This window comes from Curtobacterium pusillum (assembly GCF_007680845.1).
GTDB lineage: Bacteria > Actinomycetota > Actinomycetes > Actinomycetales > Microbacteriaceae > Curtobacterium > Curtobacterium pusillum_B.
In genome coordinates this window covers 258,821-302,117 of sequence record NZ_VEIY01000002.1, presented here as the reverse complement: position 1 = coordinate 302,117, position 43,297 = coordinate 258,821, and the positions used below count along the sequence as shown (strand labels likewise).

Sequence of the window (43,297 nt, the reverse complement as noted above, 5' to 3'; positions counted from 1 at the left end):
GGCCTGTGCGGCGTCGTTGACGACGGGCGTCTGGGAGGCGTCGATGTGGGGTCGTTCGCCGCCGGCGTGGGAGGTGGGCGTGGCCTGTGCGGCGTCGTTGACGACGGGCGTCTGGGAGGCGTCGATGTGGGGTCGTTCGCCGCCGGCGTGGGAGGTGGGAGCGGCCTGTGCGGCGTCGTTGACGACGGGCGTCTGGGAGGCGTCGATGTGGGGTCGTTCGCCGCTCGCGTGGGAGGTGGGCGTGGCCCGTGCGGCGTCGTTGACGACCGGCGTCTGCACGTCCGCGTGTCCTGCCGTCGAAGTCGAAGTCGAAGTCGAAGTCGAAGTCGAAGTCGAAGCCGGTGCACCGGTCTGCTCCGACGTCGGCGCGTGCGCCGTCGTGTCTGGGCCGCCGGCCGAGAGCGTATCCGCTCCGCGACCGCCGCCGTCCGGAAGCGCGACGGGGGAGTTCGTCGAGAGCGAACTGGAGGCGCCGTCGCCGCCCGCCCCCGGTACGTGTGTCCGGCCGGACCCGGTCATCGCGTTCCACCCGGTCGACAGCGCGTGGCCCCCGGCGCCGATGACCCCGCCACCCGCCGTGCCGAACACCGACCCGTTGGCGAGCGACTGGAGGACGTTGAAGTGATGGTGTTCGGGATCGAGCGCCGCGGCGGTGCCGTCCGTCGTGACGTTGCCCGCAGCGCCGCCGACCGCTCCGCTCGCCGCGCCCTTGGCACCCTCGACTGCGGTCGCGCGCCAGAACGAGGGGGCGACGCTGCCCGCGGCGTCCGCGACTGCTCCGCGTCCGAGACGGCTCATCGCGGCGCCGCTGCCGAAGCCGAACGCACCACCGACGACAGACCCGGCTGCGTTCGAGATGATGTCGTTCATCGACGTGCCCTTGCCGTGGACGGCGTTCACGATGATCGGCGCGGCCGTGCCGGTGATGGTGCCCTTCACCGTCTCGTAGGTGAACCGCGTCACGAAGGAGCCGTGCTCGAGCTTGCGGAGCAGGTTCGCGGCCTTGAGGAACTGCTCCGCGTGGATCTTGTTGAGGAACGCCAGCTTCCGGATCACGCCCGCGATGCGAGCCGCCCAGGTCACGACGATTCGAGCGCCGTTCGCGGCGCCGGCCAGCGCACCGAGTCCGAAGGTCACGAAGGACAGCGCGATGCTGATCCCGACGTCGAGCGCGAGTTCGGCGAGGAGCTGCTCGATCATGCTGCGGATCTCCTCCGCAGCCTGGTCGTAGTTCGCCTTGATCTGCTTGAGCGAGCCCGCGGCCCCGGTCGCCGCGTCGGCGGCCGTCGAGATGTGGCCGGACATCGTGCTCTTCGCGGAGAGGATCGTCGCTTTCTGTGGGATGTCGGCCGCGTCGACCTGGGTCAGGCCCCCACTGAGCTTGCTCGATGCCGCGCGGAGCGAAGCCTCGTAGGCCTCCCACGAGGAGGCGGCGGACGACAGCTTGTCCGGGTCGCCTTGCGGGAGCTGGACGCCGATGGCCCGGAGCGCATCCTGCAAGACGTCCTCGACCTTGCCCCACCCGCCTGGCCAGCCCGCGCCGAGCGAGGACGGCAGGTCGGTCGCCACGGCGTGGTCGGAGGAGGGCACGGAGATGCCGGACCCGCCCTGCTGCCCGGCGCTCGCGAGCTCGGCCTCCTTGTAGGCCGAGCCGGTGCCGGCCAGGAGACTCTCGAACGCGGCGAGCATGCCGACGATGTTCTTGGCACTCGTCGCGGCGCTCTTGGCCTGGTCGTCGTAGACGCCCGCGAACTGCTCGGCACTCTCGTCATCCCCCGCCATGCCGGCGGTACCGTGCAACGCTCCGTGCAGGGTCGACCAGGCGGTCGTGATGTCGTGGGCGACACTCGCGACGTCATCGCCGTCGGTCGCGATGCCGAACGCGTTGAGCCGGACCATGGTCATCCGCTGATCTCCCCCTGGAACTTCGACCACGACGTGTCGAGCGCGTCGATCGTGGCCTGGTAGGTCGCCTCGATCGCGGCCGCGCGCTCGTGCAGATCCCCAGCAGTCGTCGTCAGCGCACCGGCCCCGGCGTTCCACTGCTCGAACGCCGTGACGAACGCGGCCATCGCGGGACCCTGCCACTCGTTCGGCAGGATGTACGCGAAGGTCGTCGCCCCTTGCTGCAGCAGGGCGCAGTAGTCACGGAGCCGCTGCATGCTGTCCACCAGGTGGTGGAGGCTCTCCATGTCAGCCTGCTGGTCGCTCACGCGCTGTCCTCCTCGAGATCGGTCCAGACCTCGTCAGCGTGCTGCTCCGACGCGGTCTCCGGCCTCGAGAGACCCGGCCGATCGGTGGCGGCCGTCGAGCCGAGCTGACTCCGGGTGTCGGAGAAGGCTGCGCCGAGCGCGGTCTCGTTGCCGTGGTAGGCCGACTCGGCGGCCACGAGTCGGACGGCCAGGCTCTCCAGGACGCCGCGCAGCAAGACCGCGTCGGCCTGGAAGTCGGTCCAGGTGGTCTCGAAGGCGGTGGCGTCCTCGCCCTTCCACGCAGTGTCGACGACAGTGCGGACGGCAGCATCGGTCTCGGACAGGTGCCCGTCGAACGTCGTGATGACGGTCCGGAGCATCTGGGCGACCTCGCCCAGACTCTCCGGCCGGACCCGGTACTGCACCATGTCGTTCCCCCTGGTGGAGACGGTGGCGCTCCCGCGCGGGGAGCGCCACCGTCAGTGGTCGTCGGTCAGCGGAAGGTGCCGGAGATCGAGTTCTCGGACTCTTCGTAGGACAGGGCCGCGCGGGAGAGGAGCTGACTGATGCCGCCCAGTGACTCCTTCAGCTGGATGGCTGACTGGTCCCACTGCTGGTACAGGTCCTGGAACGACGAGGATGCCGCGCCGGACCAGTCTCCGCCGACGAGCCCGTCCACGAGCGACTTGAGGTTCTGCAGCTGCGACTCGATCGACTGCGAGCCGGACTGGAGCTGGTTCGAGACGCCGGAGAGCGACTCCGAAGTGACGCGGATGTCCGCCATGGTTCCTCCAAGAAACACACGTGTGTCCTGGGGCGATCGGTTGACCCACCCCCCGATTGGTCCCACCCCGTTCGTGGGGCAGTTGAACGCGGCCTGACCGATGCTGCGCTCGACAACAGATCGTACGCGCTCGGGCGGCGACCGGTCGAGTACCGATGCACGTGCATCGACCTCGCCGACCGTCAGGAGGTGAAGGGGTTCCCTGTCACGTCGACGGGCTTGGGCGGCACGACGCCGTCGACGGTCACGCCGCTGAGCATGCTCGCGTACTCCGCGAAATCGGACGCCCCGAGGGACTCCACAGCGTGAATGCCTCGTGCTTGCGCCTGGACCAGAACGGCCGCGGTGATCCGGTCCGTGTCCCCGGGCGACAACACGGTGTTGAGGTCGAGGACGTACTGCGCGAAGGCGGGTCCGTTCGCGTTCGTGAGCGTCTCGAAGCCCTTGACCCATCGCTGGTCGACGACACGGGCTCGCAAGGCGGGTGCGTCTTCGAGGAGGAACCACAGGTGCCGTGTGGCCTTGCCGTTCCCGGCGGCCCACTGCTCGGCCGCTCCGGCCATGTTCCGCTGTGCCCGACGTTGGGCCGCTCGGGAGGACTCGTCCACCGCGAACACCGCGCGTACGTCGGACCAGTCGATGAGCGGCACCAGAGGCGTGTGGAGTCCGAGGTTGGACACGCCGAGCAGCAGTCCGGGCTGCCCTCCAGCTGGGCGGAGCAGCGCGAGGCGTCGTCGGAGCAGCACGAGGGCCAGGAACCCGCCGACGACGAAGAGCAACGCCCCGAGGATGATCGGTCCGGTTCGGCCCCAGGCGATCACGGCCACGAGCACCGCGGTGACCCCGACGAGCAGCAGCAGGCCCTCGCGCAGGTTCTTGCTGGCGATGCGGCGGAACTGCCCCTCGTCGTAGTGCACGTCGTACCGCTGGTCCTGCGCGAAGAAGTTCTGCCAACTCGTTCGGGTGGCGTCGTCCACGTTCATCTCCTCACCAACCGGGGTGTCCGGCGCACGCGTTCGCGAGCACACTGAGTCCTGCTCGTGGATCCGCGAACGCCGTCCACACACGATCGCGGTCGCCGTTCTCGGCCCCCACGACGATCTCGCCGAGCACTGTCGGAGCGGTGGTGGCCCACCGGTCGAAGGCCGGGTCGCCGGTCGGACCGGATCGCTGGATGATCGTGTGGATCTCCCTCGCGCGTTCCGCCACCTCGACGAAGCGCACCGGGTTCACCTGACTGCCCATCACCGCCTGCATGAGTGCGACCACCGGCCCAGCGAGCACACCGCACCGCTCTCCCAGCGCATCGACCACGATCGTCCCCTCGTCTCAGTCGACGCCAACCCTACTTGTCGCCCGTCCTGCCGTCGAAGCCGGCGATCCCTGAGTTCGTCCGGAAGAACTCACCTTGGTCGAGCATGTTCGCAGACCGGGAACTCGGCAGACCCCGTCGCGTCGCCTGCGCGCGCAACGCTCGATCCAGCCGGGCGGCGTCCTCATCGGTGTAGTACACGTCGCCGATGACCTGGATCGCACCGAAGTCCGGGGCACCGCTGCGGGCCCAGAGCTTGACCCACCTCCGGAACTGCCTCGGCTGTGCTCGCCGCCGCATCGCAGGACCGTCTCGCAGAGCGACGGTGAGGTAGTGGTCGGCTGACCCGACCGCGTGCGTCCACCGCTCTGCGAAACCCCTGACCCCGGTGGACCGGGTGAACCGGTCGGCGCGGGCACCGTCGTACACCGTGAAGACCGCCACGATGTCCTCCCAGCGGATCAGCCCGAGCAACGGCACCTCCACACCGGCGGGGGACACCGTGATCCCGCGGGACGGGTCGCCGAGGGTCTGGGCCAGGCGGTCGCGCCGGAAACGCAGGACGGCGACGAAGTAGCAGGCGGCGACGATCGTGGTGCCGTGCGCGACGATGATCGCGCCCAGCGTGCCGAAGAGGTTCGCGACCGCCTCGATCGCGACGACCACGACGACGGTGCCGACCAGTGTGATGCGTTCGCGTCTGATGACGCGGGCCCACAGCACAGGGTCCGGCGTGATGGTGACGGGCACGAGGTCCGCGTCGGACACCACCGTCACCGGACCTGAGCCCCCACGGACCCGAACCACAGCTCGTCGCCCGGGACGAGCTCCACCGCCAGTCCCTCCGGGCACCGGTCCTCCCGGTCGCCCCGCCGCAGCACGGTGCCGTTGCCCGACCCCCGGTCGACGATCCGCAGTCCGTCGGGACCGAACCGCACCGCCGCGTGCACCCGTGACATCGACCGGTCCGGGTCGTCGACGGTGAACGCGCGGGCGTTCTCGTTCGCCGCGATCTCGTCCGGTCGGCGGCCGAGCAGCACGGTGCCGTCCTCGACGACGAGCGTCTGCCCGGTGGTGAAGACCAGCTGCGGGAGGGCGCCGGAGGCCACCGGCGGGGCGGGGGCGGGACGCGCCTCCAGGCCGACTGCCGGAACTGCAGCGGCTGCCGGAACCGGGCCCGGCGCTGGACGCGACGGGGGCGGCGGGACCGACGCAGAGGGCTGCGGCGGCACGTCCGCCGTGTCGCCGACGGCGACCGGCGTGGACCGTCGACCACCCGTGGCGAGCTGTCCGCAGGCCAGGCAGAACATGCTGTTCGGACGCAGCTCCGCCCCGCAGTACGAGCAGCGTGCAGCCATGCGGACCACCCTACGTGTCCCGGGAGGCGCGGATCACCGCGCTCGTGCGGCTCGCGCCCGTCACGCGGCCGGGTCCGGGACCTGCACCTGGGTCCACTCGCCGCGTCGGTGCAGCGCGCCGCCACCGGCGGGCTGGCGCCCGACCATCCACTTCGGCACCTTCTGCCCGAACAGCTGCGTCCCCATGAGGGCGCTGGTGGGGGAGAGGAGCATGCCCTCCTGGGTGCGGCGGACCTCGCCGTAGGGGCCGGAGAAGGTCTTCGCGGCGGCGTCGGGGTTGGTCGCGACGACGAACACGAACCGGGCCTTCTCGCCCATCAGGGAGTTCTCGAGCGGGGTGTTCGAGACGAGTTCGGCGTCGTCGATGAGCACCGTGACCGGGACGGTCTGGTCGTCGTACCGGCCGAGCGCCGGGGCGAGGTCCATGAACCCCATCGGGTCGGTCAGGAGCGGCACGCCGACCTCCTTCGCCCAGGTGGTGAACACGGAGTCCTTCGTGGCGACGGCGATGACCGGTGCCCCGGTCCAGACGAGCTGGTGCGCGATCGCGGTGAGGGCCGTGGAGCGTCCGGTGCCGCGTTCGCCGACGACCTGGAACCCGCCGGCGGACGGCCAGTCGAGGGTGATCCGGGCGAGCTCGTCGCCGCCGACGCCGATCGTGGGGCCGTCCGGGTTCGAGCGGACGGCGACGGGGAGGTCCTGCGCGGCGGCGAGCGAGATCCGGCCGGGCAGCGCGTCCACGTGGAAGGGTGCCGGACCGGTCGCGTCGGCCCAGCGTGCGCGGGCGGTCTCGACGGTGCCGCGGAGGGCTGCGGCCTGCGCCTCGGCGGAGGCGTCCTGGCCGAGGACGGCGAGCTGGGCCTCCCGGACGGTGGGTCCGAAGAGCACCCGGCCCGGCGGCACGGTCTCGGGGAGTTCCCGCACCATGACCCCGGCGCTGCGGTAGTCGTTCGTGTCGCGCATCGGCAGGACGTACTGCTCGCTGATGAACCCGGCGATCTTGTCGGACGCGACGGTGCGGTCCCCGGTGACGGCGACGCGGATGCCCGCGGCGGGACCCTCGCGGAGGATCCGGGTCATCTGGTCGCGGATCGGGAGGAGGTCCTCGGGCTGCATCGAGCTCGTGGCGCGGTCCCACCCGTCGACGGCGACGATGACGTACGGCAGCCGTTCGGCGTCCGAGGCGGCGGCGCGGCGCTGCTGGACGATGGTGCCGACGGCCGCCTGGGACAGCACGGCCTGGCGGCGGGCGAGCTCGCCGACGAGCCGGTCCATCAGCCGGGGGAGCCGCGCGGGCTCGAGGGGCGTGACGACCGCGCCTGTGTGCGGCGCCTGCGCGAGCGGGAGGAGCCCGCCGTTGCCGTGGTCGATGACGTAGAGGTGCAGGTCCGACGGGCTCATCCGCTCGACGGCCTGTGCGAGGACGGTCCGGAGCGCGGTCGTGCGGCCGGAGAGCGCCGCGCCGAGGAAGAGCACGTGCGTGCCGGCCTCGAGGTCCCAGACGAGCGGTCGCTGGGTCTGCTGCGCCGGCACGTCCTCGATGCCGAGCGTCAGCGTGGTCGGGGCTCCGGCACCGCCGGCGACCTGCGCGAGCGGCAGGAGTGCGGGCAACGGCATGAGCCACGGGGACGCGTTCTTCGGGATGCCCATCGACTCGGTCGCGCGGGTGACGACGTCGACGAGGGCGCGGAGGTCGGTGTCGTCGTGGTCGACCGGTGCGGCGGCGTGCCGCTTCACCGGGAAGCGCGGGGCGTAGGCGAGGCCTTCCCAGTCGACGGCGGCGACCTTCGGCAGCTGCTTCTGGACGCGCTGCACGCCCTGCCGGATGCCCGCGACACGTGCGGTCTGGAACCCGGACGGCACCGCGCCGAGCCCGGCACGGACGAACCCGCGACCGGGCGTGGACTGGCTGATGAGCGCGGCCTCGGGCGAACCGAGGACGTCGGTGGAGTCGGCCCGGTCAGTGACGCGGAGCGCGACGCGGAGGTTGATGTTCGACTGCATCTCCGGCGTGATGACACCGCTCGGGCGCTGCGTGGCGAGGACGAGGTGCACGCCGAGCGACCGGCCGACGCGGGCGATCCGGACGAGCCCGTCGATGAAGTCCGGGTGCTCGGTCTTCAGCTCGGCGAACTCGTCGATGACGATCATGAGGCGGGCGAGGCCGTTGCGGGCGGCGGCGTCGGGGTCCTTCGCCCACGCGGCGTCGACGTCCTTCACGTTGAGTTCCGGGATGCGCAGCGCGGTCTCGCGGCGCTTCAGCTCGGCGTCGAGGGAGGTCAGTGCGCGCTCGGTCTCGCGGGCGTCGAGGTTCGTGACCATGCCGACCGTGTGCGGCAGGCGCGAGCAGTCGGCGAAGGCCGAGGCGCCCTTGTAGTCGACGAGCACGAAGTTGAGCGCGTCCGGACGGTTCGCCATCGCGAGCGACACGACGAGCGCCTGCAGGAACTCGGACTTGCCGGACCCGGTGGTGCCGGCGACGAGCGCGTGCGGTCCCTCGGCGGCGATGTCGATCGCGAACTCGCCGTCGGCGCTCGCCCCCACGACCACGTGGGTCCGGCGCGGGGACCGCTGCCACCGGGCGACGATCGGTGCCGGGTCGTCGAGGTCGACGCCGAGCAGGTCGACGTAGCGGACGCTCGTCGGCAGCATGCCCTCGTCACCGACGCCGGAGACGTGGCGGATCGAGCACAGGCTGCGGGCGATGCGCTCGGCGGTGGGGAGGGAGAGCCCGTCGAGCAGCACCGAGGCGTGGTACTCGGCGTCGGACTCCAGGCGTGCAAGCGAGCGGTCGTCGGGGTCGACGGCGATCACGCTCCGCGCCTCTTCCGGGAGCCGGGCGCGGTCGGAGTCGATGGCGATGACGTGCACGCCGACGCGGGCGCCCTGCTCGAGCACCTGCACCATGCCGGGCAGCGTGCGGTACTCACGTGCGCCGTCCACCACGACGATGACGTCGGTGTCGAAGTCGGCGGCACGGATCGTGGAACCGGCCCGGCTCCGGGTCTGCACGAGCGCGGCCAGGTCGCGGAGCCGCTCGCGGCGGGCGTCGTCGGTGTTGCCGAGGAGCGCGAGGGCGCCGTCGTCGGCCTGCTGTGCGTGCGGCAGCCACTGCGTCCAAGCCCAGTCGAGGGCACCGTCGTCGCCGCACACCACGACGATCCGGGTGTCCCGCGGGGAGCGCAGGGTGGCGACGGCGGCGAGCATCGACCGGACGAGGGCGCGGGTGACGTCCCCCGGCCCGGCGACGCCGACGACCCCGGCGCCGAGGTCCACGTCGACCGGAGCCGGCGCGACGCCGACGTGGTGCGCGCCGACGTGCTTCGACGAGCCGCCCTGGAAGTTCGCGGCGAGCGGGACCTCGGCGACGCCGACCCGCACGTGCAGGGCGTCGGCGTCCCGCTTCCGCCGCTCCCACAGCCGGGCGAGCGGCCGCGTGGCGATGTCCCGCACGACCACGGGGTCGACGCTCCGGTACCAGGAGTCCAGCCGCTGTTCGCGCACGAGCCGGGCGATCCGCCCGCGGGTGTCGGCGATGTCCTGCCGCCACTCCTCGAACGTCTTCACGCCCTTCTTCTTCGCCCGGGACCGCTGCGTCAGGAAGGTCCCGACGACCATCACGGGCGAGGCAGCCGCCATCATGAGCATGATCGGGCGCGCGAACACGAACGCCATCGTCACGCCGAGCACCACCGGGATCACCGCGGACAGCCACGGCATCGGGGTCTTGTCGACGTCGTCCGGCTGGTCGCCGGGGAGCACGACGGTGGGCGGGGTCGCCGGGGGCATGATCCGGGAGGTCCGGTTGAACCCGCGCATGCCGACCTCGTCGGGTGCGAGGTCCGCGTCGGCGTGCGGCTCGATGCCGATGCGGAACACCGAGCTGCCGATCTGGATGACGTCGGCGGGCACGACGTCGGTGCTCCCCGCGACCGGGCGGCCGTTCACGGCGACGCCACCGGTGTCGTCGCCGATCACCGTGAGGACGGCACGCAGTGGGCCGGCCGCCAGCCCGACGGGGGTGTCGACCGGAGCACCGTGGTCGAGCGAGACCGTCGCGTGGTGCGGTCGGAGGAACGGGTCCGCGATGCAGAGCTCCATCGCGCCGGAGCTGCCGATCCGCAGCGGCCCGTCGAGCGGCAGCGCCACCGTCTCGCCGGAGAACGGCCCGCCGACCACCTCGAGCCGGGGACGACCGGGTGGCAGCTCGCTCGGCGCGCGTGCGGGCAGCGTCGCCCCGTTGAGGATCCCCGCCTCGGCGAGCGTGGTCGTCGGGTCGGCGCCGGGAGCGATCGCGGCGACGTCGACGCCGAGTCCCGCGGCGACCTCGGCGACGCTCGTCACGTCGGTCGCGTCCACGACGAAGGTCGCGTCCGTCCCGGGGCGGTCCGGGTCCTGCAGGCTGAGGCGGAGCGTCATCGGCTGCTCTCCGTGATGCGGTCGAGGGGTTCGGTCAGGGGGGTGAGGAGTCCGGTGGCGTCGTCGCCCGCGGCGTCGTCCTCGGACGGCAGGGTCGCCACGACGCTGCGTGCCGAGCGGGTGCCGTCGGCGGTCTGGAGGCCCGGGGCCGGGTACCGCACTCCGGTCGCGTCGTCCGTGGGAACCGTCCCGAGCGCGGTGGCGGCCGTGCGGGCACCGGTGCGCGGGAGCACCGTGACGGTGCCCGTCGCCTGGTCGCCCGCTGCCGTTCGGACGTGGAACGCGAACTGGTCGGCGCGGGTCATCGTTCCGCTCGGCCGGAAGGTCGCGGTGCCGTCGTCGTCGCACGACACCGTGCCGGAGACCGCGTCGCCGCAGCCGCTCACGACGACGGTGCCCTTCCGCGCCGAGGCGAGGGTGCGCAGGTCGACGCGGAGCGTGCCGTCCGATCCGAGCCGCCGCACGACGTCGGACGCCTGCAGCCCGCTCGGGCCCGGCGCCACGAACACGGCACGGACGGTCGCCGAGCCCGAGCCGCCCTGGTCGTCGGTGGCGCGGAGCCGCACGGACGCCGTGCCGGTCCAGTCCGCCGGTCCGCGCACCAGGAGCCCGGTCGGGGTCACGGTGGCGACGACGCCGGCCGGCTTCGCGGACACGACGCGCACCCGGGGTCCGGCCGCGCAGCCGTCGCAGCGCACGTGCAGGTCGGCGTAGGGGATCGAGGCGGTGGTGCCGGCCTCGAACGGGTAGTCGTAGGTCTGCTTCTCGAGCGCCGGGGCCACGGGTGCGGCGAGCGAGACGAGGTACGTGACGTCGAGGTCGACCGACCCCGAGTGCATCGGGACCGTCATCGGCACCGTGCCGAAGTCCGTCCGGTAGCCCTTCGACGTCAGCGTCACCGAGTCCGCCGAGCACTGCATCGCGACCCCGGTCGGGACGTTCACGCGGCCGCAGTCGGACACCGCCCAGCCGTCGCCGATGCCGAGCTCGGCCTGGCCGGTGTACGGCACGGCGATCCGCACCGGGTCGGAGCCGGTGCCCTCGGTACCCGGACCGGCCGCGGCTCCGGAGCTGGCCGTCTCGTCGGCGGTGGCCGCGACGGCGGGGGAGGCCGCGCCTCCTGGCAGGGCCGACGGCACCACGAACGCGACCGCAGCGAGCACGACGGACAGGGCGGCGGCACGCGCCCACCCCCGACCGCCCGCTTCCTGCTGCCCCCGGAACACGCCCTTATGATAGGCGGCGTGTCGGGGCTGTCCGGCGCGCAGGGGACAGTCTGGGGAGGAACCGGTCCGTGAGCACGCCAGCGTCGAACGGCCCGACCCCGACGATCCCGCCGGTGCCGTCCGCCCCCGCACCCGTGCCGTCAGCGCCCTCGCCGGAGCACGCAGGTGCCGCCGGGGCCGAGCGCGTCCGGCTCGGTTGGACTCCCGGCCAACCCGCCCTCTACGAGCAGTGGGGCGTCCCCGCGACCACGCCGAAGCGCGCGATGGGGGCGGACATCGGCGTCCTCCCGGAACTCGAGCGCACCGAGACCACCCGTCGCCCGCTGTGGAAGCACCCCGCGTTCCTGGTGTCCGCAGCGCTGGCGCTCGTGGCGGTCGCCGTCGCCACCGTCATGGTCGTCCGGGCCGTCACCGCGGAGGGCCCGCCGACGCCGACGGACCTCGCGGTCCAGGCCGGCAGCGGCAACGTCCGCCTGTCGTGGAGCGGCCCCGACGTCGCCTGGTCGGTGTTCGTCGTCGAGGACGGCGCGAAGCCCGTCGACGTCACCCGGCAGGTCCGTGGCACCGAACTCTGGCTGCCCGCGTCCGGTGGCTCCTACGACGACGACTCGTGCTTCGTCGTCCGTGCGACCGCGGCGAACCAGGGCAAGGCCGTGCCGACGGACGCCGGAGAGCGCGACGCGCAGGGCGCGGAGCAGGTCTGCCTGGGCGATGCGGGCTGACCGCCGCACCGCGCTCGTCGGCGTGGTCGTCGGGGTCCTCGTCCTGACGGGCTGCTCGAGCACGGACCCGGGCGACATCGCGGTCACGCCCACCGCCACCGGCTTCGGCACCGAGGTGCCGGTCGACGGTTCCCGGAACGGCATCGAGACCGTCGACGGGGCGACCGCGCTCCGCGACGTGCTCGCCGCGATGCGCGCGGAGCCGTTCACCGCGACCGGCACCGTCACCGAGCTCGTCCCGGACCCGCACGCCGAGCGCGGCTCGGACGACACCGTGCCGGGGCGGACCGTGCGCTTCGACTACCGCGGGACGCCGACCGACTCGGCGCTCCGGCTCAGCGTGGGGTCGGTGACCCTGGACGCCCGGCGGCGCGGCGACGACGTGTGGGTGACCGGCAACCAGGCGTTCGCCGAGCGGAGCGGACTCGACCGTGCGGCTTCCGGGCGGGTGTGCGTCCCGGCGGGGTCGGCCGCCCTCCGGACCTTCGACCCGTTCACCACGCCGGAGGACCTGCTGCAGGACCTGCTCGGCTCGGGGGCGTCGGTGACCCTGCACCCCGGGGCGGTCAGCGGAACGGGCAAGGACGCCCGCGCGCAGGTCGTGCTCGCGGACGGGTCCTCGCCGGTGGGGGCGCTCGTGGTGTCGGCCGTCGGGCAGCCCGTGCCGTACTCGCTCGAAGCGGCGGACACGACGGGCACCGTCACGATGACGTTCCGCTCGTGGGGGACCGACCCGGACCTGCCCGACCCGGACCACGTCGTCCAGGACTGCTGACCCGGACCGCTGCGGTGCTGGCTCAGACCGCAGCGCGGCGCGCGCGGTGCGCCCGGACCTTCGCCCGGTTCCCGCAGCGCTGCATCGAGCACCAGCGTCGGGTGCCACCGCGCGAGGAGTCGTAGAAGACGAGCCCGCAGTCCTCGGCCGAGCAGCGGCTCAGCCGGGTCGGCTGGCCGTCCGCGGCGACGTCGTCGAAGCCGACCTCCGTGAACAGCGCGACCGCGTCGCGCGCGACGCTCGAGAGCGCCTGGGCGAGCCGCACCCGGTTCGCTCCGGCCCGGCGTCGTCCACCCGGGAGGCTCGGGGGCACGTCCGGCAGGGCGGCGAACAGGTTGACGGTGTCGATGTCGTCGGGCGCGGGGCGCGTGCGGCCGGTCCCGGCGCGGAGGCCCGCCGCCACCGCGGTGCGCTCCGCTGCGGTCGACGCGGGAGCGGGAGCGGCTGCCACCGCGAGCCGGGCGATCGCCGCGCGGAGCGCTCGGGCGTCCTGCAGTTCGCGCGCGGCCGCGCCGACGTCGATCGGCTCGGTGTGGTCGCTGAGCCACTCGTCGAGGTCGGCCGGCGTCACGAGGAGCTCGCCGAGCTGTGCGCGCGGACGTCGTCCGTCGGGGTCGTCGGCGAACCCACCGGTGTGCGCGAAGTCGAGGGCGATCCGTCCGGCGTCGAAGAACCAGGTGGAACCGGTGTCCGTGCGGATGTGCTGCCCCGTGTGCATCCGCCCAGGCTAACGGGTTACCGGCGCGCCTCCGAGCGCGAGCGGCATCATGCGGTAGCCCGGCGCTCCTCGGCGGGACGGCGGTTCCAGGTGATGACGTTCCGCGCGTCGAACCGACGGGAGCACATCGCGCAGGCGAGCAGCCGCGTCGGCGTGCGGTAGCGGAAGTGCTCGTGACCAGCGGGGCACGTCCCCACCCACGGCGCGAGCTCGCTCGCCACCGGGCCGTCGTACAGGCGCGAGCCCGTGTACCCGATGGCCGCTGCCGTGCGGCGCCAGGTCGGACCGTGGCCCGCTCGGGAACCGGCCAGCGCGTGCGCGATCTCGTGGAGGAGCACCTGGTCGACGTCGTCGTCGGAGAACCGCACGGCGAGGTGCCGGCTCACGGTGATCCGGTGCCGGGCGAAGTCGCACTGCCCTGCCCGGGTCTTGGCGTGGTCGAACGCGAACGACCACGACCCGTCGCCGAGGTGCACCGCCATCAGCTGCGCGGCGCGGGAGCGGACCCGTTCGAGTGGGGTCACCGGTCGGCGTCGGGGTCGTCGTCCCGCCCGGCCTGGCCCTTCTGCGCGGCCTTGGCGGCGATGCGTCCCCAGAGCTCGTCGGCTTCGGTGCGGGCGGCGTCCGGCGCACCGAGCACCCGGCGACGGATCGGCGGCACCTGCTTCACCGGTTCGGCGACGCGGGTCTTCGGTTCGTCCTCGTCCGCGCGGCGGGCGGCGATGTCCCGCGCGGTCCGCGGTCGGTCCTCGGCCTTCGGCTGCGCGACGCTCGCGCGGAGGGCGGCCTCGACCGCGGTGCGCAGCGCCTCGGTCCGCTCCGACGGGGCTCCCGCCTGGCGGAACGCCTGGTAGGCGCGGGAGAGGGCAGCGCGGGCTTCGTCGAACCGGGAGAGCTCGAACAGCGACCACCCCTCGAGCTCGGCGGCGGCACCCTCGAGCTCCGGCCAGTCCTCGGTCCGGGCGGTGTCCCGGGCGAGGGCGGACTCGGTGGCGGCACGCTCGTACCGGCCCAGGTCGTGCAGCACGTGCGCACGGCGGATCCGGGCGGAGACCTTGTCCGAGCGCTCGCCGGTGAACATCGTCAACCGGAACACCTCTTCGGCGATCACGAGCGACTCGTCGAGCCGCCCGAGCAGGCGGAGGAGTTCGGCGCGTTCGGCGAGCGCCTCGGTGCTGCGGCTCTGCCCGAGGTCACGGAGGCGCTGCTGGATCGCGTCCACGTCGACGGCGGGGCGCAGGCTGATGGGCGCGAAGGTGCTCCCGGGGCTCACACCGGCCGTCACGGGCGCGGCATGGCGAGGTTCCCGGGCACGGTCGGTGCGGTCGGGCTGCTGGCGGTCGTCGGGCGGGAGGGACATCGGTTCGAGCGTAACCTCGCGGCCCCGAGAGCGAGCGGTGCCACGCGCACGGGCGCCGGGTCGGTGGGTCGGCTGCTCAGCGCGTCAGGGGGTGATGCCCGAGTTCGCCATGGCACCGGCCAGGGCGACGAAGGTGGTGATGAAGAACGCGATGATCGCGACGACGGCGAGGACGATCGCCCACACGCCCCAGGCCCGACCGCGCTTCGTCACCGCGGCGACGATGCCCTGCACGACCGCCCACAGCCCGAGCGCCGTGCCGAGGTAGAACAGCAGCGACGCGCTGATCGCGCCGGGGGAGGTCATCAGCTCCTGGATCGCGGCGTCGCTCGGCGTGGCGGACCCGTTGCTCTGCGTGGCTTCGCGCAGCGCCTGCGAGTCGCCGAACGCGGCACCGATGAGGACGCCGGCGATGACCGCGACGACGAGGGCGGCCAGGCCGACCACGAAGGCGATGACCCCGACGGTCTTCTTCTTGGCCTTGGGCTCCCGGTAGCCCTGCCACGACGGGGCACCGGCGCTCGCCGGAGCCGCCGCGTACGGCTGCTGCGCCTGGTGCTGGTCGCCCCAGGTCGGCGCACCCTGCTGCGGGGCGTGCTCGCCGTACTGCGGGGCGTGCTCGCCGTACTGCGGTGCCCGCTCGCCGAAGCGCGGCTCGTCGGTCCGGTCGTCGTTCGTCATCAGGGGGTCCCCTCGCTCGGTCGCGCACCTGCGCGCTCGTTCAGGCCCATCCTGGCAGGCCGGGCTGCACGGCGCGTCTCAGCCGCCGAACACGCTCCGGTTCGGTTCCGGCGACGCCACCGCGGTCTGGTCGGTGACGATCGGTGCTCCGGCGACGAAGGCCCGGAGCTCGGCCCCGTGCACGACCTTCGCCGGCATCGGGTCCGAGGAGTACCGGCGCGGCATCTCCGCCACGGGCAGCTCCGTCGGCGAACCGAGCAGCACGATGTTCCCGAACCGCCGGCCCTTGAGCATCCCGGTGTCTGCGACCGCCGCCACCGACGGAAGGACGGCCTGGAGCGTCGAGGCCTGCCCCCTCGCGAACGCCAGCCCCGCGCCGTCCGCCACGTTCACGGCGACGATGCCGGTCGGCGAGAGGAACGACGCCACGGACCGGTAGAACTCGATGCTCGTGACGTGCGCCGGGATCTGCGAGCCGCCGAAGACGTCGACGACGGCGAGGTCGACAGTGCCGCGGAGTCCGGCCGGCAGCTTCTCGAGCACCTCGCGGGCGTCGCCGTACCGCACCCGGATCGACGCGCCCCGCGGGAACGGCAGGGCTTCGCGCACGTGGTCGACGAGGTCCCGCTCGAGTTCGACCACCTGCTGGCGCGACCCCGGCCGCGTCACCGCGACGTACCGGGGGAGCGTGAGTGCGCCGGCGCCGAGGTGCAGCGCCGTGATCGGCCCCTCCGGCAGCAGATCGATGGCGTGGCCGATCCGCCGGATGTACTCGAAGGCCAGGTGCGTCGGGTCGTCGAGGTCGACGTGCGACTGCGGGGTCCCGTCGACCACGAGCGTGAACGACCCCGGGCGGTGCCGGTCCGGCTCGACGACCGCGTACCCCGCACCGATCCGGAACCCGTCGAACGCATCAGCCATGACCCCCATGGAACACCACCCGGACCCCCACCCCTGGTTGGTGTGCCCGACGGCGCCCGCGAACGAGGCTGGTGTCACCGGTCGGGAACACCCGCCGGACACCGTCGGAAGGTCTCCACCATGTCGGTCCAGCTCGCCGCGAACATCCTCATCGGGATCGCACTCGTCGCGTTCCTCGCCTACCGCCAGGCGACCTGGCAGTACCTCGACCCGGCGCGCATCTGGCGCACCCCGCTCGTCATGGGGATCGTCGGCGTGGTCGTCCTCGCCCAGACGAAGGCCGCGATCACCAGCGCCGACATCGTGTTCCTCGGCATCGAGGCGCTCATCACCATCGGCGTCGGCCTCACCATGGGCAGCATCACCCGCTTCCGCTCCGCCGCGACCCCGGACAGCAAGGGCCGTACGATGCAGTCCCGCACCGGAGCGCTCGGCGCCGTGCTGTGGATCGTGCTCATCGCGGTCCGCGTCGGCCTGGACGTGGTCGGCGGACACTTCGGCGCCCACCTGCTCACGTCGACCGGCACGATCCTGCTCGTCCTCGCCCTGAACCGTGCCGCACGCGCCGTCGTCATCGACCAGCGCATCCCCCGCGGCGACCGACAGACCCGCGGCATGATGGTCCGGTGACCCTGCTGACCGGCCAGGACCCGACCGACCTCTCCGGAGACCGGTCGCGTTCGGGTGTCGCGTGGAGCCTCAACGCCCTCGGCATCGCGATCGTCGCGTTCTGGTTCGTCAAGAACGGCATCGAGCTCGGCCTCCCGCCCTGGGTCTGGGTGCTCGGCGGGGTGGCGCTCGCGGGGTGGGCGCTCCGCGAGTTCGGCCGCTCGACGCGGGTCCTCGTCGTCGCCGCCGTCGTCATGATCACCGCCGGCGCCCTGACGGTGGTGCCGACCGACGCCCTGATGATCGTTCCGCTGATCGTCGGCATCGTGCTGGTGGGTGCGAACCTGCGGCTCCCGGTCTGGGCCTCGGCCGTCGCGGCGCTCGCCGCCATCGTGGTCATCGCGGTCTCCGCCTCGGTCGAGGGGGCACCGGTCGAGTTCGTCCTCGGCACGGGCGGCGGCGTGCTGCTCGGTGTCCTCATCGGGTTCAGTCGTCGGCAGTTCCGGGTCGCCGCGGAGCGTGCGCGGGAGACCGAACGCGAGCAGGAGCGCGCCCGGCTCCTCGCCGACCGGTCCCGTGCGGCGCGGGACATCCACGACGTCCTGGCGCACTCGCTCGGCGGTCTGGTCCTGCAGCTCGACGCCGTGGAGGCGCTGCTCGAGGCCGGTCGGGTCGAGGACGCCCGGAAGCGTGCCGGCGATGCCCGTGCACTGGCGGCCGACGGTCTCGCCGAGGCGCGACGTGCGGTGCACGCCCTGCGCGACGACCCGGAACCGGAGCCGGAACCGGAACCGGAGCCGGAGGCGGAACCGGGACCGGAGGCGGCGGCGAGCCGACCGGCGGAGCCGAGCCGCGCCTCCCGTCCGACGACCGCACCGGGGGCGGGCCTGGCGGCCCTCGTGGACGCGCACCGGTCCTTCGGCGGCGAGATCGTCACGCAGGGCGACACCGCGCTCACCGACCTCGATGCGGCCCACCGCGCCGCCGTGGTCCAGGTGGTCCGGGAGGCGCTGAGCAACGCGCGCAGGCACGCTCCGGGCCGCCCCGTGTCCCTGTCCGTCATCCGGGACGGCGACGCCGTGGACGTCATCGTGGCGAACCCGCTGTCCGGCGGCGGACACGGCCTGCTCGGCATGCGCGAACGTCTCGACGAGCTCGGGAGCGGTGCGACGGTCGAGGCGGAGCGGTCCGACGACGAGTTCGTCGTGGCGCTGCACCTGCCGGTCGACCGTGTCGTCGAGGAGGACCGGTCGTGACCATCCGCGTGCTGGTGGTCGACGACCAGGCCATCGTCCGCGACGGCCTGGTGACCGTGCTGTCCCTCGTGCCGGACCTCGAGGTCGTGGGCGAGGCCTCGGACGGCGCCGAGGCCGTCGCCGCCGTCGACCGGGACGCGCCGGACGTCGTGCTGATGGACCTCCGGATGCCCGGTGTCGACGGACCGACCGCGACCGCGCGCATCACGGCCGCGCACCCGGAGGTCGCCGTCCTGGTGCTCACGACGTACGCCGACGACGCGTCGATCGTCGGCGCGCTCCGGGCCGGCGCGCGCGGGTACCTGACCAAGGACGCCGGTCGGACCGAGATCGCCACCGCGATCCGGGCCGTCGCGTCGGGGCAGTCCACCTTCGACGCCTCGGTCGGCGCGCGGCTCGTGGCGCAGCTCGCCGGTGGTCCCGCCGTGACGGAGACCGGTGCTGCGCCCGCTCCTGTCGCTCCGGAGGCGCTGCGGACGCGCTTCCCGGACCTCACCCCGCGCGAGGCCGACGTGCTCGAGCGGATCGCCGCGGGCCGGTCGAACCCGGAGATCGCCGCCGAGCTGTTCCTCACGGTGCCGACGGTGAAGTCCTACGTGAACCAGGTGTTCGCGAAGCTGGGCGTCCGGACCCGGGCGGAGGCCGTCGCTCGCGTGCTGCGCTGATCGTCCCCGCTGATCGTCTGTGCTGATGAATGCGTACACATGTACAGCCAGCTGACACCAAGGGTCGTCGCCTAGCGTTCACCGGGTCGTCACCTCGGTGCGTCGAACCGCGCGGTACCCCCACCATGCGGTTCCGCACCGGCTCGTGACCGCGACGTGTCCGTCCGGCAACCCCCACTGCCCCTCGTGTGCGCGTCGCCGGCGTGCGCCCGGCCTCCCCGTCTCCCGCACGCCGCCCGGCCTCGCCGTGCGCGCGACCATTGAAGACATCGCGTGTGCAATGTAATATGTGAGCACCGCCACCCGGACCACGAATCCGCGAGGAGCAAGCCGTCATGTCCGACACCATGAGCGTCCCGATCAACCGCCTCTCCACCGCGAGCCGCCCCGCGGTCGTCCGCCGCGCCTCCCGACCGGTCCACGCACCCGCGCGCGTCGACGGCGACTCCGCGCCCACCTGGATGCGGTCGATCGGCGCGGTCTTGCTCGTCGGCGGCCTCGCGCTCACCGCGGCGGTCCTCGACTGGCCGGGGGAGGCGCCGGAGGCGGCGCTCCTCGTGCCGGCGCTCGTCGGCGTGGTCGCCGGGTTCCTGCTCCTCGTCGCCCGGTCCGCCGTCACCGTGACGGACACGCACGTCGTCCTGCACTTCCGGCCGCTGCCAGCACGACGGATCGCCCGTCGGCGCATCGCCGAGGTGCGACTCATCGACGCGGACGCGTCCACCTACGGCGGGATCGGCCTCCGGCTCGGTCGGGGCGTGCGGGCGCTCATCCTCACGCCGGGCCCCGGCGTCGAGTTCACCGACGACCGCGGGCGCGTCACCTTCGTGCGCACCGGGCACCCGGAGACGGTGTTCCGGGCCCTCCGCTGACGGGAATACCGACCTCGTCCACGGGCTTATACACGTCACTGCCGAATTCGGTCAAGCCAGGACTGGACATCCGTGACGAGCCCGACCTATGATGGCAGTTCGCGCTCCCTGGCACCCGTGTCGTCATATTGCGGTCGACGCAACGTTCTTCTCGAACGAGCCCTGGTGGTGCCGGTCCCGTATATGTCGGCGGGTCCCGCTCACCCCGATCATCGCACACGTGCACAGCTCACCCGCCGTCACGTGATCGCGTGTCTTCGAGGGTGCGCCGAAGCGTCAATCCACTCACCTACGTGCTGCTCGTCAGTACCGGCCCGACGGGGCCTACCGGAGGTCACACCCTTGGCTGCTGCGCCCAACGCATCCACCAACCCCAAGAACGGTCGCAACCACTCGCGACTCTCGTTCGCCAAGATCACGGACACCCTCACGGTTCCCGATCTGCTCGCGCTCCAGACGGAGAGCTTCGACTGGCTCGTCGGCAACGACGTCTGGAAGGCCCGCCTGGCCGAAGGGCAGGAGCAGGGTCGCACCGACCTCGCGCTGCACTCCGGGCTCGAGGAGATCTTCGAGGAGATCTCCCCGATCGAGGACCTCGGCGAGACCATGCAGCTCGGCTTCACGTCGCCCGAGCTCGAGGACCCGAAGTACTCGATCGACGAGTGCAAGGAGCGTGGCAAGACCTACGCCGCCCCGCTCTACGTCAACGCCGAGTTCATGAACCACATGACCGGTGAGATCAAGACGCAGACCGTGTTCATGGGCGACTTCCCGCTCATGACCGAGCGCGGCACGTTCATCATCAACGGCACCGAGCGTGTCGTCGTCTCGCAGCTCGTCCGCTCGCCGGGCGTGTACTTCGAGCGCCAGCAGGAGAAGACGTCCGACAAGGACATCTACTCCGCTCGCGTGATCCCGTCGCGCGGTGCCTGGCTCGAGTTCGAGATCGACAAGCGCGACCAGGTGGGCGTGCGCATCGACCGCAAGCGCAAGCAGTCCGTGACGGTCTTCCTCAAGGCGCTCGGCATGACGAGCGAGGAGATCCTCGAGGAGTTCCAGGGCTTCGCCTCGATCGAGTCGACCCTCGAGAAGGACGCCATCCTCACCAAGGAAGAGGCGCTCAAGGACATCTACCGCAAGCTGCGTCCGGGCGAGCAGGTCGCCGCCGAGGCCGCGCGTGCGCTCCTCGACAACTTCTACTTCAACCCGAAGCGCTACGACCTCGCCAAGGTCGGTCGCTACAAGGTCAACCGCAAGCTCGGCATCGACGCGCCGCTCAGCGACTCGGTCCTGACCGTGCAGGACATCGTCCGCACGATCAAGTACCTGGTCTCCCTGCACGCCGAGAACACGACGCTCAACGGCGTCCGTGACGGCGAGCCGGTGCAGCTGCGCCTCGACGTGGACGACATCGACCACTTCGGCAACCGTCGCATCCGCGCCGTCGGCGAGCTCATCCAGAACCAGGTCCGCACGGGCCTGTCCCGCATGGAGCGCGTCGTCCGCGAGCGCATGACCACGCAGGACATCGAGGCGATCACGCCCCAGACGCTCATCAACGTGCGTCCGGTCGTCGCTGCGATCAAGGAGTTCTTCGGAACCAGCCAGCTGTCGCAGTTCATGGACCAGAACAACCCGCTCGCGGGCCTGACGCACAAGCGGCGTCTCTCGGCCCTCGGCCCGGGTGGTCTGTCCCGTGAGCGCGCCGGCGTCGAGGTCCGTGACGTCCACCCGTCGCACTACGGCCGCATGTGCCCGATCGAGACCCCGGAAGGCCCGAACATCGGCCTGATCGGTTCGCTCGCGTCGTTCGGTCGGATCAACTCCTTCGGCTTCATCGAGACGCCGTACCGCCGCGTCGTGAACGGTCAGGTCACCACGACCATCGACTACCTCACGGCCTCGGAAGAGGACGACTTCGTCGTCGCGCAGGCGAACGCCCCGCTCACCGACTCCTTCCACTTCCAGGACGACAAGGTGCTCGTCCGGAAGAAGGGCGGCGAGGTCGAGCTCGTCGGCAAGGACGAGGTCGACTACATGGACGTCTCCCCGCGCCAGATGGTGTCGGTCGCGACGTCGCTCATCCCGTTCCTCGAGCACGACGACGCGAACCGCGCCCTCATGGGTGCGAACATGCAGCGCCAGGCCGTGCCGCTCCTCCGCTCCGAGTCGCCGCTCGTCGGTACCGGCATGGAGGGCTACACCGCCATCGACGCCGGTGACGTCGTCACCGCCGACAAGGCGGGTGTCGTCTCCGAGGTCTCGGCCGACGCCGTGACCCTGCAGCTCGACGAGGGCGGGACGCAGACCTACTACCTGCGCAAGTTCGACCGCTCGAACCAGGGCACGAGCTACAACCACCGCGTGGTCGTCTCGGCCGGCGAGCGCGTGGAGCAGGGCGAGGTCATCGCCGACGGCCCCGCGACGGAGAACGGCGAGCTCGCGCTCGGCAAGAACCTCCTCGTCGCGTTCATGCCGTGGGAGGGCTACAACTACGAGGACGCGATGATCCTGTCGCAGAACCTCGTGAAGGACGACACGCTCTCCTCGATCCACATCGAGGAGTACGAGGTCGACGCCCGCGACACGAAGCTCGGCAAGGAAGAGATCACCCGCGACCTCCCGAACGTCAGCCCGGACCTCCTGGCCGACCTCGACGAGCGCGGCATCATCCGGATCGGTGCCGAGGTCCGCCCCGGCGACATCCTGGTCGGCAAGGTCACGCCGAAGGGCGAGACCGAGCTCAGCGCCGAAGAGCGCCTCCTCCGCGCCATCTTCAACGAGAAGTCGCGCGAAGTCCGCGACACCTCGCTCAAGGTGCCCCACGGTGAAGAGGGCACGATCATCGGCGTCAAGGTGTTCGACTCGCAGGACGGCGACGACGAGCTCGGCTCTGGTGTCAACCAGCGCGTGGTCGTCTACATCGCCCAGAAGCGCAAGATCACCGCGGGTGACAAGCTCGCCGGTCGTCACGGCAACAAGGGCGTCATCTCGACGATCCTGCCGGTCGAGGACATGCCGTTCCTCGCGGACGGCACCCCGGTCGACATCGTGCTCAACCCGCTCGGCGTCCCCGGTCGCATGAACTTCGGCCAGGTCCTCGAGATCCACCTCGGCTGGCTCGCGAAGCAGGGCTGGAACGTCGACGGCATCCAGGAGTGGGCATCGGCCCTCCCCGAGGCAGCGCACAGCGCCGCTCCGGGCACGAAGGTCGCGACCCCGGTGTTCGACGGTGCGTACGAGCGCGAGATCGAGGGCCTCCTCGACTCCACGCTCCCGAACCGCGACGGCGAGCGCCTGATCGGTTCGTCCGGCAAGGCACAGCTCTTCGACGGCCGCTCCGGCGAGCCGTTCCCGGAGCCCGTCTCGGTCGGCTACATGTACATCCTCAAGCTGCACCACCTGGTCGACGACAAGATCCACGCCCGTTCGACCGGTCCGTACTCGATGATCACGCAGCAGCCGCTGGGTGGGAAGGCGCAGTTCGGTGGCCAGCGCTTCGGTGAGATGGAGGTCTGGGCGCTCGAGGCGTACGGCGCCGCCTACGCCCTCCAGGAGCTCCTGACGATCAAGTCCGACGACATCCTCGGCCGCGTGAAGGTCTACGAGGCGATCGTCAAGGGCGAGAACATCCAGGAGCCGGGCATCCCGGAGTCGTTCAAGGTCCTCATGAAGGAGATGCAGTCGCTCTGCCTGAACGTCGAGGTCCTCTCGGCCGACGGCCAGGCGGTCAGCCTCCGCGACACGGACGACGAGGTCTTCCGTGCCGCTGAAGAGCTCGGCATCAACATCTCCTCGCGGTTCGAGTCGTCGTCCGTCGACGACATCTGATCCCGCCCGTACTCGTAACGAACCCAGCTAGAGAGAAGAACATTGCTCGAAGCAACTTCATTTGACGCACTGCGGATCGGCCTCGCCACGGCCGAGGACATCCGCCAGTGGTCGTACGGCGAGGTCAAGAAGCCGGAGACCATCAACTACCGCACCCTGAAGCCCGAGAAGGACGGTCTGTTCGGCGAGCAGATCTTCGGTCCGTCCCGGGACTGGGAGTGCGCCTGCGGCAAGTACAAGCGTGTCCGGTTCAAGGGCATCGTCTGCGAGCGCTGCGGCGTCGAGGTCACCAAGTCCTCGGTCCGCCGTGAGCGCATGGGCCACATCGAGCTCGCCGCGCCCGTCACGCACATCTGGTACTTCAAGGGCGTCCCGTCGCGCCTCGGGTACCTCCTCGACATGGCGCCGAAGGACCTCGAGAAGGTCATCTACTTCGCGGCGTACATGATCATCGACATCGATGAAGAGGGCCGCCACGCGGACATGCCGGGTCTCGAGAACGAGATGCGCCTCGAGATCAAGACGCTCGAGGGTCAGCGCGACTCGATCATCGCCGACCGCCTCAAGAAGCTCGAGGACGACCTCGCAGCGCTCGAGGAAGAAGGCGCCAAGGCCGACGTCAAGCGCCGCACCAAGGACACCGCCGAGAAGGAGATGTCCCAGGTCCGCAAGTCGTTCGACGAGGACATCACCCGTCTCGAGCGCGTGTGGGAGGACTTCCGCAACCTCAAGGTGGGCGACCTCAAGCCCGAGGACGCCGTCTTCCACGAGCTCCAGGACCGCTTCGGGATCTACTTCGACGCCTACATGGGCGCCGAGGCGATCAAGCTGCGGCTCGAGGCGTTCGACCTGGCCGCCGAGGCCGAGGCGCTGCGCCTGCAGATCGCCGAGGGCAAGGGCCAGAAGAAGATCCGCGCGATCAAGCGTCTGCGCGTCGTCAGCTCCTTCCTCGCCACCGGCAACTCGCCGGCCGCGATGGTGCTCGGCGTCGTACCGGTCATCCCGCCGGAGCTCCGCCCGATGGTGCAGCTCGACGGTGGCCGCTTCGCCACGAGTGACCTCAACGACCTCTACCGTCGTGTGATCAACCGCAACAACCGTCTCCGCCGCCTGCTCGACCTCGGTGCCCCCGAGATCATCGTGAACAACGAGAAGCGCATGCTGCAGGAAGCGGTCGACGCGCTGTTCGACAACGGTCGTCGTGGTCGCCCGGTCACGGGTACCGGCAACCGTGCCCTCAAGTCCCTGAGCGACATGCTCAAGGGCAAGCAGGGTCGTTTCCGCCAGAACCTGCTCGGCAAGCGCGTCGACTACTCGGGCCGTTCGGTCATCATCGTCGGCCCGCAGCTGAAGCTGCACCAGTGCGGTCTGCCCAAGCAGATGGCGCTGGAGCTCTTCAAGCCGTTCGTCATCAAGCGCCTCATCGACCTGTCGCACGCGCAGAACATCAAGTCGGCCAAGCGCATGGTCGAGCGTTCGCGTCCGCAGGTGTGGGACGTGCTCGAGGAGATCATCCGCGAGCGCCCCGTGCTGCTGAACCGTGCGCCGACGCTGCACCGTCTGGGCATCCAGGCGTTCGAGCCGCAGCTCGTCGAGGGCAAGGCCATCCAGCTCCACCCGCTCGTCTGTGCTGCGTTCAACGCGGACTTCGACGGTGACCAGATGGCCGTGCACCTGCCGCTGTCGGTCGAGGCCCAGGCCGAGGCCCGCATCCTGATGCTCGCCTCGAACAACATCCTCAAGCCGTCCGACGGCCGTCCGGTGACCCTGCCCGCACAGGACATGATCATCGGTCTGCACCACCTCACGACCGTCCGCGAGGGCGCCGTGGGTGAGGGTCGTGCGTTCTCCTCCGTCGCCGAGGCCATCCTCGCGAAGGACCAGAACACGCTGCACCTCAATGCGCTGGTGAAGATCCGCATGACGGGTGTCCACTTCGCCGAGGGCGAAGCCCCCGAGGGCTACGAGGTCGGTCAGACGATCCTCCTCGAGACCACGCTGGGCCGTGCGCTCTTCAACGAGACCCTGCCGGCGGACTACCCGTTCGTCCAGCGGGTCACCGACAAGGGCACGCTCTCCGCGATCGTGAACGACCTCGCCGAGCGCTACTCCAAGACCGAGACGGCCGCTGCGCTGGACCGGATCAAGGACGCCGGTTTCTACTGGGGCACGCGCTCCGGTGTGACCGTCGCGCTCTCGGACGTCGTGACGCCTCCTCGCAAGAAGGAGATCATCGCGGGCTACGAGGTCCAGGCGGCCAAGGTCCAGGGCGAGTTCGACAAGGGTCTGATCACCGACGCGGAACGTCGCGCCGACCTGATCAAGATCTGGACCGAGGCCACGAACGAGATCGCGCAGGAGATGCGCGACAACTTCCCGGTCGACAACACCATCAACCGCATGGTGTCGTCGGGTGCTCGTGGTAACTGGCTGCAGGTCCGCAACATCGCCGGTATGCGTGGTCTGGTGAACAACCCGAAGGGCGAGATCATCGCCCGCCCGATCATCAACTCGTACCGCGAGGGCCTGACCGTGGCGGAGTACTTCATCGCCACCCACGGTGCTCGCAAGGGTCTTGCCGACACCGCGCTCCGGACCGCGGACTCCGGGTACCTCACCCGTCGTCTCGTGGACGTGTCGCAGGACGTCATCATCCGCGAGGACGACTGCGGGACCACCCGTGGCCTCGAGCTGCCGATCGCGACGGTCGGGGCGGACGGCAAGCTCGTCCGGGACCCGCGCGTCGAGAACACCGTGTACTCGCGCACCCTCGCGACCGAGGCCGTCGACGCCTCGGGCACCGTGGTCGCCGAGGCCGGCGAGGATGTCGGTGACGTCCTCATCGACAAGCTGCTCGCGGCCGGTGTCGAGAGCATCAAGGTGCGCTCGGTCCTCACCTGCGAGTCCGCCGTCGGTGTCTGCGCGAAGTGCTACGGCCGTTCGCTCGCCACGGGCAACCTCGTCGACATCGGCGAGGCGGTCGGCATCATCGCCGCCCAGTCCATCGGTGAGCCCGGTACCCAGCTGACGATGCGTACCTTCCACACGGGTGGTTCGGCCTCGGCCGACGACATCACCCAGGGTCTGCCGCGTGTCACCGAGCTGTTCGAGGCGCGGACCCCGAAGGGTGCGTCCCCGATCGCCGAGGCCCCCGGCCGCGTCACGATCGAGGACACCGACAAGGGGCGTCGCATCATCCTCACGCCGGACAACGGCGACGAGCCGTTCATCTACCCGGTGCTCAAGCGTGCGACCCTCCTCATCGAGGACGGCCAGCACGTCGAGCTCGGCGAGCAGTTCATCGCCGGCACCGTCGACCCGAAGGAAGTCCTCCGCGTCAAGGGTGTCCGTGAGGTCCAGAAGCACCTCGTCAACGGTGTGCAGGACGTGTACGGCTCGCAGGGCGTGCCGATCCACGACAAGCACATCGAGGTCATCGTGCGCCAGATGCTCCGCAAGGTCACCGTCGTCGACCACGGCGACACCGACCTGCTCCCCGGCGAGCTCGTCGACCGGTCGCGCTACAACGCGCTCAACCGTGCGGCACTGCAGGAGGGTCGCAAGACCGCTTCCGCTCGCCAGGAGGTCATGGGCATCACCAAGGCGTCCCTCGCGACCGAGTCGTGGCTGTCCGCCGCTTCCTTCCAGGAGACCACCCGCGTGCTCACGCAGGCGGCCATGGAAGGCAAGCAGGACCACCTCGTCGGCCTCAAGGAGAACGTCATCATCGGTAAGCTCATCCCCGCCGGGACGGGCCTCAGCCGCTACCGCGACGTGGACGTGAACGCGACGGAAGAAGCGAAGGCAGAGCGGTACCCCAACCGCATCTTCGCGGACGACTCGTCGTTCTCGGACGCCGACCTGAGCTTCGTCGACTTCGACAGCTTCTCGTCGGACGACTTCACGCCCGGGACGTACAACTGAGCCTGAGCTCCACCGGAACGGCCCCCGCATCCTCGGATGCGGGGGCCGTTCCCGTTGTGCGGGTCGCGTTCGCGACCGTCTGGCGGACGGGAGGCGCGGTGCGGGTGGGCAGCGTGCCTCCCGTCCCGTCAGGTGGGTGCGGAGCCGCAGTGCGGCTCAGACGGCGCGGCCCGCCCCGTTGCCGCGGCCGGAGCCGCGGCCGGTGTCGTCGACCAGGGAGAACAGGCTGAGGACGTTGCCGTCGGGGTCGCGGACGTCGAACCAGTCCACCGCGCCGTCGACGCACTCGACCGGCCCGATGTCGATGCCGAGCGCCCCGATCCGGGCGTGCTGCGCGGCGACGTCGTCGACGCCGAAGCGGACGCTCACGGGGTTGTCCTCGGCGGACTCGTCCTCGTAGAGCTGGATCCAGATCCCGCCGACCTCGTACTCGGCGACGCCGTCGTCGGGCTCGAGGTCCGGTTCGGTGCGTTCGAACACGGCGCCGTACCAGAGGCAGGACGCCTCGATGTCGCTGACGGGCAACCCGACGGTCACGCTCGTGATCTCCATGACTCATCATGTCCCGCAGTGCACGTCCGCGTCGAGCACTTTCGCCGGAGCAGGGCAGGCTTGGGGGATGGCGACGCTGCGCGAACGGATCACGGTCCCTGCCCACCTCGAACTCCCGGCCCCGACCGGCGGACTGACGTTCCGTGCGGGGACGCGGGGGGACCTCGACGCGGTGCACGCGGTCGCCGTCGCGGCCGCGGCGGTCGACGACCCGCACGCGCATCCTTCCACAGCCGACTTCGAGCGGACGTTCTCCACGGAAGGGCTCGACGTCGAGCGGGACGTCGTGGTGGGCGTCGATGCTGAGGGGCATGTGCAGGCCTACGGCATCGTCATCGACGTCCCCTCCCGGGTCACCGCTGCGCGCGTGGTGCTCGACGGGGCCGTGCACCCTGATCTCCGTGACCGCGGGATCGGGCGGCGAGTGCTGGTGTGGCAGATCGGACGTGGCCGACAGCGACTGGCGACGCTCGACGTCGACCTGCCCGCCACGATCGAGGTCGGTGCCCCGCAGGCTGCGGGTGCGCTCCGGCTGGCGGCGCGGTTCGGGTTCGAGCCGACCCGGAACTGGGTCGAGATGGAGGCGGTGTTCGGCGAGCACGATCGGTCGGACGTGCCGCCCCTGCCGGACGGGTTCGCCGCGCGGGCTGCGACTGCGGACGACATCGAGCCCCTCCGCGTCGCCAAGAACGACGCGTTCCGCGACCACTGGGGTTCGCAGCCGATGGTGGAGTCCGACTGGCGCGGCTTCCTCACGGCGTCGAAGAGTCGACTCGACCTCTCCCGCGTGGTGCTGGACGCCGACGGTGCGATCGCGGCGTTCGGGATCGTCGAGGTGGACCCGGACGGCTTCGCCGCGCGCGGCCGCTCGTACGGGTACGTGCATTGGATCGGCGTCGAGCGTGCCGCCCGCGGTCGTGGGCTCGCGCCGATCGTCACCGACGCCGTCCTCCAGGCGATCCGCGACGACGGCCTCTCCGCCGCCGTGCTCCACGTCGACGCCGAGAACCCGAGCGGTGCCGGCCGGATCTACGAGCGCCTCGGGTTCGTCGCCGGCGAGGTCCACGTCACCGCCTCCACACCCCTCTGACCAGGGCCGGGTCCCCCTGCACTGGGGCCACGCGACACCCCCTCGACCCCTCGTAGTGGGACTGCGGTGGCCGTTCTGCGCGGACGTAGCGTGGTCGGGCGTCGAACCCCTGCGGCGCTCGTCCCGACGACCCGCGCGCGACCCGAAGGAGGCTCTGCAGCACATGGCCACGCTGTCCGAGATCCTCATCCTCAACGGAGCCCTGCCGATCGAGCACCTCGACTCGATGACCGGCGACGAGGAGATCGACGACCGGTCGATCCGATCGCTCGTCGACCAGGGCCTCGTCAGCGAGGCCCAGTACATCACCGCGCGTGCCGCGTCGAACAACTCGAAGACGGTCCCGCTCACCGACTACCCCGTCGACGGCACCGCGGTGTCGATGCTGCCCGCGGCGCTCTGCCGTCGGCACGGGGTCCTCGGCGTCGGGTTCGAGGGCGAGACCCTCGTGCTCGCCATGGTGAACCCGACGAACGTGCTCGCGATCGACGACGCCCGCACCGCGTCCGGCCGCCCCGTGAAGCCCCTGCAGGTGGACGAGCGTGACCTCGCCGCCGCCCTCGACCGCTACCTCCGCGCCGACGACGAGTTGAACGACCTGACGTCGTCGCTCGAGGAAGAAGCATCGGCACAGGCGCAGCAGCAGGTCGACCTGACCGACGGTTCCCTCGACGACGTCCCGATCGTCCGGTTCGTCAACCTCCTCGTCTCGCAGGCGATCCAGGACCACGCGTCCGACATCCACATCGAGCCGGGGGAGCACGAGGTCCGGGTCCGGTACCGGATCGACGGTGTGCTGCACGAGATGGCCCCGGCGCCGAAGAACATCCAGAACGGCGTCATCAGCCGCCTGAAGATCATGAGCGACATCGACATCGCCGAGCGTCGGAAGCCGCAGGACGGCCGCATGTCGGTGCGCCACGGCGGCCGGCAGATCGACCTCCGCGTCGCGACGCTCCCCACCGTGTGGGGCGAGAAGGTCGTCATGCGGATCCTCGACAACACGAACACGTCGATGTCCCTCAAGGACCTCAACCTGCTCGAGCAGAACTTCCAGGCGTACCAGCGCTCCTACTCGAAGCCGTACGGCATGATCCTCGTCACCGGCCCGACGGGCTCCGGCAAGTCGACCACGCTGTACACGACGCTCAACGCCGTCGCGAAGCCCGAGATCAACGTCATCACCGTCGAGGACCCGGTCGAGTACCGGATGGCCGGCATCAACCAGGTGCAGGTCAACCCGAAGGCCGGCCTGACCTTCGCCTCCGCGCTGCGGTCGATCCTCCGGTCCGACCCTGACGTGGTGCTGCTCGGCGAGATCCGCGACCACGAGACCGCGCAGATCGCGATCGAAGCATCACTCACCGGCCACCTCGTGCTCTCGACCCTGCACACGAACGACGCTCCGTCGGCCGTGGTGCGCCTGACCGAGATGGACATCGAGCCGTTCCTGGTCGGCTCCGCGCTCGACTCCGTCGTCGCCCAGCGTCTCGCCCGCCGGCTCTGCGACCGCTGCAAGGCCCCCGCGGTGTACGAGCGGTCGCAACTGCTCGCGCTCGGCTTCATCGACGACGCGGACGCCGACATCCCGGAGTTCTCCGCCCCGATCGGCTGCGCGGTGTGCTCGAACACCGGGTACCGCGGTCGCATCGCCCTGCACGAGGTGATGACCGTCACCGAGGAGATCGAACGGCTCGCCGTCGCACGCGCGTCGAGTGCCGAGATCGGCCGCGTCGCCCAGGAACAAGGCATGCTCACCCTCCGTCAGGACGGGTGGGAGAAGGTCAAGCTCGGCATGACGAGCATCGACGAGATCCTGCGCGTGGTCGCGTAGGCGTGGGAGTGGCACGATGACCGATTCCGTCTACGACATCACCGTCCCCGGGGACGAGCCCGTCGCCGGGTGGCACCCAGGACGCCCGGGCGCCGAGGTCGGTGGCCGCCGTGCAGCACGACTCGCTGCGGCAGCCGAGCAGTCCACGGCACCGGCCGCGGAGGCGCGGGTGGCGCCCGCCTCGGCCGCTGCGGTCTACGACCTCTCGAGCGACACCACCGCGTGGCCGGCTCCGACCGCGCAGTCACCGGTCGGCACGGCGCCCGCGGCAGCGTGGCCCGCGCCGAGCGGCGACCCGGTCGCCGTGCCCGTCGCGCAGCCGCAGGCTGCGCCCGCGACGCCGTCCGCAGCCGTCCCGTCGTCGACCGCGTCCTACGGGTACGCCGACGCCGTGACCCAGCACCTGCCGGTCGTCCCCGCGGAACCGACCACGATCCTCCAGTCCGTCCCCGCCGCCACCCACGCGCCGGCGCCCGTCGGACACGACGAGATCAACTTCACCCGGCACGCTCGTGAGGTCGCCGACCCCGACCTCATCACCGCGCTCGCGCAGGTGGTCTACCAGGGCGCGTCCGACCTGCACCTCACCGCCGACGCCGCACCGACCGTCCGTGTGGACGGATCGCTCCGGCCCGCCGTCCCCGGCGGGCCCTGGGCACGCAACAAGGTGATCGCGGCCCTGAAGACCCTGCTCTCCGTGGAACAGGCCGGACAGTTCGACCACGAGCAGGAACTCGACTTCGCGTACTCGCTGTCGCCGGAGTACCGGTTCCGCGTGAACTACTACCAGCAGCGCGGCAACTGGGGCGCGGCGTTCCGCATCATCCCCACCAAGATCAAGACCCTCAAGCAGCTCGGCATCCCGGCCCACGTCGGCGAGTTCGCGAAGCTCCCGCGCGGGCTCGTGCTCGTCACCGGCCCCACCGGCTCCGGCAAGTCCACCACCCTCGCCGCCCTCATCGACCTCGTCAACGAGACCCGTGCCGACCACATCGTGACGGTCGAGGACCCGATCGAGTTCATGCACGACCACAAGAAGGCGATCATCAACCAGCGCGAGGTCGGTGCCGACACCCACTCCTTCGCCGCCGCGCTCAAGCACGTGCTGCGGCAGGACCCCGACGTCATCCTGATCGGCGAGCTCCGTGACCTCGAGACCATCTCCGTCGCGCTGACCGCCGCCGAGACCGGCCACCTCGTGTTCGCCACCCTGCACACGCAGAGCGCACCGGGCACGATCGACCGTGTCATCGACGTGTTCCCGCCGCACCAGCAGGGGCAGATCCGGACGCAGCTCGCCAGCACGCTCGAAGGTGTCGTCTGCCAGACGCTCGTGCCGAAGGCGAACGGTTCCGGTCGGGTCGTCGCGACCGAGATCATGAAGACCACGCCGGCGATCGCGAACCTCGTGCGCGAGGGCAAGACGTACCAGATCACCTCCGCGATGCAGGCCGGCCGCGACGCCGGCATGCACACGATGGACCAGGACCTCGCCGAACTCGTGAACGTCGGAACCGTCACGCGCGCTGCGGCGATGGAGAAGGTGCACGACATCGAGGGCTTCGACCGGCTCGTGCAGCGGGTCGAGTCGCCGTCCGACTCGTCGGCCGCCGCCATCGCCGCGTCCGAGATCGACTTCGGCGACAAGTACTCAGGAGGTCACTGATGTCCCTCGCCTACGACTACCGGGGGCGTGACGGCGCGGGCAAGCTCGTCAAGGGCAAGCTGGACGCTGCTTCCGAGGGAGCCGCAGTGGCGCGCCTGCGGACGATGGGCATCTCGCCGATCTCGCTGCAGGAGGCACTCCCCGGCACCGGCCTCCAGAAGGAGATCCGCATCCCGGGGTTCGAGAAGGGCGTCAAGCTCAAGGACCTCGCGATCATGGCCCGCCAGGGTGCGACGATGCTCAGCTCGGGACTCTCCTTGCTCAGGACGCTCTCGATCCTCGCTGACCAGACGCAGGCACCGAAGCTGCGCGAGATCCTCGAGAAGGTCCGTGACGACGTCGAACGCGGCGTTGCGTTCTCCGACGCGGTGGCGAAGTACCCCGTGGAGTTCCCACCCATCATGATCAACATGATCCGCGCCGGCGAGACGGGCGGGTTCCTCGATCAAGCCATGGCGTCGATCGCGACGAACTTCGAGAAGGAGCACAAGCTCAAGACGACGATCAAGTCCGCCATGACCTACCCGATGGTGGTCCTGATCATGTCGCTCCTCAGCGTCGTGATCATGCTGGTCTTCATCGTCCCGATCTTCCAGAAGATGTTCGAGGGACTCGGTGGCAAGCTCCCCTTGCCCACCCAGATGCTCGTGTACCTCTCCCACGCGATGATCTACGTCGGTCCGGTGCTCGCGGTGGCCATCGTCGCGTACACGCTGTGGTGGCGTGCCAAGAAGAACACCGATGCCGTCCGATCGTTCTTCGATCCGATCAAACTGCGGCTCCCCGTCTTCGGGCAGCTCAACAAGAAGATCGTGATCGCACGGTTCTCGCGGAACTTTTCCAACATGATCGGCGCTGGCGTACCAATTCTCCAGGCATTGAAGATCACGGGCGAAGTGTCCGGGAACATCGTCGTCCAGCATGCACTGGAACGCGTCGGGGAATCCGTGCGAAAAGGCAGTTCAATTGCTGAACCACTCGCGCAGGAACCCGTTTTCCCGACAATGGTCTCGCAAATGGTCGCGGTCGGCGAGGACGCTGGCTCGATGGAAATCATGCTCGAGAAGATCGCCGAGTTCTACGACGAAGAGGTGACTGCCACGACGGAGTCGCTCACCTCGCTCATCGAGCCGCTGCTCATCGCCTTCCTGGGCGTGGTCGTGGGTGGCATGATCATCGCGCTCTACATGCCGATCTTCCAGATCTCGTCGGTGATCCAGCACTCCGGCTGATCCGAATTCACTTGGCAACCCCCTGACCGGGGGTGCTGCGACGGCAACGTGCCCCCGGTAATGGGGGCATTTTGCTGTACCGATCACCCCCGTTCTCGGGATTATGCCCAGAATCCGCCCTCCTTACAGTTGTCACCGGCGGCAGAGCACAGCCCCGCAAGAATTCCCGATCACATTCCGAACGAATGGAACAATCATGTACTTCGCTCTCATGGGCAAGCTGGACGCTCGCCGCAAGGGGCTGCTGGAGCAGGACGAAAAGGGCTTCACCCTGATCGAGCTCCTGGTGGTCGTCATCATCATCGGCATCCTCGCGGCGATCGCGATCCCGGTGTACCTGGGCATCCAGTCGAGCTCGAAGGACGCCGGCGTGAAGTCGGACCTGACGAACGCGAAGACCGCGGTCATCGCGTACTACACGGACAACCCCTCGACCACCACAGCAGTGACTCTGGGCGCCACGCTCAGCAAGTACGGCTACCCGGCGAACCTGACCAAGCCGATCGCGTACTCCGGGACGCCGACTGCTGGTGGCGCGTTCTGCCTCACTGCTGACGCCCCGAGCGGTGACTCGAAGAAGTTCTACGTCACCGACTCAAGTTCGGTCGTCGGCCCGGTCGCTGCCACCGACAAGCCGGGTGGCTGCTGAGCTGCGCTGATCTGACCGAGAGAGGGCGAGTCGACCACTTTTCGACTCGCCCTCTCACCGTACGAAACGACACGTGAGGGAGCGATGATGATAGCCGTTCGCGGGGCGCTGCAGCGCGTCCGCCGGTCCGACGAGGGACTGAGCCTCGTCGAGGTCCTCATCGCACTCCTCATCTTCACCGTCATCATCATGGGCGCGATCGCGTCGACGACCCTCGTGCTCCGCATGACGGCGGACAACCGGGGTCGGGTCGAGGCAGCGAACCTCGCCCAGCAGTACATCGACGTGGCGCGGGTCGACGGGCAGAACGACCTCAACGGCCTGTCGAACAAGACCTACCCGACCATCACGGTCGACAACGTGCCGTTCACTGTGACCCGGACGGTCTCGTGGATCACCACGAACGGCACCGACACCGGGTGCACCGTGAGCGCGACGTCCGGGAACGGCTCGCTGCTCTTCCGGCGCGTGAACATCCGCGTCAGCTGGTCGGGGCAGTCGTCTGCGACGAAGAACATCGCGGCGGACACGATCCTGTCCCCGACCAGCAAGATCAACGACCCGACCCTCGGGACGGTCCTCATCTCGGTCAAGTCGATCAACGGCGGTGGGACGGGGAACGTGACGGCGACCCTCGCGCCGGACAGCTCGGTCGCCGGCAACACGGCGCAGGTGCTCGACGCGGACAGTCAGCCGGACGCGACGAACGCGGACGGCTGCACCGTCGCGAACAAGGTCTACCCCGGGACCTACACGGTCACGCTGAGCCCGCCCTCGGGGCAGTACCGCGACCAGAACCAGGCGGCGAACCCGGTCAAGTCGGTCACCGTCGCGGCCGGCGACTCCGGCGGGACCGCGTTCACGTACGACCCGGCGTGGGACTTCCAGAACCAGTACGCGTCCGGTGTGACGGCAGTGCTGCCGACGAACCTCACGACGTCCTACGTCAGCACGCTCGGGGTGTACCAGACCGCCGCGCCCGTGAGCGACCAGTACCTGAGCCCGACCGCGGCCGGGTACTCCGTGTACGCGGGCAAGTACGCCCCCGACGGCACGCCGGGAGGCTCCTGCCTCTCGACGGACCCCACAGCGTGGCCGACGAGTTCCGGTGGCCGCACCGGGAAGGCACCGGCGCCGGTCGTCCCGCCCGCGGGCACCACGAGCGCGACCCCCACCGTGCCGCTGGGAGCGGTGGCGATCAACGTGAAGGCGGCGACCACGACCATCCGCGCGACCACGACGACCGTCGCGAACGGGGATCCCGGGTGCGCGGCGGGCATGACCTACACCTTCACCCGCACGGCGACTGCGAAGGACGGCTCGATGACCATCGCGCTGCCGTGGGGGACGTGGGCGATCACGCAGAGCTCCAACGCGATCAACTTCAACCCGATCTCCGTCGGCACCCTGGTCGGCTCCCTCATCGGCACGCTGTTCCCCGGAACGGGGAACGTCGTGACGCTCGATCCTCGGTCCGCATGATGACGGCCGCGATGACCCGGTTGACGGAACGGCTCCGTCAGGACGACCGCGGGCTGAGCCTGCCCGAACTCCTCGTGACGATCATGATCTTCGCCATCGTGCTCGCCGTCGTGTCCGGCACCTTCGTGACGATGACCCGGGCCACCACCTTCGCGAACGCGACGGACACGAACGCCCGGTCGGCGTCGACCGCCATGAACGAGATGACGCGTCTGCTGCACGCAACCATGAACAACCCGCAGCAGAACGCGGCGGACGCACCGGCCTTCTCCGTCGCGAAGACGGAGTCGATGACGTTCACGACAGCCGTCGACCTCACCGGGTCGGCACCGATCGCGAACAGCGGGCCGGATCCCCGCCCGGAGCAGGTGACCCTCGCGCTCGACACGTCGCGGCGCCTCGTCGAGACGATCATCGCCGGCCAGCCCGTGGTGAGCGGATCCGCCTACTACAAGTTCTCCGGCACGCCGAGCACGCGGACGCTCGCACCGGCAGTCTCCACCACACCGTCCGGCCAGAATGCGCTGTTCGTGTACTACGACGCATCGAACACCGCCCTCGTCCCGGACGCGACCGGCGCCCTCAGCGCTGCCCAGATGAAGTCGATCGTGTCCGTCGGCGTCACACTGCGGCTGTCGAACAACGGGTCGGTCGCGGACAACAGCGTCACCCTCAGCAACCAAGTCGGACTCCCGAACCTCCTCTCCACGGGAACGGTGGCATCATGATCTGGCTCCGGCGCCGACTCGACCTCGCGCGGACCTCGGACGACCGAGGCCTGGCGATGGTGATCGCGCTCATCTTCGGCATGGTGATCGTGGCCTTCGTCGCCACCTCGCTGTCAGTCGCGACGTCTGGCCGGGTGAAGGCGAACGCTGACCAGAACTTCAATGCCGCGCTGAGCGCTGCCTACGCGGGCATCGCCGACTACCAAGCGCGCCTGTCGAACGACAACACCTACTTCCAGTACGGGAACCCGGCGTCCACGTACAGCACAGGAAGCACTGTGACGCTCCCGACCGCGGCGAAGACGAACCCGGCGTTCGGCGTCGGTGCGAGCGGCTCCTGGGCCAAGGTGCCGGTCACCGCTCCCGACACGCCGACCTCGTACTACCGCTACGAGGTCAACACGTCGCAGTACCCGTCGACCGGCACGATCAAGGTGCGCGCAACGGGCATGGTGGGCAACGCCGTCCGGTCCGTCGTCGCATCCATCCGGCAGCAGGGCTTCATCGACTTCCTCTACTTCACCGACCTCGAGATCCAGGACCCGCAGATCTCGGGCGATGACGCGACGACGTGCACGAAGTACGCCTACCAGGGGCGTCCGACGAGCGGTTGCGACGAGATCGCCTTCGGTGGTGGCGACGTCATCGACGGACCGGCGCACTCGAACGACACCATGCGCATCTGCGACGCGAAGTTCACGCAGACGCCGACGTCGTCCTACGCGCCGACCGGAGGTGCGCTGCGGTACACGGCGAAGAACTCGTTGAACAGCTCCTGCACCGGCCAGGTCTTCCCCACCGGCGTGAACCAGCCGGCGTTCGCGTCGTCGATCGGGATGCCCGCGACGAACTCGCAGCAGCTCCAGGAGACCCGGTCCGACCTCCCGACGACGGTTCCGCGGCCCGGGTGTCTCTACACCGGGCCGACGGACATCGTGTTCAACGCGGACGGGACGATGACGGTGAAGTCGCCGGCGACGAAGTACACGAACACGACCGGCGACGGTGCCACGGGTGGCTCGAACCCGTCGCAGTGCGGGCAGCCCGGAAACTCGTCGGGACAGCTCGGGTCAGCGGGCGGCGCGACGTTCCCGGTGCCCGCCAACAACATCGTCTACGTCCAGAACGTGCCGTCCGACTCGTCGAACAAGAACACCACGTCCAGCGGGTCGCTCCCGAGCAGCTGTACGAACAACCGCGTGGGGTACCCACTGTCTGGGGAGACGACGCCGAGCCTCGGATCGGCGCCGTGCGCCTACGGTTCGCGGAACGGCGACGCTTTCGTCAAGGGTGACTTCCACGGGCAGCTGACCATCGCCGCGCAGAACTACCTCTACGTGACCGGGGACCTCAAGTACGTCGACTCCAGCGCCGACATCCTCGGACTCACCGCGACCAACGCCGTGTGGGTCTACAACCCGTACGGGAGCGCGACGTACTCCTGTGGCTTCCTCGGGCTCGGGACGTGCACCAGGTCGGGCGCCATGCTGAGCGACACCGACCGGGAGATCGACGCAGCGATCATCTCCGCGGCGCACACGTTCCAGGTGCAGAACTACAACCGGGGCGGATCGCGCGGCACCCTCACCGTGAAGGGCGCGATCGCGCAGCGGTTCCGCGGCATCGTGTCCTCCGGCAGCAACGGGTACGTCAAGGACTACAAGTACGACGCACGACTGAAGTACACCGCTCCGCCGAAGTTCCTCAGTCCTGTCACGACCACCTACGGCGTCACGACGGTGGGCGAGGTCAAGGCGGCGTTCAAGACCGACGGGAGCGTGAACTCGTGACCGACGTCGCCTCGCTCTCGTTCCTCGCGGGCTTCAGCGGTCTGATCGGCGTGCTCGTCGGTTCGTTCCTGAACGTCGTGATCCACCGCGTGCCGGCGGGTCTGTCCGTGGTCCGACCGCGGAGCAGCTGCCCGAACTGCGGCAGCGCGATCCGGTCGTTCGACAACGTGCCGGTCGTCTCGTGGCTGCTGCTCGGTGGCCGGTGTCGGGACTGCCGGACCCCGATCTCGCCGAGGTACCCCCTCGTCGAGCTCGCCACCGGTCTGCTCTTCGCCGTCGTGGCCCTGTGGACCGTGTCCGGTCGCCAGTCGATGCCGGCTGCGGACAGTGCTTCGATCCTGCTCGTGCTGGCCTTCCTCTACCTCATGGCGATCAGCGTCGCGCTGACGATGATCGACCTGGACACGCACCGCCTGCCGAACGCTGTCGTGCTGCCGGCCTACCCGGTCATGCTCACGCTCCTCGCGGCAGCGAGCGCGCTCAGCGGCGACTGGGGCGCGCTCCTCCGCGGGGTGTCGGGGATGTTCGCCCTCGCCGCCGTGTACCTCCTGCTCGCGCTGGCGGTGCCCGGAGGCATGGGCTTCGGGGACGTCAAGCTGGCCGGCGTCATCGGTCTGGCGCTCGCGTACCTCGGTTGGGGACCCCTCGCAGTGGGTTCTTTCGGTGCGTTCCTGCTCGGCGGTAGCTTCGCCATCGTCCTCGTCGTCACCCGCCGAGCGGGCCGCCGGAGCGGGATCCCGTTCGGACCTTGGATGGTGGGCGGCGCATGGATCGGCATCTTCTTCGGCGCGGGCATCTGGAACAGCTACCTCGCCCTCATCGGCCTCGCTTGAGGCACGGACGGAACAGGCATCATGGGAAAGAACATCGTCGGCCTCGACATCACGGCGCGGTCCATCCGCGCCGTCGAGGTCGCTGACGCCGACAAGGCCCGTCCGGTCGTCGTCCGCTTCGCCGAGGTCCCCACCCCGGACGAGTCCGTGTCGCGAGGCGAGGTCCTCGAGCCGAACACCGTCGCTGGTGCGATCAAGCAGCTCTGGTCGTTCGGGAAGTTCCGCTCGCGCGACGTCGTGCTCGGCATGGGCAACCAACGCGTCCTCTCCCGCGACCTCACGGTGCCTCGTGCTCCGCTCGCCCAGGTCCGGGAGTCTCTGCCGTTCCAGGTCCAGGACATGCTCCCGGTGCCGGTCGGCGACGCGATCCTCGACTTCTACCCGACGTCCGAAGGCGTCCAGGACGGTGCACCCGTCCTCCACGGCCTCCTGGTCGCGGCCGTGAAGGACGCAGTCCTGAACAACGTCAAGGCCGTGCAGCTCGCGGGGCTCAACCCCGCCGGCGTCGACCTCATCCCCTTCGCGCTCAGCCGGGTCCTGGGGACCCGCTCCGCCGGCGCAGGGACGATCTCGGTCGTGGACCTCGGGGCGGAGACGACCTCGGTGGTGATCCTCTCGGACGGGATCCCACAGTTCGTGCGCATCATCCCGACCGGTGGGAACGACGTGACGAAGGCCCTCTCGTCGAAGCTCGAGATCTCGGTCGACGAGGCCGAGATGGTCAAGCAGCACCTCGGGCTCGGCGCAGCCGCGCAGACGCCGGACGACCACCGTGCCGCCGCCGCTGTGCGCGAGTCGGTCGAGGAGCTCTACACGAGTCTCCGGAACACGGTGAACTACTTCGTGAACACGCACCCGGACCGACCGGTGCGTGAGATCGTGCTCGCCGGTGGCGGCGCGCACCTCAGCGGCCTGGCGACCGGCCTGGCCAACGCTGTGCGCGTGCCGGTCTCGATCGCCTCGGCCTTCGACGGCGTGTCCCGTACGAAGTCCATCAGCGCTGCGGACATCGCGAACCGAGGCTCGTCCATCACGGTCGCGTACGGACTCGCAGTGGGCAGGAGAGCAGCATGAGCGGCGCGGAGACCGAGGTCACGAACGGACGCCGACGAGCGCTGTTCGGCGGCGTCGGGGCGACGAAGAAGGCAGCGGCTCGACCGCCCGCCGCCGGACGAGCCGGCCGCGTCCCCACGAAGAGCGACCAGCGGAGCGCCCCGATCGTCGGCTACGAGCCCCGGGTGGACCTCCTGCCCGGCGAAGTCCACGTCGACCGGAAGCAGCGCGCCGTCGTGCGGCGCGCGTGGTTGGTCGTGGTCCTCGTGGCCCTCGTCGCAGTGCTCGGCACGGGAGCCGCCTACAAGACCTCGATCGAGGCCGCTTCGGACCTCAGCGCGACGCAGGACCAGACGGTCGGGCTGCTCAAGCAGGAGCAGAGCTTCGCCGAGGTCAAGCAGGTCCAGGCGCAGGCCGCCCTGATCGAAGCGGGTCGAGAGGTGGGCGGATCCACGGAGATCGACTGGGGAACGACCCTGGAACGCATCCAGGCCTCGCTGCCGGCAGGCGTGACCATCACCGGCGTGCAGATCGACAGCGCGACCCCCCTGCAGTCGTTCATGCAGGCGACCGCTCCGCTCCAGGGCGCCCGCGTGGCGACCGTGACCGTCACCGCGTCGAGCACCGAACTGCCCACGATCCCCGTCTGGATCACATCCCTCGCGAAGGTGCCCGGGTTCGTCGACGCGAACGCCAACTCCGTGACCCTCGGTGCTGACGAGACGGGCGGCTACACGACGAACCTCACCATCCACCTGAACACCGATGCGTACGACGGCAAGTACGCAGCCAAGAAGGAGAACTGACGTGTCGCGCAACCGTCTCCTGCTGCTCGTCGCGGTCATGTCCAGCGTGCTCGTCGCGCTCGGTGGCCTGTTCCTCGGTGTCCAGCCGCAGCTCGCGAGCGCGCACAGCAGCGACGAGCAGCGTGCGACCGCTGAGGCGAACAACGCGACCGCGCAGCGCCGCATCGCCCAGCTGCGGGAGGAGAACGAGTCGCTCCCACAGCAGAAGGCCCAGCTCGCGGTGCTCGAGGGATCGATCCCGTCGTCGTTGGACCAGTCGGCCTTCTACAAGGAGCTCTACGACTTCGCCGGGGCGAGCGGGGTGACCATCTCGTCCCTGACGACTTCGGACGCGCAGGCGTACACGCCCCCGCAGAGCGCCACGGAGAGCACGTCGTCGTCGAGCCCGTCCGCCACTGCGACGCCGAGCCCGTCGGCGAGCCCGAGCACGCCGTCTGCACCGGCAGCGAGGACGAACCCAGCGATCACGAGCGCGAACTTCTCGGCGGTGCCGGTCTCGGTCGGCGTGAAGGGCTCGTTCGAGCAGGCGATCACGTACATGAAGGCGGTGCAGAACGGGAAGCGCCTGTTCCTCGTCTCGTCGATCGTGTCGTCCTCCTCGTCCTCCACCGGCTCCGACACCGGAACCACCGCCGGGCCGACGACATGGACGCTGAGTGGCTTCATCTACGTGCTGCAGGACGTGTCCGCGACGCAGGCGGAGCAATCGGCCTCGAAGGGCTGACGACTCCCTCCCGAACGGGGCGCACCGCGCCACGCCGCCCCCACTTCCCCGGCACCCGCCGGTGTGCCTACGATGCTCACGAGCCCGCACCCGCGGCAGCTCGTCCCCCTCTCGAACGGCCGGCGAAACCGGCCGTTCTCGTCGTGCCCGGAGTCGCGCGTGTTGTCTGGAATCGTGGAGTTCCTCGGCTGGATCGGAGCCGTGACCGTCCTCGCTGGTTACCTGCTCTTCTCGATGGGCAAGCTCCCGAACGGCCCGCTGTACCAGCTCTTCAACCTCGTCGGCGGCCTGGCCGTCGCGATCAACGTCGCAGCGCACCACGCGATCCCGTCGACCATCGTGAACGGCATCTGGGCAATCGTCGCGGTGGTCGTGCTCGTCCGGATGGCGAAGGCCCGTCGGGCCGAGCGACGGGGCGGCCCGGCGACGGTGCAGCCGGTGCTCCACACCGAGCCGGCGGCGACCACGGCGGTCCTCCCGGTGATCGGTCCAGCACTGCGCGACCACGAGCCGGAGCCGACCGGGCCGGAGGCGACCGAACAGTCGGACGCAGCCCCGCGCCTCCAGTCGGTCTCCGGTGCACCCACGGCGGCCGCTCCGATGACCGAGTCCATCCCGGTGATCACCGCGACCATCGCCCTCGCACTGGTGGCGGCAGCCCGAGAGCAGGCCGACCAGGCGAGCCAAGCCGACCCGGCGACCCATGCCGACCAGGCGAGCCACGCGGGCCAGGCCGACCAGGCGACCCACGCCGACCAGCCGCACCACGCCGACTCGACCCCCGCCTGAGCGCCCAGCGATACGATCACCGCATGTCCCGGTGGTTGATCGCGACGATGACGTCGATCCTCTTCATCGCGCTCGTCATCGCCGTGACGGGCTTCGAGGCCCTGCTCGCCGACGTCGAGGTCATCTCCCAGCCCGACGCGACCCCCTACCTGGGCCCCGCGATGGTGCTCGGCGGAGCGGTCGTCGTGTTCCTCGCGACCGCAGTCGGCGCCCGCGAGGGCAACCCCGGCGTCACGGGCCTCGTCGCCGCGGCGACCGCCTACCTGGTGATGCTCGGCGTGGGGTCGGTCGGCTACAGCCTGGTCCGCTCCGACCTGACGGAGCTCGTGGTGTTCCCGGCCGGGTACGCGCTCGGTCCGTTCGTGGTGGGCTCGGTGGTCGTCGCACTGCTCTGCGTGGTCGGCGGGATCGCGGCGGCGCGGCACCAGGCGAAGTCTCCACAGG

Annotated in this window: 37 protein-coding genes and 1 pseudogene (1 of these 38 only partly in view); 22 read left to right on the top strand and 16 right to left on the bottom strand. The window is 70.3% G+C overall.

The genetic code is table 11. The features are described 5' to 3' along the window. The 10 genes and pseudogenes from FS825_RS05805 to FS825_RS05765 all read right to left on the bottom strand — a co-directional run. Nucleotides 1–1,905: pseudogene (locus tag FS825_RS05805) on the bottom strand (hypothetical protein); the annotation flags it as partial. Then, complete coding sequence (locus tag FS825_RS05800) at nt 1,902–2,213, bottom strand: WXG100 family type VII secretion target (protein WP_144711521.1); 312 nt, start codon at nt 2,211–2,213, stop codon at nt 1,902–1,904. The pseudogene FS825_RS05805 and the gene FS825_RS05800, both read right to left, overlap by 4 nt. Next, nucleotides 2,210–2,620, bottom strand: a complete 411-nt coding sequence (locus FS825_RS05795; protein ID WP_144711520.1) for a WXG100 family type VII secretion target — start codon at nt 2,618–2,620, stop codon at nt 2,210–2,212. Before FS825_RS05795 ends, FS825_RS05800 begins: the two co-directional genes overlap by 4 nt. 65 nt (nt 2,621–2,685) lie before the next feature. Beyond that, nucleotides 2,686–2,976: a WXG100 family type VII secretion target gene (locus FS825_RS18570; protein WP_186377091.1), complete on the bottom strand. Its 291-nt coding sequence runs from the start codon at nt 2,974–2,976 to the stop codon at nt 2,686–2,688. 182 nt (nt 2,977–3,158) lie between these two features. After that, nucleotides 3,159–3,953, bottom strand: coding sequence for a hypothetical protein (locus FS825_RS18565; protein ID WP_186377090.1), 795 nt, complete (start codon nt 3,951–3,953; stop codon nt 3,159–3,161). Between the two features lie 10 nt (nt 3,954–3,963). Continuing rightward, nucleotides 3,964–4,290 carry a hypothetical protein gene (locus FS825_RS05785; protein WP_144711518.1) on the bottom strand — a complete coding sequence of 109 codons (327 nt, stop codon included), beginning with the start codon at nt 4,288–4,290 and terminating at the stop codon, nt 3,964–3,966. 31 nt (nt 4,291–4,321) lie between these two features. Next, the gene (locus FS825_RS05780; protein ID WP_144711517.1) at nt 4,322–5,056 is read right to left on the bottom strand and encodes a hypothetical protein; all 735 of its coding nucleotides are present in this window, start codon (nt 5,054–5,056) and stop codon (nt 4,322–4,324) included. A gap of 5 nt (nt 5,057–5,061) precedes the next feature. Continuing rightward, nucleotides 5,062–5,646, bottom strand: a complete 585-nt coding sequence (locus tag FS825_RS05775) for an FHA domain-containing protein (RefSeq protein WP_144711856.1) — start codon at nt 5,644–5,646, stop codon at nt 5,062–5,064. A gap of 60 nt (nt 5,647–5,706) precedes the next feature. Beyond that, nucleotides 5,707–10,065 (bottom strand): FtsK/SpoIIIE domain-containing protein, encoded by a 4,359-nt coding sequence (locus tag FS825_RS05770; protein ID WP_144711516.1) that lies wholly within the window; start codon nt 10,063–10,065, stop codon nt 5,707–5,709. Continuing rightward, on the bottom strand, nt 10,062–11,291 hold the full coding sequence (locus FS825_RS05765) for an Ig-like domain-containing protein (protein ID WP_144711515.1): 1,230 nt from the start codon (nt 11,289–11,291) through the stop codon (nt 10,062–10,064). Before FS825_RS05765 ends, FS825_RS05770 begins: the two co-directional genes overlap by 4 nt. Nucleotides 11,292–11,359: 68 nt before the next feature. Here FS825_RS05765 and FS825_RS05760 point away from each other — a divergent pair, with 68 nt between their 5' ends. Both FS825_RS05760 and FS825_RS05755 read left to right on the top strand, forming a co-directional pair. After that, nucleotides 11,360–12,013: a hypothetical protein gene (locus FS825_RS05760; protein ID WP_144711514.1), complete on the top strand. Its 654-nt coding sequence runs from the start codon at nt 11,360–11,362 to the stop codon at nt 12,011–12,013. Next, a complete protein-coding gene (locus tag FS825_RS05755) occupies nt 12,003–12,788 on the top strand; it encodes a hypothetical protein (RefSeq protein ID WP_144711513.1) in 786 nt (261 codons plus the stop codon). Before FS825_RS05760 ends, FS825_RS05755 begins: the two co-directional genes overlap by 11 nt. A 22-nt stretch (nt 12,789–12,810) precedes the next feature. Here the strand turns inward: FS825_RS05755 and FS825_RS05750 are convergent, their stop codons facing one another. From FS825_RS05750 to FS825_RS05730, 5 genes are all read right to left on the bottom strand, one after another. Further along, on the bottom strand, nt 12,811–13,506 hold the full coding sequence (locus FS825_RS05750) for a CGNR zinc finger domain-containing protein (RefSeq protein WP_144711512.1): 696 nt from the start codon (nt 13,504–13,506) through the stop codon (nt 12,811–12,813). Between the two features lie 47 nt (nt 13,507–13,553). After that, nucleotides 13,554–14,030, bottom strand: coding sequence for a SprT-like domain-containing protein (locus FS825_RS05745; protein WP_144711511.1), 477 nt, complete (start codon nt 14,028–14,030; stop codon nt 13,554–13,556). Further along, nucleotides 14,027–14,866, bottom strand: coding sequence for a hypothetical protein (locus FS825_RS05740; protein WP_144711510.1), 840 nt, complete (start codon nt 14,864–14,866; stop codon nt 14,027–14,029). Before FS825_RS05740 ends, FS825_RS05745 begins: the two co-directional genes overlap by 4 nt. Nucleotides 14,867–14,950: 84 nt before the next feature. After that, complete coding sequence (locus FS825_RS05735) at nt 14,951–15,547, bottom strand: DUF2127 domain-containing protein (RefSeq protein WP_144711509.1); 597 nt, start codon at nt 15,545–15,547, stop codon at nt 14,951–14,953. 78 nt (nt 15,548–15,625) lie between these two features. Continuing rightward, nucleotides 15,626–16,468, bottom strand: coding sequence for a spermidine synthase (locus FS825_RS05730; protein ID WP_144711508.1), 843 nt, complete (start codon nt 16,466–16,468; stop codon nt 15,626–15,628). Nucleotides 16,469–16,588: 120 nt separating this feature from the next. Here FS825_RS05730 and FS825_RS05725 point away from each other — a divergent pair, with 120 nt between their 5' ends. The 6 genes from FS825_RS05725 to rpoC all read left to right on the top strand — a co-directional run bounded on the left by FS825_RS05725 (nt 16,589) and on the right by rpoC (nt 27,625). Then, nucleotides 16,589–17,098: a hypothetical protein gene (locus FS825_RS05725; protein WP_144711507.1), complete on the top strand. Its 510-nt coding sequence runs from the start codon at nt 16,589–16,591 to the stop codon at nt 17,096–17,098. Further along, a complete protein-coding gene (locus FS825_RS18835; protein ID WP_222126893.1) occupies nt 17,095–18,333 on the top strand; it encodes a sensor histidine kinase in 1,239 nt (412 codons plus the stop codon). The genes FS825_RS05725 and FS825_RS18835 overlap by 4 nt, the downstream gene beginning before the upstream one ends. Continuing rightward, nucleotides 18,330–18,998: a response regulator transcription factor gene (locus tag FS825_RS05715; RefSeq protein ID WP_144711506.1), complete on the top strand. Its 669-nt coding sequence runs from the start codon at nt 18,330–18,332 to the stop codon at nt 18,996–18,998. Before FS825_RS18835 ends, FS825_RS05715 begins: the two co-directional genes overlap by 4 nt. 335 nt (nt 18,999–19,333) lie before the next feature. Next, on the top strand, nt 19,334–19,870 hold the full coding sequence (locus tag FS825_RS05710) for a hypothetical protein (RefSeq protein ID WP_144711505.1): 537 nt from the start codon (nt 19,334–19,336) through the stop codon (nt 19,868–19,870). Nucleotides 19,871–20,212: 342 nt separating this feature from the next. Further along, nucleotides 20,213–23,701: a DNA-directed RNA polymerase subunit beta gene (gene rpoB, locus FS825_RS05705; RefSeq protein WP_144711504.1), complete on the top strand. Its 3,489-nt coding sequence runs from the start codon at nt 20,213–20,215 to the stop codon at nt 23,699–23,701. A 42-nt stretch (nt 23,702–23,743) separates the two neighbouring features. Next, a complete protein-coding gene (gene rpoC, locus FS825_RS05700) occupies nt 23,744–27,625 on the top strand; it encodes a DNA-directed RNA polymerase subunit beta' (protein WP_144711503.1) in 3,882 nt (1,293 codons plus the stop codon). 156 nt (nt 27,626–27,781) lie between these two features. On the opposite strand, the gene FS825_RS05695 is transcribed toward rpoC, so the two are convergent. Next, a complete protein-coding gene (locus FS825_RS05695) occupies nt 27,782–28,177 on the bottom strand; it encodes a VOC family protein (RefSeq protein ID WP_144711502.1) in 396 nt (131 codons plus the stop codon). A 67-nt stretch (nt 28,178–28,244) separates the two neighbouring features. Between FS825_RS05695 and FS825_RS05690 the strand changes: the two genes are divergently transcribed. From FS825_RS05690 to FS825_RS05625, 14 genes are all read left to right on the top strand, one after another. Further along, nucleotides 28,245–29,267, top strand: a complete 1,023-nt coding sequence (locus FS825_RS05690) for a GNAT family N-acetyltransferase (protein ID WP_186377089.1) — start codon at nt 28,245–28,247, stop codon at nt 29,265–29,267. A gap of 163 nt (nt 29,268–29,430) precedes the next feature. Continuing rightward, nucleotides 29,431–31,101: a GspE/PulE family protein gene (locus tag FS825_RS05685; RefSeq protein ID WP_144711500.1), complete on the top strand. Its 1,671-nt coding sequence runs from the start codon at nt 29,431–29,433 to the stop codon at nt 31,099–31,101. 16 nt (nt 31,102–31,117) lie between these two features. Continuing rightward, nucleotides 31,118–32,767: a type IV pilus twitching motility protein PilT gene (locus tag FS825_RS05680; RefSeq protein ID WP_144711499.1), complete on the top strand. Its 1,650-nt coding sequence runs from the start codon at nt 31,118–31,120 to the stop codon at nt 32,765–32,767. After that, entirely contained in the window at nt 32,767–33,999 is a 1,233-nt protein-coding gene (locus FS825_RS05675) for a type II secretion system F family protein (protein ID WP_144711498.1), read from the top strand. Before FS825_RS05680 ends, FS825_RS05675 begins: the two co-directional genes overlap by 1 nt. Nucleotides 34,000–34,195: 196 nt before the next feature. Then, entirely contained in the window at nt 34,196–34,648 is a 453-nt protein-coding gene (locus FS825_RS19070) for a type II secretion system protein (RefSeq protein WP_144711497.1), read from the top strand. An 87-nt stretch (nt 34,649–34,735) separates the two neighbouring features. Further along, nucleotides 34,736–36,130: a prepilin-type N-terminal cleavage/methylation domain-containing protein gene (locus FS825_RS05665; RefSeq protein ID WP_186377088.1), complete on the top strand. Its 1,395-nt coding sequence runs from the start codon at nt 34,736–34,738 to the stop codon at nt 36,128–36,130. 11 nt (nt 36,131–36,141) lie between these two features. After that, entirely contained in the window at nt 36,142–36,858 is a 717-nt protein-coding gene (locus tag FS825_RS05660; RefSeq protein WP_186377087.1) for a PulJ/GspJ family protein, read from the top strand. Then, a complete protein-coding gene (locus FS825_RS05655) occupies nt 36,855–38,648 on the top strand; it encodes a hypothetical protein (protein ID WP_144711494.1) in 1,794 nt (597 codons plus the stop codon). Before FS825_RS05660 ends, FS825_RS05655 begins: the two co-directional genes overlap by 4 nt. After that, entirely contained in the window at nt 38,645–39,481 is an 837-nt protein-coding gene (locus tag FS825_RS05650; protein WP_144711493.1) for a prepilin peptidase, read from the top strand. The genes FS825_RS05655 and FS825_RS05650 overlap by 4 nt, the downstream gene beginning before the upstream one ends. 21 nt (nt 39,482–39,502) lie before the next feature. Further along, the gene (gene pilM / locus FS825_RS05645) at nt 39,503–40,555 is read left to right on the top strand and encodes a type IV pilus assembly protein PilM (protein ID WP_144711492.1); all 1,053 of its coding nucleotides are present in this window, start codon (nt 39,503–39,505) and stop codon (nt 40,553–40,555) included. Further along, on the top strand, nt 40,552–41,340 hold the full coding sequence (locus tag FS825_RS05640; protein WP_144711491.1) for a hypothetical protein: 789 nt from the start codon (nt 40,552–40,554) through the stop codon (nt 41,338–41,340). The genes pilM and FS825_RS05640 overlap by 4 nt, the downstream gene beginning before the upstream one ends. 1 nt (nt 41,341) lies before the next feature. After that, entirely contained in the window at nt 41,342–42,064 is a 723-nt protein-coding gene (locus FS825_RS05635; protein WP_144711490.1) for a hypothetical protein, read from the top strand. Between the two features lie 159 nt (nt 42,065–42,223). Beyond that, a complete protein-coding gene (locus FS825_RS05630; RefSeq protein WP_222126892.1) occupies nt 42,224–42,853 on the top strand; it encodes a CBU_0592 family membrane protein in 630 nt (209 codons plus the stop codon). A gap of 23 nt (nt 42,854–42,876) precedes the next feature. Continuing rightward, a protein-coding gene (locus tag FS825_RS05625; protein WP_144711488.1) for a DUF6121 family protein crosses the window boundary here: on the top strand, nt 42,877–43,297 show its 5' portion. It continues 38 nt past the right edge of the window; only the first 421 of its 459 coding nucleotides appear in the window; it begins with the start codon at nt 42,877–42,879; its stop codon lies beyond the right edge, outside the window.

What these genes read in the sequence shown, in the direction of transcription:
- FS825_RS05795 (WP_144711520.1), bottom strand. Translation starts at nt 2,620, where the DNA reads ATGGTGCAGTACCGGGTCCGGCCGGAGAGTCTGGGCGAGGTCGCCCAG.
- FS825_RS18570 (WP_186377091.1), bottom strand. Translation starts at nt 2,976, where the DNA reads ATGGCGGACATCCGCGTCACTTCGGAGTCGCTCTCCGGCGTCTCGAAC.
- FS825_RS05775 (WP_144711856.1), bottom strand. Translation starts at nt 5,646, where the DNA reads ATGGCTGCACGCTGCTCGTACTGCGGGGCGGAGCTGCGTCCGAACAGC.
- FS825_RS05770 (WP_144711516.1), bottom strand. Translation starts at nt 10,065, where the DNA reads ATGACGCTCCGCCTCAGCCTGCAGGACCCGGACCGCCCCGGGACGGAC.
- FS825_RS05755 (WP_144711513.1), top strand. Translation starts at nt 12,003, where the DNA reads ATGCGGGCTGACCGCCGCACCGCGCTCGTCGGCGTGGTCGTCGGGGTC.
- FS825_RS05750 (WP_144711512.1), bottom strand. Translation starts at nt 13,506, where the DNA reads ATGCACACGGGGCAGCACATCCGCACGGACACCGGTTCCACCTGGTTC.
- FS825_RS05740 (WP_144711510.1), bottom strand. Translation starts at nt 14,866, where the DNA reads ATGTCCCTCCCGCCCGACGACCGCCAGCAGCCCGACCGCACCGACCGT.
- FS825_RS05735 (WP_144711509.1), bottom strand. Translation starts at nt 15,547, where the DNA reads ATGACGAACGACGACCGGACCGACGAGCCGCGCTTCGGCGAGCGGGCA.
- FS825_RS05730 (WP_144711508.1), bottom strand. Translation starts at nt 16,468, where the DNA reads ATGGCTGATGCGTTCGACGGGTTCCGGATCGGTGCGGGGTACGCGGTC.
- FS825_RS05725 (WP_144711507.1), top strand. Translation starts at nt 16,589, where the DNA reads ATGTCGGTCCAGCTCGCCGCGAACATCCTCATCGGGATCGCACTCGTC.
- FS825_RS05710 (WP_144711505.1), top strand. Translation starts at nt 19,334, where the DNA reads ATGTCCGACACCATGAGCGTCCCGATCAACCGCCTCTCCACCGCGAGC.
- FS825_RS05695 (WP_144711502.1), bottom strand. Translation starts at nt 28,177, where the DNA reads ATGGAGATCACGAGCGTGACCGTCGGGTTGCCCGTCAGCGACATCGAG.
- FS825_RS05690 (WP_186377089.1), top strand. Translation starts at nt 28,245, where the DNA reads ATGGCGACGCTGCGCGAACGGATCACGGTCCCTGCCCACCTCGAACTC.
- FS825_RS05685 (WP_144711500.1), top strand. Translation starts at nt 29,431, where the DNA reads ATGGCCACGCTGTCCGAGATCCTCATCCTCAACGGAGCCCTGCCGATC.
- FS825_RS05680 (WP_144711499.1), top strand. Translation starts at nt 31,118, where the DNA reads ATGACCGATTCCGTCTACGACATCACCGTCCCCGGGGACGAGCCCGTC.
- FS825_RS05675 (WP_144711498.1), top strand. Translation starts at nt 32,767, where the DNA reads ATGTCCCTCGCCTACGACTACCGGGGGCGTGACGGCGCGGGCAAGCTC.
- FS825_RS19070 (WP_144711497.1), top strand. Translation starts at nt 34,196, where the DNA reads ATGTACTTCGCTCTCATGGGCAAGCTGGACGCTCGCCGCAAGGGGCTG.
- FS825_RS05665 (WP_186377088.1), top strand. Translation starts at nt 34,736, where the DNA reads ATGATAGCCGTTCGCGGGGCGCTGCAGCGCGTCCGCCGGTCCGACGAG.
- FS825_RS05660 (WP_186377087.1), top strand. Translation starts at nt 36,142, where the DNA reads ATGACCCGGTTGACGGAACGGCTCCGTCAGGACGACCGCGGGCTGAGC.
- FS825_RS05655 (WP_144711494.1), top strand. Translation starts at nt 36,855, where the DNA reads ATGATCTGGCTCCGGCGCCGACTCGACCTCGCGCGGACCTCGGACGAC.
- pilM (WP_144711492.1), top strand. Translation starts at nt 39,503, where the DNA reads ATGGGAAAGAACATCGTCGGCCTCGACATCACGGCGCGGTCCATCCGC.
- FS825_RS05640 (WP_144711491.1), top strand. Translation starts at nt 40,552, where the DNA reads ATGAGCGGCGCGGAGACCGAGGTCACGAACGGACGCCGACGAGCGCTG.